This is a genomic window from Haliea sp. E1-2-M8, from assembly GCF_030649675.1.
In the GTDB taxonomy this organism is placed as follows: Bacteria; Pseudomonadota; Gammaproteobacteria; order Pseudomonadales; family Halieaceae; genus Haliea.
The window spans coordinates 1-46,097 of sequence record NZ_JAUTDR010000013.1 but is presented as its reverse complement, the minus strand read 5'-3'; the positions used below and the strand labels follow the sequence as shown (position 1 = coordinate 46,097).

Genomic DNA, 46,097 nt, shown 5'->3' with positions numbered 1-46,097 from the left:
CGGCCCCCCCCCCCGCGGCTGGTACCGGCGCTTCCCGGCGCGGGAGGCGGACGTGGCCGCCCTGTTTCCGCTCTCGGTCAGGCACCCGGAAACCGCGGTGTTTTCCAGCCCGGAGCACAATCCGTCCCTGTCGGTCGAGGATATCGACCGCTGGCTGAATGTGCATGCCCCGGGTGCGACCTTCGACATCCCATTCTTCGCCGGTGAATCGGCGCTGATCGACGTCGAGCGACTGGGTACTACGCCCGCGGCCGATGACACTGAGCTGGCGGAACGGGTGCGCGAGCGCGGCGGGCTGATCCTGGCTACGGACAATGTATTTATCGATGACCGGGAGGGCCCGCCGCAGTCGCTGCCCGCATCAGCGTTCCCCGCCTGGCAGACGGCGATAACCCGGCGCCATCCGCTCACTGGTCTGCGCCACGCCCTGACCGAACTCTCCTCGCGCGGTGAAGCGCCCGGGGCGGAAGTTCCGCAGGTCCAGCCCGCCAGGCTGCACATTAGCCATAGCTGGGGCGGTGGCCTGGGACGCTGGGTCGAGGACTTTGTCGATGCCGACACCGGCCACCGCAGTTTCGTGCTTCGGCCCATCGGTGACCTGACCGCCTTCGGCCAGACCCTCGCCCTGTATAGTGCCCGTAACCTGACCGTCCCGATCCGGACCTGGACCCTGGCGGAGCCCATCCTCTCCACCGCCATCGCCCACCACGAGTACCGCCAGCTCGTCGCCGGTGTCCTGGCGGAATTCGCCATTGAATCCGTGATCCTCTCATCCCTGATCGGGCACGCAATCGACATTCTCCGGCTGGAGCTGCCGGTGATTGTGGTCTGCCACGACTTCTACCCTTTTTGTCCGCCGATCCTGGCCACCTGGGAAACACCTTGCTCGCAGTGCGACGCGGCACGCCTGCGCGACTGCCTGCAGAACAACCCCGGGCACCGCTTCTTCCAGTACGAACAGGCGCCGCACTGGCTGGCATTACGCGCTGCCTTCATCTCGACGGTGGTTGAGAGAAATATTGCGCTGGTCGCGCCCAGCGCCTCCGTTGCGGCGCGGATGCGCAGCCTCATGCCGGAGTTGCGCGAGCACGCCATTCAGGTGATTGCCCACGGCCTGCCGCAGCCGGTACTGACCAGCCTGGCGGTGCTTGAACCAGAGCGGGATTCGCACCTGGATCCACAGCCCAGGCTGCGCATTGTTGTGCTCGGCAGCCTGGAAGCGCACAAGGGTGCGGCCTTGCTGCAGGCGATCATCGAGCCGCTGGCGGAATTTGCCACCGTCGTGCTGGTGGGCAGCGGCGAAGGCGGCAGCACCTTTGCCGGCTTGCCTCAGGTGGAAGTCAGCGACGGCTATGAGCGTGAGGAGCTGGGCGCGCTGCTGGCGGCGGCGCGGCCGGATATCGGCCTGCTGCTGTCGGTCGTGCCGGAGACCTTCAGCTATACCCTGAGTGAGTTGCACGCCTCCGGCGTACCGGTCGCTGCCACCGCCATGGGCGCTTTTGCCGACAGAATCCGGCACGGTGACAATGGCTGGTTGTATGCACCCGATGCGGACGCGCTGCTGGACCTGCTGCGGTCGCTGGCGGCGAATTCGGCAGAGATCGCGCGCGTCCGGGCGACGGTAGCAGCCACAAAGCCGCGCACCGCCGCCGAGATGGTTGCCGACTACGATCGGATCTTGCCGCCTGCGGATGGGTTCCTGCCGCGGCCACTGGACCCTGATTCGGCCCAGGCGGGAACGAACAGTCGCAATATCAAGATCAATCCGGAGGCCAGGTTTCGCGATGTATTTCGCGAATTCTGGGACTATGCCCGGCGGAAAGTGCATAACACCGAAAAACTGCCTCGCGGGGTGACTCGCGTGCTGCTGTGGCTGATGAAGGTGCTATACCGATGACTAACGTGGTTGTGCTGGGCATGCACCGATCGGGCACGTCGATGGTCGCCCATCAGCTGCATGCCTTTGGCCTGGAGGCGGGCTCCGAAGCCGAGTTGCTGGCGCCGCGGGAGGACAATCCCGCGGGCTTCTGGGAGCGCCGGGATGTGGTCGCACTGAATGATGAGATCCTGCGTGCCACGGGTGGCGCCTGGTTCATGCCGCCGGCCATGGATCAGCTGACGCCTACAGACTATCAGGAGCAGGTGGCCGCGATTGTTGCCGCCCTGCCCGAGGCTGGCTGGCTGTTGAAGGATCCGCGCATGCTGCTGACCTGGCCCGTTTGGCAGCCGCACCTGCAGGGGGCGCTGCGGGTATTGGTCTATCGTGGACCCTGTGCGGTGGCGGTGTCACTCAACCGGCGCAATGGTTTTCCCCTCGCCCTGGGGCTGGCATTGTGGGAGTACTACAACCGCCTGGTGCTGGACCTGGCTGCCGGCGCCGATGTGGTGGCGTTGAGCTACGAGACCTTCGTCCGCGATCCCGCGGGACAAACCGGGGCGCTATTCAATCAGCTTGAAGGTCTGGGTGCCCGTGGCCTTTCCAGGCCCGGTCGCAGCGTGTTCGAGCCCCACTTGCAGCACAGCGGATCCGCAGTCGATGCCCTGGCGCGGGCCCAGGCGCTGCTGACCCCGGCGCAGCGGGTACTGGACGAGGCCCTGGTCGCTGTTTGCGCCAATGCCGGGTCAGCACCCAAGCCGGTGCCAGCGGATGACCTGCTGTTGGCCAGAATCCGCGACATGGCAGGCGCAATGCGCGAGCTTGCCACCGTCCGGGAAACAGCCCTGCAGCGTGATGAGCTGCAGGAAAAATTCGACATCTGCGCCGGGCAGATGCAGAGCGAGCAGGAGAGAGCGCGGGAACTGCTGGCCCAGCGGGACGAAGCCGTATCACAGCTCGACGCGACAACCTCGGCGCTGGCCGACGCGAGAGCCGAGGCCGCGGAGCTGCTGCAGGTCATCACCGGTATTCACTCGCGCCTGTTGAGCTTTGAGCTCTCTCTCATCGGCAGGCTGCAGCGCGCCCTGCGCAGGGTTTATGCCGCGCTGCGCTTGCGTGTTTCCACCCCGGGGGCTTACGAGGACGTGCTGGCGGAGGCCAGGATGCACTTTTCCCTGCACCATCTGCAACTGCCTGGCAAAGTGCCGGGCAAGCTCTCCCAGCTCAGTGCGGTATGCCGCTATATAGTCAAGCACCCGGTATCTTCCTTTCGCGGCGTAAGTGTCTTTCGGCTACAGCGCGCGCTGGAGATCATGATCAGGTCCACTCCGGCGGATTTCAGTGTCTGGGTGCAGAGCCGGTTCCCCGAGATCGTCCACCCGGGGGAGGGTGGGGTGCCCTCTGAGCTTGGCCCGGAACTGGATACTCTGGAGCTGGAGTTCCCCGCAGTCAGCACGCCGCTGGTCTCGATAATTGTGCCGGTCTACAACAGCTACCGCATGACAATGCACTGTCTGGCATCGATTCTTGAGCACACTCTGGACGTGAGTTATGAAGTCGTCCTGGCGGATGATCATTCCACTGATGCCACCGCGAGTATCGGGCAACGGGTCCGCAATATCCGCATCCTCAGAAGCGAGAAGAACCAGGGCTTTCTGCTCAATTGCAACGGTGCCGCGGCGACAGCCTGCGGCCGCTATCTGGTGTTCCTGAACAATGATACCGCGGTCTGCAAGGGCTGGCTGCAACCCATGCTCACGCTGCTGGAACAGCGCCCGGATGCCGGTGTGGTCGGTCCCAGACTGTTGTTCCCCGACGGCAAGCTGCAGGAGGCGGGCGGCATCATCTGGCGTGATGGCTCGGGATGGAATTACGGCCGCTGTGATGATCCGCGGAAGCCGGAATACGAGTACGTCAAGGAAGTAGACTATGTCTCTGGCGCCTGCCTGATGCTCCCCAGGGCGCTGTGGTCGCGCCTCGGTGGTTTCGATACGCGCTTTGCCCCGGCCTACTACGAGGATACGGACCTGTGCTTCGCGGTGCGCCAGGCCGGCTACAAAGTGCTGTACCAGCCGCAGTCCTCGGTGTTCCACTACGAAGGCGTCAGCAACGGCACGGACCCGGGCAAGGGGGTAAAGCGGTTTCAGGCCAGGAATCGGGAGATATTCTGCGCCAAGTGGCAGGCGGTGCTCGAGTGGGAGCACTTCGCCAATGCCGAGCACGTGTTTCTCGCCAGGGACCGCTCGCGCGCGCGCAACTGCATTCTGGTCATTGATCACTATGTGCCGCACTACGACAAGGATGCGGGCTCGCGCTCGACGCTGATGTATATCCGGCTCATGGTCAACATGGGCTTCAAGGTCGTGTTCCTCGGCGCCAACTTTTTCCCCCATCAGCCCTATACCCGGGTGCTGCAGGAGATGGGAGTGGAGGTATTGGTGGGAGAGTACAGCGCTCGCTATCTGGATCGCTGGCTGCACGATAATGCGCGGTATATCCACAGAATATTCCTCCACCGGCCGCATGTGGCGGAACAGTTCCTGCCGCACATCTACAAGATGCGCCCGCGGCCGAAAATCGTCTTCTTCGGCCATGACCTGCACTATCTGCGGGTTGAGCGCGAACAGGAGCTGCTGGGCGAGGCGTCGCTGAAAAGTGCGGCGATGAGCTGGAAAGCGCGGGAGTTCGCGGTGTTCGAGAAGGTGGACGTGATCTATTATCCATCCTCGATTGAAGTGCAGGCGCTGCACACCGAAAGCCCGACCCTGAACGTTCGCGCGATACCGCTGTACATCTTCGATGACATTGCCGTGCCCGACTACGATCCTGTGCAGCGGCAGGACATTCTCTTTGTTGCCGGTTTCAATCATCCGCCCAACGTGGATGGCCTCTGCTGGTTTGTCGAGGAGGTGATGCCGCTGCTGGCAAGCCAGTGTCCAGGTTTCCACCTCCATGTGGTGGGGTCCAATCCCACCGAAGCAGTCCTGGCCATGCAGTCGGCGCAGGTCACGGTACACGGGTACATTTCCGACCAGGCGCTGGCCGAACTGTATCGCTCCGTGGGGTGCAGCGTGGTGCCGCTGCGCTATGGCGCGGGGGTCAAGGGCAAGGTGCTGGAAGCGATCCAGCACGGGGTGCCGTTGGTGACCACCAGCATTGGCGCCGAGGGGATTCCCGGCGCAGCCGATATCATGTTCGTTGCCGACAGCGCCAGATCTTTCGGCGATGCAATTGTCGAGGTACTCGCGGCTGGCGGTACTGTTTACGAGAAGCTCGATCGCTACGGCTCCTGGCTGCACCAGAACTTCGGCCGGGAGCAAGCCGAGAAGATCATTCTGGAAGATTTCGGCCCGGTTGCATCGCGCTTTGCCGGCGGCCCCGATAACGGGGGGCGGAAGTGAGGAATATCATTCTGCACGGTCACATTTTCAAGAACGCCGGGACCTCCCTGGACTGGTCCCTGACCCGGAGTTTCGGCGACGCGTTTCTGGACCATCGCGATGACCAGGCCATGCGTCGCCACGGCGGGTGTCATCTCGCGGAGGTACTGGCGGAGAATCGCGATTTGATGGCGCTGTCCAGCCACCACCTGCCGCGGGATATACCGGCACTGCCCGGGGTGCGTCTGCACTGTATTTATCTGCTGCGGCACCCGCTGCTGCGAATCCGCTCCGTGTACGACTTTGAACGCGAACAGCAGGCGGATACCCTCGGCGCCCAGGCGGCCAAGCGAATGTCGTTCCGCGAGTATGTTGCCTGGCGCATGGAGCCAGATACGCCGCCGACAATCCGCAATTTCCAGACCCTCTATCTTTCGAAAAAAAAACGCTCACGTGCCCGGGCGGCCCGTGCCCTGCCCCAGTTTTTTGATGCATTGGTATACACTCAGTCCCTGCCGGTGGTCGGCATTGTCGAGTTGTACGACCAGAGCATGGTGTTGCTGGAAGAAAAGTTGCGACCCCATCTGCCGACCCTGGACCTAGCCTACATTCCCCAGAATGTGTCTGGCAACCCGGTGGCAGCGGTCGATGACGAGCAGCGCGTGGCGCTGATTCTGAAAGAGCTGGACGACCTCGGCAAATCGGTGATCGACAACAACAGCTATGATCTGGCGCTTTACCAGGCGGCCCTGGAAACCCTGAGGGCCGCCACCAGCAGGTTGCCCGGCTTTGCCGAGAAGCTGGCCGGCTTCCGCGAGCGCTGCCAGATGTTGCGGGGGAAGCAAAGGTGAGCGCACAGCCCGGCCGCGTGATCGCAATTCTGGGCATGCACCGCAGCGGCACCAGCTGCCTCACTGGCTCCCTGCAGGAGGCGGGCCTGGACCTGGGTGATTGCCATACCTGGAATCCGTACAACCTCAAGGGCAACCGCGAGAATCAGGCCTTTGTCGATTTGCATGACAGTATTCTGGCGGCCAATGGCGGCGCCTGGGACGCACCTTCCGCCTCTCGCGTCTGGCTGGAATCCCATCGCCAGATCGCGCGAGACCTGCTGGCGTCCCACGCTCATCTGCCGATCTTGGGGTTCAAAGATCCCCGGGCCCTGCTGTTGCTGGAGGGCTGGAAGGAGCTGCTGCCGAATCTGGAGTATGTGGGTATATTCCGTCACCCGGAAGCCGTTGCCCAATCCCTGCGCAACCGCAGCAGGATGCCCAGGGAGCAGGCCCTGTCGCTCTGGTATGCCTACAACCGCATTCTCTACCGGGAGCATCGTCGCCTGCGCTTCCCCCTGCTCTGCTTTGATGAAGACGAGGCATTGTTCACCGCCAAGGTCGATACGGTGATCGCCAGCTTGCAGTTGCAGCCACCGGCTGAACCGCAGCGGTTCTATGACAACGAGCTCAGGAATTACTCCGCGGTTGACGAGGGACGCCTGCCCTGGCGCCTGCGCTGGCTGTACCACCGGTTGCGGCGCGCAAGTCTGTGAGCGGCTTCCAGTCATTGGCGCGAATGGTCGGGCGTCTGCGGGGCTCCCCGCCCGGGCAGCCGCAACTGAGTCTGGTGCTGATCGTCTATGACATGCCGGAGCAGGCCGCGAACACCATCCGTTCCCTGCTACCCGGCTACCAGCGCGACGTCAGCGGCAGCGAGTACGAACTGATTGTGGTCGAGAACGCCTCGAGCAACACTCTCAGCGCCGGGTTCCTGCAGGACCTGCCGGCCAATGTGCACTACCACCTGCGGCAGAACCCGGAACCCAGCCCCGCACAGGCCATCAATTTCGGTGCCAGCCAGGCGCAGGGCGGCGCCGTGTGCGTCATGATCGACGGTGCCAGAATGGTCACCCCGGGCGTTGTTTGCAACCTGCTCGCGGCTCACCGCAGCTTCCCGCGGGCAGTGGTCTCGATTCCCGGCTACCACCTCGGCCGGGAGTTGCAACAGACGGCAGTGGGCAGTGGCTATGACCGCGACACCGAGCGCGACTTGCTGGCGTCCATTGCCTGGCCCGAGGACGGCTATCGATTGTTTGATGTCGCCTGTTTCAGTGGCTCATGCAGGCCTGGATTTTTCCTGCCCAATAGCGAGAGTAATTGCATCAGCATACCGCTGGATGTTTGGCATACATTGAGCGGATTCAATACGCTGTTCGATTTGCCCGGAGGCGGGCTCATCAATCTCGATTTCTACAAGCGCGCCTGCGAGCTTCCCGAAGTACAGCATGTTATTGTTCCCGGCGAGGGCACCTTTCATCAGTTCCATGGTGGCGTGACCACCGGAGGTGTAAGCAGGGAGATGCGAGAAGACTATATTGAGCGGAGCCGCAACCAGTACCGCGCGCTGCGGGGAGCTGATTTCAGCAGCCCGCGGACCAGCCCCGTGTATCTGGGTGCGATTCCGGCCCAGGCGCAAAAATTTGTACACTATTCTGCGGCCCGCGCCCTGCGCAGCCTGGGTGAAGCCCCCCTGCCCGACAGCACAGCCTGAGGAGGCCATGTGACCAGCACGCTTTATTTCCCGCCTTCCCTGCAGCGTTTCGAACCCCGGCGCATGGTGTTCAGCACCTGGGTCGATCACCTGCCTTTCGCCTACGACCTGGTCACCGCGATTCGGCCGCAGGTGGTGGTTGAGCTGGGCGTCTACAACGGTTTGTCCTTTTTCACGTTCTGCCAGGCCATGGTGGAGAACGATATTGACGGTGTCGCCTACGCCATTGACTGCTGGGAAGGGGATGAGCATACGGACGCCTACGATGACAGCATCTTCAAGGACGTCCAGCACCACGCCCGCGAGCACTACCGGGGCTTTACCTACCTGCTGCGGATGTATTTCAACGAGGCGCTGCGGCACTTTGAGCAGGACAGCATCGATCTGCTGCACATCGATGGCCTGCACACCTACGAGGCGGTCAAGGAAGACTTCGAGAACTGGTATCCCAAGGTAACGCCCGGTGGCATTGTCCTGTTCCACGATGTGATGGCGCGAATCAAGGACTTCGGTGCCTGGAAATTCTTTGCTGAGCTGGAGCAGGAGCACGAGGAAATCTTCAGGTTCAATCACGGCTTCGGCCTCGGCGTGCTGCGCAAGCCCGGCGGCAATCCCCCGCACACCGAACTGACTGAGCTGCTGTTCTCCCGCGACCCGGAGACCCACAAGCGCCTGCGGCAATTGTATTCCCATGCCGCGCATTTTCTGGAGGCGAGGCGGCAGGCAAAACGGTTCAAGCCCAAGGACCATGCCGAGGCCGACAAGGGCGGCCAGGGCAAGCAGGCGGGGGAGGGCTAGCCTGTTGTGGCGAGCTCAGTCGCAGGCGTATTGAGCGAGGCCGATGCCTTGATTGAGCAGGGCCAGTGGCAGCAGGCGCTGGACTTGCTGGCAGAGTCGAATCGCGAGCAGCCCCGGGCATCCCTGCAACAAGGGATGCTGGACCTGCGTCTTCGCGCGGGCCGCGAGCGGCCGGGGAGGCCACCGGCAGCAGCACTGGCGGCGCCAGTCCAGCCGCCCGGGCTGGCCAGGGGCGAAATCCCCGAAATCCCCGTAACCGAGTTGAGCGCACAGCGGCTGTACGATGCGATCCACGGCTGTGGCGCGGCCATTGTTCGCCAGTTGGTCGACACCGAGCGGTCCGCGCAGTTGCGCGAACTGGTCGACCGGGTGGTGGCAGCGCGGGAACAGCCGGACAGGGCGCCACCCCGCGAGGATGCCGCGGCCTGGTACGCGCGCTCCGCGGAAGTCAGAGGCGCCCCCGCCCGGTTTTTCGCCAGCCCGGGCGAGTCGGTATCCGCCAGCAGCTCCATCTGGGTCGCGGATTCGCCCCGGGTGGCCTGCGAGCTGCTGGACCTGTATGCCTCCCTCGGCCTGCCTGACCTCCTGCAGGCCTATTTTGGGGAACCGGCGCGCTTGTCGGTGAAAAAATGGGTATTGCGCAAGATTGCACCGGATAACGTCGCCGAGGCCGGCTGGCACCAGGACGGCCGCTTCCTCGGCGAGGACATCCAGACCGTGAATATGTGGCTGGCGCTCAGCGATTGCGGCGGCGCCGCGCCCGCGCCGGGCCTCGATATTGTCGTCAATGGCCAGCGCGAGATCTATCCCACCGGCACGGCCGGAGCGGTGTTTGACTGGACCGTGGGGCCGGAGCTGGTGGCGACGGTGGCGGCGGAGTGTGGCGTTGCCCAACCACGGTTCGCGGCCGGAGATGCGCTGTTCTTCGATCATTACAACCTGCACCGGACGGCCTTTGCACCCCACCATACCGCAGTGCGTTACGCCATCGAGTCCTGGTTCTTTGCCGCATCGACGGCGCCACTGAAGCAGCAACCCATTCTGCTGTAGCCTTGGGCGCAGCCGCGGAAAATCGAGCATGAAGCTTTCGGTCATCGTTATTGCCTACAATATGCAGCGGGAAATACCGCGCACACTGCAGGCGCTGGCGCGGGGCTACCAGACCGCAGCCGCGGATCTTGAATACGAAGTAATCCTGGTGGACAACGGTTCCCCGACACCCTTGCGGGTGGCTGCCATGAGCGATGTGCCCGTTACACTGCTGCGTATCGATGATGCACTGGCGTCGCCGGCACAGGCGCTGAACCGGGCCGCGGCCGTCGCCAGTGGCGACATACTCTGCCTGATGGTCGATGGCGCCCATCTGCTGACGCCGGGTGTATTCGAGTGGGCCCTCCGTGGTTTCGCCGCCTTCAGCTGCCCGGTGGTTGCCGTGCGTTATTTTTATCTGGGGCCGGGCGAGCAGCCGGAAACGGTACTGCAGGGCTATGACCAGCAGGCAGAGGATGTGTTGCTGCAGCGGATCCAGTGGCCAGCGGATGGCTACCGCCTGTTCGAGGCAGGCACTCCCCTGGCCAGTGGTGCCGACCGGATCACCTGGTTCAACCGCATGTTCGAGTCCAACTGCCTGTTCCTGACCCGGGCGCACTACCACGCGATCGGCGGCAGCGATGAGCAGTTCGATCTGCCGGGGGGTGGTTTCCTCAACCTGGACCTGTACCGGCGCGCGATTGATGCGGAAGATGCCGTGGTCCTGCAACTGGTGGGCGAGGGCAGCTTTCACCAGGTCCACGGCGGTACCACCACCAACAGTGAAAACGCTGCCCGGGTTGCGCGGCTTGAGGCTTACCGGAACCAGTACCGGGAGCTGCGCGGCGATGGCCAATTGGTCAGTAGCAAGCCACTGAACTTCCTGGGCCACTTGCCGACCCAGGCGTCCAAGATACACCTGCGTCAGCGCAAACCCTGATGGCCGGTGGCGGAATGATCGGCGGAGCCCTGCGTTGAACTGGTACCGTCTGAAGAAAAGGCTGCTGTGGCCCTACATCTGCTGCCGACGCTGGCGGGAGCGGGGGCAGTCGGGCTTCATGCGCGCCGCGCTGGAACTGCACTATTACCGGCCGACCTTCTATCGCTTCATCGCCGCCAGCATTGATAACCCGGACATCATGTATGAGGCGCCGCTGGAGCACGGTGGCATCGCCCTTGATGTGGGCGCCTACCACGGTGACTGGGCGGCGCGGGTGTATGAGAAATACCAGGCCCGCATTTACGCCTTCGAGCCGGATCCACCTTCCATAGCGTTTCTGCGCCAGCGCTTCGCGGCGGTGCCGAATATCAGATGTCTGCCCTTTGGCCTTGGCGGTGAGGATGCGCGGCTATCCATGATCCAGCGCGGTATGGGTTCAACGTTGTACGAGGTGGATACCGGCGCACCCCAGCGCACGGGCGGGGTCGAAGAGCGGGTGGACGTACAGGTGCGCGATATTGTCGGGCTGCTGGACGAGCTCGGCCACGCCGATATCGATATTATCAAACTCAATATCGAGGGCGCCGAGTATGCGCTGCTGGAGCGGCTGATGAGCGCGGGGCGCCTGGGCCAGATTCGGGTGTATACCATCCAGTTCCACGAGTGGCATTCCGGCGCCCACAGTCGGCGTCGGCGCATCCAGCGCGAGCTGGCGAGAACCCATGACAAAGTGTGGGACTACCCCTTTGTCTGGGAGCAGTGGGTCAGACGCCAGTCCGCCAGAGGTCTGGAATCGGCCGTGCCAGTACCTCGCGCATGACCGCAATGTTGGCCGCAAGCAGGTCCCGGTGTGCGGAGTCGTCGGCGATGTTGCGGGTTTCGTGGGGGTCCTGCTCAAGATCGTAGAGGATGTTTACGTCCGCCACCGAGTGCCAGATATGCTTGTAGCGCCCCCGGCGCAGCATCGGGGTGCCCTCCATGGTGCCGCAAAACACGGCCCGATCAGCTTCCGCAGCGGCGCCCGCCAATACCGTGGCCAGGCTTGACGATTCCATATCCGCGCAGGGCTTGACCAGGCCCACACGTTCCAGAACCGTGGCGACATAGTCAAAGCTTTGCACGGGCGAGCTCACGCGGCGCCCCCCGGCGACACCGGCCCCGGCCATGAAGAACGGAACGCGCGCCAGGTCGTCGAAGGGCAGCCAGGGGATTTTGCCGAGGAACCCGCGATGCCCACCGTAGTCGCCGTGGTCCGACAGAAAGATCACCAGGGTGTTCGCAAGGTCCACCTGCTGCAGAATTTCACCGATGGTATCGTCGACGTGCCTGATGCCGGCACGGATGGCGGCGAGAACCTTGCGCAGATGATCCTCGCTGTGCCGGTCCACTCGCTGCGGGGCAAAAAACTCGCCCGCCTGAGGGGGTTCCATGATCTCGGAAAAAGGCCAGGGCAGGCCCCGGTTGCTGTCGATCGTCGAGGTCGGGAGTGTCTCCTCCCCGGGTGGGAACATCGATGCATAGGGCTCTGGCGGGCTAAAGGGCGTGTGCGGGTCGGTGTAGGAGACGACTGCAAACCACGGCGGCGCTGCCTCAGGCCGGCCGCCGGCCTGTCCGGCTTCCAGAAACTCGAGCGCGTGCCGGGTGATCCAGCGGGTGGGATGTGCCTCAGCCTCGTAGGGAAACACTTTTGGCACCGTCGGTCGCACGAAGCGCAGATCCTTGCGCCCGGTGGAAAGGATCCAGCGCCGGTAATCATCCTGCTCCCGCGGGTCGTACCCGGCGGGCAGGTGCTCACAGGTATGCATGACATCGAAGCCGTGTTGCGCGCGGATAGGGGCAAAGTGCATTTTCCCGAACAGCCCCGTTCGATAGCCCGCATCGCGCAGGGCGTGGGCCAGGGTCCAGAATCCCTCCCGCAAGGCCAGGCCACTGTTGGTCTGCGCCCGGGGGCGCCAGCCGCCGGTCGGTACCCGGTGCGGCAGCAACCCGGTCATCAGCGAGGAACGGGCGGGAATACAGGCGGTATCGCTGCTGTAGGCGTGGTCAAAAATAACCCCACCGGCCGCGAGCTGGTCCAGGTGGGGCGTATCCGAGGTGCCGTCGCCGCGATAGTAGCCCGGGGAGTCGTAGCGCTGCTGATCGGTCATCAGTAGCAGTATGTTGGGTGTGGCCGGCATGTGATGGACTCGTTAGTTGCAGGGCTCAGAGCGGGATCCGTCGCTTCAGCTGCAAAAAGGGTTTCTCTATTATGGTGTAGCTTATCCAGGACAGCAGGAGGGACAGCAACAGCGCCGCGGTGACAACACCGTACAGCCACCAGGAACTCGGGAAAACCTCGGCTCCCAGACGCTCCCGTATCGGGTATAGCAGGTAAAACAGGACTGGCACATGCACCAGGTACAGGGAGTAGGACAATTTGCCGGTGAGCGCGAGGCTGCGGTTCACCAGCAGCCCCAGGCCCGGTAGCCGGCACAGCAGCAGGCAGAGGATAAACAGTGCCCACAGGGCTGCCTCCCAGGTGTGATGCAGGTGCCAGTGGAGCTCGGCCTGTTGGTCGCCCAGCGTCGCGACGCGCGCCAGCACCCGTTCAAGCAGCAGCAGGATCGCCAGGCACAGCAGCAGGCCACCATGGCGCCAGGCAGAGAGCTGCCTGACCACTGGCTGCCAGCGGCAGGCCCGCAGGTAGATCGCCGCGGCCGCAATACCGAGCAGGAACGCAGGCAGACGCGCGAAAATGGATTTTGTGTACAAAAACGACTGTTGGGCGGCACCGGCATCCGCCTCGAGCACCAGGGTGACGTAGGCGTACAGCCAGCCCAGGAACAGAGCCGCGCCGAGCAGGCGTGAGCGGCGGTCGCCTAGCCAGAGTGACATGAGCAGTGGCAATAGCAGATAGAACTGGATTTCGGTTGCCAATGTCCACCACACCACGCTGTAGGGGAAGGCGTCGAAACCCACGAACTGGAACGTCGCCGCCTGGACAATTGTCGCGCTATTACCGGTAACGAGCCAGGTCAGCAGCAGCGCACTGTAGTACAGGGGCAGGATGCGCAGCGCCCGCGCTTTCAGGTACTGGGCCACCGAAGGTCTGGGCCGGCCGCGCTGGTGCAGGTGCTTGAGCCAGGGCAGCGCCAGCAAAAAGCCGCTGAGCACGAAGAACAGGGTGACCCCAGTATTGCCGGCGACGATGAAGCTCAGGCCCGGTGCAGGCGCACCCGCCAGCTGCAGGCCGCTGATACCCCAGGCGTGGAACAGGAATACCAGCAATATGGCGATACCGCGCACGCTTTCCAGTGGCCGCAGGTAGCCGCTGCGGTCGCGCACTCCCTCGGCGAGGTCCACCGCGGGAGCCACATTGGTGCGCCCGGTGGCGGGAGTCGTGCTCACTCGCAAGACACTGCTCTCCCAGGTTCGCTTCCCGGCTGCCAGCGGCAGTTGCGCAGGTCTATCCGACCGCTGGCGGACAGGGCGACTCCCTCCCGCAGGAGCCGCTGCCTCTGCAGCTCTGCGGACGCTGAACCGGCGGGCAGGGAAAGTCTTCCCGCACTGTTGACTACTCGATGCCAGGGTATGCGGCTGCTCGCGGGCAATTGCCGCAGGGCCATTCCCACCCTCCGCGCCGCCCGGCCCAGACCCGCCTGCCGCGCCACATCACCGTAGGTAGCAACCCGCCCCACCGGGATCAGGGCGACCACCTGCCAGATGCGCTGGTTGTTATCGGGTTCAGGCCGGTCCACGGGGTGTCCGCGTTTCCTGTAGTGGGTGAGCGCCATGGTGGGAGTTTTCGCTGCCGAGGGCAAGATCTCTGTCGGTACCTGATCTCTGCCGGTACCCGCGGGCACCGTTTCCAGCAGCGGGAGGCGGTGCCGACGACCCCGCCTGATTTGTTTGCCTCGCTTGTATTCCGCTACCGCGCCCGCATACTGTCAGCTGGAGGCTCACTATGCGCTACATCATCATCCTGCTGCCCTGGCTGGAACTGTTCACCCTGATCCAGCTGGGGGTTGAGACCAGCGCGCTCACCGCCCTGGGGTACGTCCTGGTCACCCTGATGCTGGGCCTGTGGCTGCTTCGGCGGCAGGGCCAGGGCATGTTCCAGCGCCTGCGCGAGGCCCAGGAGGGCGCGGTGCTGGGCCCGCAACTGCTGCTGGACGATATGGTCGTGGGCCTGGCGGGGCTGCTGCTGATGGTGCCGGGAATCATTTCGGATGTCGCCGCGCTGGTGGTGCTGATCGGCCCCCTGCGGCGCAAGTTGCAACGCTGGTTTGGCGGCCCGCAGCCGGAGCCCTACCGGCCAGAGCGCGACCCCTCCGACCCCACCACTCTGGAAGGCGAATACCGCCGACTGGACGATTGACGTTTTTTTGGCACTCTTTTGCCTAGAGTGCCAAAAAGCCCCTTGAAATCCATTTCGCTGCCCCAATATCCCGAGCAAGCCCCCAAGGGGTCTGCCCCGTGCGGGCCTGTATAACACTGTAACCAGGAGAATTTAATCAATGAAAATCCGTCCGCTGTACGACCGCGTGGTCGTTCGTCGCAAGGAAGAAGAAGAAACCACAGCTGGTGGCATCCTTCTGCCAGGTTCCGCCAAGGAAAAACCGAATCAGGGTGAGGTGATTGCCGTAGGCGAAGGCAAGGTTCTGGAAAATGGCGAAGTGCGCCCCCTGGCTGTCAAAGTCGGCGACCGCATTGTTTTCGGCCAGTACGCCGGCAGCAACACCATTGAGATCGATGGCGAGAAGCTGATCATCATGGGTGAGAGCGAGATCTTTGCCATCGTCGAGTAGGACGCTCCAGTAACCTCGTAACCTATTGAATATTAAGGATTCTGATCATGGCAGCAAAAGACGTAATTTTTGGTGATGACGCTCGTCATCGTATGCTGAAAGGCATCAACGTGCTGGCAGACGCCGTCAAGGCGACTCTGGGCCCCAAGGGCCGCAACGCGATTATCGATAAATCATTCGGTGCCCCCACCGTAACCAAGGACGGTGTGTCCGTGGCCAAGGAAATCGAGCTGAAGGACAAGTTCGAGAACATGGGCGCACAGATGGTCAAGGAAGTCGCTTCCCAGGCCTCCGACCAGGCTGGTGACGGCACCACCACCGCCACCGTGCTGGCCCAGGCCATTGTCAACGAAGGCCTCAAGGCCGTGGCCGCCGGCATGAACCCCATGGACCTGAAGCGCGGCATCGACAAGGCCATTGCCGCTGCCGTGGCCAAGATCCAGGAGTCTTCCATCCCCTGTGAAGACACCAAGGCCATTGCCCAGGTGGGCACCATCTCCGCCAACAGCGACCACGCCATCGGCAAGATCATTGCCGAAGCGATGAACAAGGTCGGCAAGGAAGGCGTAATCACGGTTGAGGAAGGTTCCGGCCTGGACAATGAACTGGACGTGGTAGAGGGCATGCAGTTCGACCGCGGCTACCTCTCCCCGTACTTCATCAACAACCAGGAGAACATGAACGCCGACCAGGAATCGCCTTACATCCTGCTGGTGGACAAGAAAATCTCCAACATCCGCGAAATGCTGCCGTTGCTGGAGCAGGTTGCCAAGTCCTCCCGTCCGCTGGTTATCGTGGCCGAAGATGTGGAAGGCGAAGCGCTGGCTACCCTGGTGGTCAACAACATGCGCGGTATCGTCAAGGTTGCTGCCTGCAAGGCACCCGGCTTCGGCGACCGCCGCAAGGCGATGCTGCAGGATATCGCCGTTCTGACCGGTGGTACGGTGATCTCCGAGGAAGTGGGCCTGGATCTGGAATCCGCTACCCTGGAACACCTGGGCAGCGCCAAGCGCGTGACCATGGACAAGGACAACAGCACCATCATCGACGGTGCCGGTGAAGCTGCTGCCATCGAAGCCCGGGTCAAGGAAATCCGTGTCCAGATCGAGAACACCTCCTCTGACTATGATCGCGAGAAACTGCAGGAGCGCGTGGCCAAGCTGGCTGGCGGTGTCGCAGTGATCAAGGTTGGCGCAGCCACCGAGATGGAAATGAAAGAGAAGAAGGCCCGCGTTGAGGACGCCCTGCACGCGACCCGTGCGGCTGTCGAAGAAGGCGTGGTTGCTGGTGGTGGTGTGGCCCTGATCCGCGCTGTCGACGCGATTCGCGGTCTGACTGGTGACAACCAGGACCAGAACGCCGGTATCGCCGCGGCACTGCGCGCCATGGAAAACCCGCTGCGCCAGATCGTCGCGAACGCTGGTGGCGAAGCGTCTGTTGTGCTGGACAAGGTTCGCCAGGGCAAGGGTAACTACGGTTACGATGCGGCGACCGGTGAATATGGCGACATGATCGAACTGGGTATTCTCGATCCCGCCAAGGTCACCCGCACCGCGCTGCAGGCAGCCGGTTCTGTCGCCGCGCTGATGATCACCACCCAGGTGATGGTCGCCGATGCGCCGGAAGAGAAGGACGCCGGTGGTGGCATGCCCGACATGGGCGGCATGGGCGGAATGGGTGGCATGGGCGGCATGATGTAAGCCGAGTTCCATTCAGACCCCTGAAACCCCGCCTTGTGCGGGGTTTTTTTTCGCCTGTAAGGTGTACAATCCGTTGTGGAAATAACGACAACAAGGAGATTCACATGTCCATGTACATTATCGAATTCATCTTCCGCTGGGCCCACGTCCTGTTCGGCATCACCTGGATCGGGATGCTGTACTACTTCAACTTCGTGCAGACCGAGTACTTCAAGGAAGCCGAGGCCGGCGCCAAGGCCGACGCGATGAAGAAGCTGGCACCGCGGGCACTGTGGTGGTTCCGCTGGGGTGCGATGTTCACTCTCCTCACCGGTCTGGTGCTGTTGATGTCACCGACGGTTGGCGCCTTCAACAACTTTGGCGGCAGCGCGGTGATCTGGGTCGGTTCCCTGGCCGGCATCCTGATGTTCCTCAACGTCTGGCTGGTCATCTGGCCGAAGCAGAAGATCGTGCTCGGGCTGGCTGAGGGCGACGGGCCGGCGGCGGCCGCGAAGGCGGGCCTGGCCTCGCGCACCAACACCCTGCTCTCCGGGCCGATGCTGTTTGGCATGCTGGGTTCCAAGCACCTGCCTATCGAAGCGAGCACTACCGGACTGATCGCCTGTGCGGTGTTGATCCTGGCGCTGGAAGCCAATGGCCTGTTCGGCAAACTGGGCCCTATGGCCAAGGTGGTCGGCGTTATCCACATGAGCATCCTGCTCACCGGTGTAGTCTGGGCCCTGCTGGCCTTTTTGTAGGAGCCCGCTCCGCGGGCGATCGCGCACAGAGTGCGCTCCTACAGGGAAGCGTATTTGTAGGAGCCCGCTCCGCGGGCGATCGCGCACGGAGTGCGCTCCTACAGGGAAGCGTATTTGTAGGAGCCCGCTCCGCGGGCGAAACCATCGCGCGGGGACCGCGCTCCTACGGATTTGCGCGCACTGCACTGGCGCGCTCGTGCATGTATAATGCCTGCTCCATTTTTCTCCCCAGCGGCTGACCATGGCTCAGGACGATCTCGACCACATGCCCCCCATCGTGCCGTCCCGGGAAACCGGGCAGCACTATGACACCCCCAAATCCCGCGGCAGCAAGCCGGACAAGCCCCGCGGCGGCCAGCGCCCGCCCGCGGGGTCCGGCAATGGCGGTGGTGGCGGCGCGGGTTGGCTGGCGCGCCTGTTTATCGCCGTGGCACTGGTGACGGCCGGCGGCGCCTGTTACTGGGCTTTTCAGTTGCAGGAACAGCTGGAACAGGCCAATGTCCAGATGGAGCGCTACGCCAACCGGATCGGTGATCTCGAAGCCCGACTGTCGGATACCGACGAGGGCCTGAGCCAGAATACCCAGGCCATGGCGGTCAAGATCAAGGAGCTCTATTCGGAAGTGGACAAGCTGTGGGCCTCCGCCTGGCGGCGCAACAAGGCTTCCATCGAGGAGCTGGAGAAAACCAGCACCAGCCAGGTGCGGAAAGTGGCCGCTGCAGAAAAGACCATCGCCGCCAACCAGTCCCAGCTCAAGAGCGCGGCCAGCGATATCGCCCGGCTGAAAAGCGTTGCCGGGGACCTGGAGCGGCTGATGGCCAGCGCCCGGGCCAACCAGACCGAAGTGGAGCGGGTGGCGGACAGCCTCAACCGCTTCAACGTCGAGCTGACCAAATTGAACAAGCGGGTTGCGGACAACGAGGAGTGGGTAAACTCCATCAATTCCTTCCGCGCCCAGATCAATCGCACCGTCAGTGAACTGCAGACCTCAGTGAGGAACCTGCAGACCACGCCCTGACGCCAGACCAACCAAGGACTCCTGCCATGACTGTTATCCGCCAGGATGATGTGATCGACAGCGTCGCCGACGCCCTGCAATTCATTTCCTACTATCATCCTCTGGATTTCGTCAAGGCCGTACACGAGGCCTGGCAGCTGGAGCAAAATCCGGCGGCGAAGGACGCCATGGCCCAGATCCTGATCAACTCGCGCATGTGCGCCGAGGGCCACCGTCCCATCTGCCAGGATACCGGGATCGTTACCGTGTTCCTGAAAATCGGTATGGACGTGCGCTGGGACGCGACCCTGTCGGTCGCGGACATGGTCAACGAGGGCGTGCGCCGCGCCTACCTGCACCCGGATAATGTGCTGCGTGCCTCCATCCTCGAGGATCCGGCGGGGGCCCGCCGCAACACCAGGGACAACACGCCGGCGGTGATCCACATGGAGGTGGTGCCCGGCAATACTGTGGACGTGCAGGTGGCGGCCAAGGGCGGCGGCTCCGAGAACAAGTCCAAGCTGGCCATGCTCAACCCCTCCGACAGCATCGTCGACTGGGTGGTGAAGACCTTGCCCACCATGGGCGCTGGCTGGTGTCCGCCGGGTATGCTGGGGATCGGTATTGGCGGCACCGCGGAAAAAGCCGCAGTGATGGCCAAGGAAGCCCTGATGGACCCGATCGACATCCACGAGCTGCGCCAGCGCGGCCCCGGCAATCGCGCGGAAGAGCTGCGGCTGGAAATCATGGACGCGGTGAACCGATTGGGCATCGGCGCCCAGGGCCTGGGTGGGCTGACCACGGTGCTGGACGTGAAGATCAAGGATTTCCCGACCCACGCGGCCTCGCTGCCGGTGGCGATGATCCCCAACTGTGCCGCCACCCGTCACGCGCACTTTGTTCTCGACGGCTCCGGCCCGGCCCTGCAGACGCCACCGGACCTGGACGACTGGCCGGATATCGACTGGGAGGTTGGCGAGCAGGTGCGCCGGATCAATCTCGACACCGTCACGCCGGAGGAAGCGGCCCAGTGGCAGCCCGGTGACACCCTGCTGCTGTCGGGCAGGATGTTGACCGGCCGCGACGCCGCACACAAGAAGATGAAGGAGCTGATCGAGAGCGGCGAAGGCCTGCCGTCGGCGGTGGACCTCAAGGGCCGCTTTATCTACTACGTGGGCCCGGTGGATCCGGTGCGCGACGAGGTGATGGGCCCTGCCGGCCCCACCACCGCCACCCGTATGGACAAGTTTACCGACTTCATTCTCGAGCACACCGGCCTGCTGGGCATGATCGGCAAGGCCGAGCGTGGCCCCACCGGTATCGAGGCCATCAAGAAGCACAAGGCGGTGTACCTGATGGCAGTGGGGGGTGCGGCCTACCTCGTCTCCAAGGCTATTACCTCCGCGCGCGTGGTTGCCTTCCCGGAGCTGGGCATGGAGGCGATTTACGAGTTCGAGGTGAAGGACATGCCGGTGAGCGTGGCAGTGGATGCCCGCGGCGTTTCCGTGCACGAGCTGGGCCCGAAGATCTGGAAGGCGAAGATCGAAGAACAGGCCATCGAGCTCATCTGAGCGCATGGCCTCCCCCAGCTTCTACTGGCACGACTACGAAACCTTCGGCACGGATCCCTCCCGGGACCGTCCGGTGCAGTTTGCGGGGTTGCGCACCGACGCCGAGCTGAATGTGGTCGGTGAGCCGCTGGTGATCTACGCCCGCCCCGCCGATGACTTCCTGCCCCATCCCCAGGCCTGCCTGGTCACCGGTATCAGCCCTCAGCTGGCGCTGGAGAGAGGCGTGCCCGAGTGCGAGTTCATCGCCCGCATTCACGCCGAGCTGGCCCAACCCGGCACCTGCGGCGTGGGTTACAACTCCCTGCGCTTCGACGATGAATTCACTCGCTACACCCTGTACCGCAACTTCTTTGATCCCTATGCGCGCGAGTGGCAGCAAGGCAACTCGCGCTGGGACCTCATCGATCTGCTGCGCACCGCCTGGGCCCTGCGCCCGGAGGGCATTGAATGGCCTCTGCGCGAGGACGGCCACGCCAGCTTCCGGCTGGAGGAGCTGACCGCGGCCAACGGCATCGCCCACACCGCTGCCCACGACGCGCTGTCGGATGTGGAGGCCACCATTGCCATGGCGCGACTGGTGCGGGAGCGGCAGCCGCGGCTGTATGACTACGTGCTGCGCAGCCGCGACAAGCGCACGGTACAGGCGCAGCTGGATATTGCCGGTATGAAACCGGTGCTGCACATCTCCGGCATGTTTGGCGCCGAGCGTTTCAATACCGCGCTGATGGTGCCGCTGGCGGCGCATCCAGACAACCGCAACGAGGTGATATGCTTCGACCTCAGCGCCGATCCCGCGCCCCTGCGCGACCTGTCCGCCGAGGCGCTGCGCGAATTGCTGTTTGCGCGCCGCGATGAGTTGGCCCCGGGCCAGCAGCGGCCGGGACTGAAAACCGTACATACCAACCGCTGCCCGGTGCTGGTGCCGGCGAAGATGGCAGACCCGGCGATTGCCGCCCGTATCGGGCTGGACGGGGAGTGCTGTCGCCGACACCTGGCCTTGCTGCGGCAATGGCGGGAGCAGGATGGCGCCGGCATGACGGAAAAGTTGCAGGGCGTGTACCAGGGCCGCAGCTTCCCGCCGGTCAGCGATCCCGATCGCATGCTCTACAGCGGCGGTTTCTTCGCCGATCAGGATCGCCGCACCATGGATGCAGTGCGTGCCGCGGATCCGGAAACACTGGCGCAGCAGAGTTTTGCCTTTGCGGATGCGCGCCTGCCGGAGATGCTGTTCCGCTACCGTGCCCGCAACTATCCCGGTACGTTGGCAGCGGCGGAACGGGCCCAGTGGGACGAGTTCCGCTTCCAGCGCATTACCGAGCCGGAGGCGGGCGCCAGTATCTGTCTGGAAGAGTACCTGGCCCTGGTCGAGACGCTGTTGCAGCAAGAGCGCCCCGAGCCCCAGCAACAGCTGCTGCAGGACCTGCTGGATTACAGCGATACCCTGCTGGCCTGAGGCGGGAATCATTGCGGGCCATGGGCAAGCTCGCCAGCGTGCCCGTATAATGGCCGCACACCAACTCCGGGGAGTTTGATCGCGTGCAGTTTGCCGGTAGCCATATCCTGTCCATCACCCAATTCGAACGCCCCGATGTCGAAAATCTGTTCGCGGTGGCAGATCGGATGCAACCCTACGCCCACCGGCGCCGCGCTACCAAGGTGCTGGACGGCGCCATCCTCGGGGCCATGTTCTTCGAGCCCAGCACCCGCACCCGGGTCAGCTTCGGCAGCGCCTTCAACATGCTGGGCGGCGAGGTGCGCGAGACCACGGGTTTCGAGATGTCGGCCATCGCCAAGGGTGAGTCCCTGTACGATACAGCGCGGGTGCTGAGCGGCTACTCCGACATTATCGTCATGCGCCACCCCCAGGAGGGTTCGGTGGCGGAGTTTGCCGCAGCCAGCCGGGTGCCGGTGCTGAATGGGGGCGACGGCAGCAACGAGCACCCCACCCAGGCACTGCTGGATCTGTACACCATCAAGAAGGAGCTGGCCGGGCGCGGCCGCGGGATCGACCAGCTGCGTATCGCCATGGTCGGCGATCTGCGCTACGGCCGCACGGTGCACTCGCTGTGCAAGCTGCTGCGGCTGTTCGACGACATCCAGGTGGTGCTGGTGTCGCCCGAGGAATTGCGCATGCCGCCGGCGATCGTCGAGCAGTTGCGGGCGGCGGGTCACCAGGTGCTGGAGTCGGAAGCGCTGGAGGCGAGCATCCGCAATGTGGATATCGTCTATTCCACGCGGATCCAGGAGGAGCGCTTCAGCTCCCAGCAGGAGGCGGACCTCTATCGCGGCCGCTTCCGCCTCAACCAGAGCATCTACACCGAGCACTGCGAGCCCAACACCGTGATCATGCACCCGCTGCCGCGGGATTCCCGGGTCACCGCCCGGGAGCTGGACGACGACCTCAACGATAACCCGAACCTGGCGATCTTCCGCCAGACGGACAACGGGATGCTGGTGCGCATGGCCCTGTTTGCCCTGGTGCTGGATGTGGCGGACCAGGTAGACAAGCATGCCCGGGACGTCAACTGGTACACCGGCGGGCGCTTCGATGTCCTTTGAGCTGACTTTCGCCAGCGACGCAGTGCAGGTGCTGGAAGACAGCGTTGCCTTCAAGGGCTACTTCAGCATGCGACGCCTGGTGCTGCGGCACCGGCTGTTCGGGGGCGGCTGGAGTGAACCGCTGACCCGGGAAGTGTTCGAGCGCGGCGACGCCGTCGGCGTACTGCCCTACGAGCCGGAAACCGACAGCGTGATCCTGATCGAGCAGTTCCGCCCTGGCGCCCTGCGCGACCCCGCCACGCCCTGGATGCTGGAGCTGATCGCCGGCGTGGTCGAGGAGGGTGAGAGCGATGCGGAGGTGGCCCACCGCGAGGCGGCGGAAGAGGCGGCCTGCGAACTGGTGGAGCTGCTGCCCATTGCCAGCTATTACCCCAGTGCCGGCGCCTGCTCCGAGCATGTACGCCTGTTCTGCGGCCGGGTCAGCAGCGCCGGTGTCGGCGGCGTGCACGGCGCCCCCGGCGAGGACGAGGATATCCTGGTGCACCGGGTTCCGCGCAGCGAGGCCCTGGCCCTGCTGGCACGGGACCGGATTCCCAACGGCCACACCCTCATCGCCCTGCAGTGGCTGCAGTTGCAGGGCGACACGCTGCGCCAGCGCTGGAGCCGGTGATGGCGGGCGCCGCCGACGCATGAACCCGCTCCTGTGAGTACCGTCACACCCTCCGGCGGGCCGGAGCCCGCCGGCCCCGGGCTGCTGCGTTCCAGTGCCGTGGTCGGCAGCATGACCATGCTGTCGCGGGTGCTGGGGCTGCTGCGGGACGTGGTGATGGCGGCGGTCGTCGGTGCCAGCGCCAACGCGGACGCCTTTTTTGTCGCCTTCAAGATCCCCAACTTCCTGCGCCGCCTGTTTGCGGAGGGGGCGTTTGCCCAGGCCTTTGTGCCGGTGCTGGCGGACTACAAGGAAGATGGCAGCATTGCCGCGGTGCGCGCCCTGATTGACCGGGTAGCGGGGGTGCTGGGCGGCACCCTGCTGGTGGTCACCACCCTGGCCATCCTGGCGGCGCCCCTGGTCGCGGCCCTGTTTGCCCCGGGTTTTGTTGGCGATGCGCACAAGTTTGAGCTCACGGCGCAGATGATCCGCATCACCTTTCCCTACCTGCTGCTGATCTCCATGACCGGTTTCTGCGGCGCCATTCTCAACAGCTATGGTCGCTTTGCGGTGCCGGCCCTGACCCCGGTGTTTCTCAACCTGTCCCTGATTGCGGCGGCGCTGGTGGCCGCGCCCTGGTTCGAGGAGCCGGTATTCGCCCTGGCCTGGGGGGTGGCGCTGGCGGGGGTGGTGCAACTGCTGTTCCAACTGCCATTCCTGTACCGGCTGGACCTGGTGCCGCGGCCGCGCTGGGACACCCGCCACCCGGGGGTGCGGCGGATTCTCAAGCTTATGGTGCCGGCCCTGTTCGGGGTCTCGGTGAGCCAGATCAACCTGTTGCTGGATACCGTGTTGGCCTCCTTTCTGCCCACCGGCAGTGTCTCCTGGCTGTACTATTCCGACCGCCTGATGGAGTTGCCCCTGGGCGTATTCGGCGTGGCCATTGCCACCGTGATCCTGCCCAGCCTGTCGGCCCACCGGGCCGGCCTGCGGATGGCCCAGTTCAGCCAGACCCTGGACTGGGCCGTGCGCTCGGTGCTGCTGATCGCCGTGCCGGCAGCTATTGCCCTGCTGGTGTTGGCAGAACCGATTCTGGTGACCCTGTTCCAGTACGGCAAGTTCCGCCCCGAAGATGTGGGTATGGCTGCCCTGAGCCTGCAGGCCTACAGCCTGGGCCTGGCGGCATTCATGGCGATCAAGGTGCTGGCGCCGGGCTTCTACGCGCGCAAGGACACCGCCACCCCGGTCAAGATCGGCATCATCGCCATGGTTGCGAACATGGCGCTCAATCTGGCGTTTGTGCTGCCGCTGCTGTACCTGTACAACATCGGGCACGTGGGGCTGGCGCTGGCGACCAGCGTCGCCGCCTACCTCAATGCCGGGCTGCTGCTGCGCGGCCTGCTGCGGGAGGGTGTCTATGTGTTCCAGCCGGGCTGGGGCATCTACGGCGGGCGGCTGCTGGCGGCCTCCGCGGCCATGGTGATCGCCGTGGTCTGGCTGTGTCCGCCGACCGCTACCTGGCTGGCCTGGAGTCTGCAGCAGAGGGTGTGGTGGCTGGCGCTGACCTGCGGTGCGGGCGGTGCTGTCTATCTGGGGGTGCATATCGCACTGGGTACCCGTCTCCGGCACCTGCGCACACCCGTGCCCCCTGCGTGAGGCGGCACTGGCATAGGCTATAGCGACTCTTTTCGCTATACTCCCGGGTTCGATTTGACAGGGTACTTCCCAGTTCATGGAGCTCATCAGAGGCCTGCACAATCTGGCGCCTTCACATCGCCCCTGCGTGGCCACGATAGGCGCCTTTGATGGGGTCCATCTCGGCCACCAGGCCGTGATTCGGCAGCTGCAGGCCAAGGCGGCGGAATTCGCTCTGCCGTCGACGGTGATTGTGTTCGAGCCCCTGCCGCGGGAGTACCTGGCGCCGCTGGACGCGCCGGCGCGGATCATGAGCTTCCGGGAGAAATTCCTGGCGCTGGCGGACCTGGGCGTGGACCGCCTGCTGCGGATCCACTTCAACGAGGATTTGCGCAGCACGTCGGCACAGGCTTTCCTCGAGCGTATTTTTGTCCGCGGCCTGGGCGTGCGCTATATCGTGCTGGGGGATGACTTCCGCTTTGGCAACGACCGCGAAGGCGACATCAAGCTCATCCAGCAGCAGGGCCTGCGCTACGGCTACGAAGCGGGTTCCACCGAGACCTTTGAGCTGGGAGGTGAGCGGGTCAGCAGTACCCGCATACGCAAGGCGCTGGCGGACGGGGATTTCACCCTCGCGGAAAGGCTGTTGAGCCGCCCCTACCGGATCAGCGGCAAGGTAGTCTACGGCCGCCAGCTGGGGCGTGAGCTGGGCTTTCCCACGGCCAACATGGAATTGCATCGCCTGCGTTCGCCGTTGTCAGGCGTGTATGCGGTGACGGTAAGCGGCGCGGGGCTGGAGGATGCGCCCGCGGTGGCCAATGTCGGCACCCGGCCCACGGTGAACGACAGCATCCGGGCCAATCTGGAAGTGCATGTGCTGGAGGGCAAGCCGCAGCTCTACGGCAAGCACCTGCAGGTGACCTTCCTGCACAAACTGCGGGAAGAGGAGAAGTTTGACTCGGTGCAGGAATTGCAGCAGCAGATTGCGCGCGATGTGGCCGCGGCTGGCAACTGGCTGGCAGAACATGGAAACCGCAGCGGCAAGGTCCGCACCGGTTAACGTATTGGAACGGGATTGAGAGTTGCATGAGTGATTACAAGGACACGCTGAACCTGCCGCAGACGGCGTTCCCGATGAAGGCCAGCCTGGCCCAGCGGGAACCCCAGCGGATCAAGCAGTGGCAGGAGCGCGGTCTGTACCAGAAGATTCGCAGCGCCAGCGCGGGAAGGCCGCTGTTCATTCTTCACGACGGCCCGCCCTATGCCAATGGCGACCTGCACCTGGGACACGCGGTCAACAAGGTACTGAAGGACATTATCGTCAAGTCGCGTACCCTGGCGGGCTTTGATGCTCCCTATGTGCCGGGCTGGGACTGCCACGGCCTGCCCATCGAACTCAATGTCGAGAAAAAAGTCGGCAAGCCGGGGGTTAAGGTGTCCGCCGCCGAATTCCGCCAGAAATGCCGCGACTATGCCGCCGGCCAGGTGGACCGCCAGCGCAATGACTTTGTGCGTATGGGCGTATTTGGCGACTGGGACAACCCCTACCTGACCATGGACTTCCAGTTCGAGGCGGATATCGTCCGGACTCTTGGCCGTATCATCGACAACGGCCACCTGCACAAGGGTTTCAAACCGGTGCACTGGTGCCTGGACTGCGGCTCCGCCCTGGCGGAGGCCGAGGTGGAATACCAGGACAAGCGCTCCACGGCCGTTGATGTGGCGTTTGTCGCGCTGGATCCCGCGGCCATCAGCGCCGCCTGCGGCAGCGACTACAGCGGCGAGATCGCCGTGGCCATCTGGACCACGACCCCCTGGACCCTGCCGGCCAATATGGCGGTGACCTTGCATCCGGAGCTGGATTACGTGCTGCTGGCGGGCGCGGGCCGCGCGCTGGTAGTGGCGGAAGAGCTGGCTTCCACCGTGGCCGCACGCTACGGCCTGCCAGCGGTCGAGATCCTCGGCCGCTGCAAGGGCCGGGCGCTGGAGCATCAGCTGCTCCGGCACTGCTACCAGCAGCGGCAGGTGCCGGTGATCCTGGGTGATCACGTTACCACCGAGGCCGGAACCGGCGCCGTGCACACCGCCCCGGCCCACGGCCAGGACGACTTCGTGGTGGGCGAGGAGTACGGCCTTGAAGTCTACAATCCGGTAGGGGGCAATGGCGTGTATCTGCCCGACACCGAAATCTTCGCCGGCCAGCATGTATTCAAGATCGACCAGCCCATGGTGGAACTGTTGACCGCCCGCGGCGTGCTGCTGCACAGCGAGGGCTATGACCACTCCTATCCCCACTGCTGGCGCCACAAGACCCCGATCATTTTCCGCGCCACCCCGCAGTGGTTCATCAGCATGCAGCAGAACGGCCTGTTGCAGGGTGCCCTGGATGCAGTCGAGCAGGTGCAGTGGATCCCAGACTGGGGCAAGGCCCGCATCGATGCCATGCTGGCGCAGCGCCCGGACTGGTGCATCTCCCGCCAGCGTACCTGGGGCTCCCCCATCACCCTGTTTATCCACCGGGAAACCGGGGAACTGCACCCGCGCACTGCCGAGCTAATCGAGGCGGTGGCACTGCTTATCGAACAACGCGGGATCGAGGCCTGGTTCGAGCTGGACCCGGCGGCACTGCTGGGTGCGGAAGCGGACGAGTATGAGAAGGTCAGCGACACCCTGGATGTCTGGTTTGATTCCGGCGTGACCCACGCCTGCGTGCTGCGCCGGCGGGCTGGCCTGCAGTCGCCGGCGGATCTGTACCTCGAAGGTTCCGATCAGCACCGGGGCTGGTTCCAGTCCTCCCTGCTGACCGGGATAGCCGCCTATGGCGAGGCGCCGTACCGACAGGTGCTGACCCACGGCTTCACGGTCGACGCCCAGGGCCGCAAGATGTCCAAGTCCCTGGGCAATGTGATCGCGCCCAACAGCGTGATGAAGGATCTCGGCGCCGACATTCTGCGCCTGTGGGTGGCGGCCACCGACTACCGCGGTGAATTGACAGTTTCGGACGAGATCTTCAAGCGCACGGCTGACTCCTACCGCCGCATCCGCAACACCGCGCGCTTCCTGCTCTCCAACCTGACCGGCTTTGATCCTGCGGCGGATGCACTGCCCTTCGATGAGTTGCTGTCCCTGGACCGCTGGGCCATTGATCGCGCGGCGCGTCTGCAGGAAGAGATTGTCCAGGCCTACGACAGCTACCAGTTCCACCTGATCTACCAGAAGCTGCACAACTTTTGCAGCAACGACCTGGGTGGTTTCTACCTGGACGTGATCAAGGACCGCCAGTACACCACCCGTGCCGACAGTCGCGCCCGGCGCTCGGCCCAGACCGCCCTGTACCATATCGCCGAGGCACTGGTGCGCTGGGTGGCGCCGATCCTCAGCTTTACCGCCGAGGAGATCTGGGACAACCTGCCGGGCAGCCGGCCGGAATCCGTGTTCCTGTGCCAGTGGTACGACCAGCTGCATACCCTCGCCGGCGACGAGGCGATGGGCCGGGACTACTGGCAGCAGGTGATGGCCGTGCGCGGCGCGGTCAACCGCGAGATCGAAGTGCAGCGGGCCGCCGGCCTGGTGCGCGGCTCCCTGGACACCAGCGTCACCCTGTTTGTCTCCGCGGAGCTGCAGGCACTGCTGGAGACGCTGGCCGACGAGCTGCGCTTTGTGCTTATTACCTCCGCTGCCACGCTGCAGCCGCTGGATTCCGCTCCCGAGGCTGCCGCGGCAACGGAACTCGCCGGCCTGCGCCTGCAGGTCAGTGTCGCGCAGGAGGAGAAATGCGAACGCTGCTGGCACCGGCGCCCGGACGTGGGCAGCCACAGCGCCCACCCGACCCTGTGCGGGCGCTGTGTCGAGAACATCGACGGTAATGGGGAGCAGCGCCACTTTGCCTAAATCCCTGCCGACCTACGTCTGGTATATCCTGGCGCTGCTGATCATTGTGCTGGACCAGCTGACCAAGGGTATGGCGCAACAGTACCTGGATTACGGCCGCCCCGTGGTGCTGACCAGCTGGTTCAACCTGACCCTGCAGTACAACTCCGGTGCGGCCTTCAGCTTCCTCAGCGACGCGGGGGGCTGGCAACGGTACTTTTTCAGCGGCATCGCGATAGTGATCAGCAGTATCCTGGTGCTGTGGCTGCACCGGCTGCCGGCGACCCAGCGTCTGCTGCCCCTGTCCCTGGCCTTGATTCTTGGCGGCGCCATAGGCAACCTGTGGGACAGGCTGGTGCTGGGCCACGTGGTGGATTTCATCTCGGTCCACTACGGCGGCTACTTCTTCCCCGCCTTTAATATTGCAGACGCGGCCATCACGGTCGGCGCTGCCCTGATGATTCTCGACAGCCTGCTGGCCTCGCGGCCGGACACACTGGAGGCAAATGACCCCTCGTGAGCAAAACCCCGTGACCCTGGATGTACCTGTAGGCGAAGGCACCCGCGTGTTCCTGAATTTTTCTGTCAGCCTGGAGGACGGCTCCGAGGTGGACAGCAACTTTGGCGGCGAGCCGGTCAATTTTGTCGTCGGCGACGGCAGCCTGCTGCCCGGCTTCGAGCAATTGCTGTTGGGCATGGCCCCGGGCCAGCGGCAGATGTTCACCGTGCTGCCGGAGGACGCTTTCGGCCAGCCCAATGACAACAATGTGCAGATCCTGTCACGCGAACACTTCGATGACGACGCGGAGCTTGAGATTGGCCTGGTGTTCTCCTTTGCCGACGCCGCCGGCGGCGAACTGCCGGGCTTGATCGTGGCGTTCGACGAGGAAGAGGTGACCGTGGACTTCAATCACCCGCTGGCCGGCCGCACCATCCACTTCGATGTGCTGGTACACCGGGTAGAGCCGGCGGAGCTGCACTGATGGAAATCCGGCTGGCGAACCCCCGCGGCTTCTGCGCCGGGGTGGATCGCGCCATCGACATCGTCAACCGGGCCCTGGATATTTTCGGAGCGCCAATCTACGTGCGCCATGAAGTGGTGCACAACAAGTTCGTGGTGGAGGACCTGCGCTCCCGGGGTGCGGTATTCGTCGAGGAGCTGGAAGAGGTGCCGGACGACTGTATCGTGATTTTCAGTGCCCACGGTGTGTCCCAGGCGGTGCGCAGGGAAGCGGGCCGGCGCGGCCTGAAAGTGTTCGACGCCACCTGCCCGCTGGTGACCAAGGTGCATATCGAAGTCTCCCGCTACAGCGATGACGGCAGTGAGTGCGTGCTGATAGGTCACTGTGGCCACCCGGAAGTCGAGGGCACCATGGGCCAGTACGATCGCAGCGCCGGCGGTGACATCTATCTGGTGGAGGACGAGGAACAGGCATCCAATCTGGTGGTGCGCAATCCCGAAAAGCTCTACTACGTCACCCAGACCACGCTTTCTGTGGACGATACCGCCAGGGTCATCGACGCCCTGCGCAGGCGGTTTCCCCACATCCAGGGACCGCGCAAGGACGACATCTGCTACGCGACCCAGAACCGCCAGGACGCGGTCAAGCAGCTGGCGGCGGAGTGCGACCTGGTGCTGGTGGTCGGCTCTCCCAACAGCTCCAATTCCAACCGCCTGCGGGAGCTGGCGGAACGCATGGGGGCCGAGGCCCACCTGCTGGACAGCGCAGAGGACATCGACCCGGCCTGGCTGCAGGACAAGAGCCGCATCGGCGTGACCGCGGGCGCCTCCGCGCCAGAGGTGCTGGTGGCCGCCGTGATCAAAGGTCTGCAGGATCTCGGTGCGACCGCACCGGTCGAGCTGGTCGGGCGCCCGGAGCACGTGACTTTCTCCCTGCCCCGGGAACTGCGCATCCCCACCCGCGAGATCTGAGTTCCCCTGTCGCCGCGGGCTCTTGGGGCCGCCGGCGTTCATCCTTTCCTGCCCGCTTTCATCAGATACCGCCCCTGGCTGGCAATGTGCCGCCTCCTGGGTAAGCTGAAAGGCAACAGGGAGGTGTTTCGTGGACAGGATGTCGATACGAAAACCAGCCCGGGGCCTGACCCTGGTGGAACTGATGCTGGTGCTGGCGCTGCTCGGGATATTCACGGTGGTGGCGGTGCCCGGCTTCCAGAGCCTGCAGCAGCGGACGCAGATGCGGGCCGAAGCGACCCGTCTGCTGGTGGCGCTCAACCTGGCCCGCAGTGAGGCGGTGCGGCGCAACCTTCCCGTCAGCCTGTGCCCCTCCAGGTACGCGGTCTCCGGGGTGCTGGCCTGCGACGGCGACTACCGCGGGGGCTGGATTGTGTTCAACAACCCCGGGCGCGACCTGGAAATTGGTCCCAACAGCTTGATACAGGCCTACCTGCCGATGCACCCGCAGCTGCAGCTCAGCAACCGCAGCGGCACCCTGCTGGCGGACGAGCTCATCACCTTCATGCCCGACGGTTCTGCGGGCCGCAACCGGACCCTGATGATCTGCTCGCGCGCACAGCCGGGCCTGGCCTCCTGGAGCCTGGTGATGAATATTGTCGGGCGCTCGCGCCTGGTGCGGGGCTGGGGCGAGTGCCCCCGGGAGGCGCTGGCGTGAACCGCAGACAGGGCGGGCTGGGCCTGATAGAGATCCTGGTGGCGGTGCTGGTTTTCGCCGTGGGCCTGCTGGGGCTGGTCGGGGCGCAGGTAAGCGCCAAGCGGAATGGTCTGGAGGCGCAACAGCGTTCAACGGCCACCGCGCTGGCCCGGGACCTGCTTGAACGCATGCGCAGCAATCCGCGCCAGTTACAGGCCTATCTTCTGGATAACGCCGCCCCGGCTGACGCAGCGCCAATCACGTCTCCCACCTGTGCCCGGTCGTCGGCCGCGGGGGCTGGCGCCCACCGCTGTACGCCGGCGGAGCTGGCCGCGCACGATCTCGGTGAGTGGCTGCAGCTGTTGGCGGGCGCGGCGGCTGTGGCAACCGTCGACGGTGTCGAGCGGCCGGTAGCGGGCCTGCTCGAGCCCCGGGCCTGTGTCGCGGTCGCTTCTGGCCGGGTGAGTGTCGCCATTGCCTGGCGCGGGCTGCAACCCTTGACCGGATCCGCGGAATCCAGCTGCGGGGCCGGCGGTGGCTGGTACGGCCCCGCCGATGAATTGCGCCGGGTGCTGGTCATGCGCAGCTGGATCGGGTGGTCCGCCACGGGAGCCGGCGGGTGAATCCGCTGCAGGGGGGGCTGTCCCTCATCTCACTGTTGGTGTCGCTGGCCCTTGGCCTGGTGCTCTCGGCGGCGGTCGTTGCCCTGTATCTCGAGGCCAAACACCAGTACCTCCTCGACGATGAGGCGGCACGGCTGCAGGAGAACGGCCGCTATGCAGTCAACCTGCTGCGGCGGGAACTGCTGCTGGCGGGCTTCTTTGGCGGTGTTGCTGGCAGCGCGCTGCCCCCGGCCCCGGCGACGGGCCCCGGTTGTGGCGTTGCCGGCCGCTGGCCATTGGGGCCGCTGCCGCCAATCGATCTGCAACCTGACTATCGCGGCGGGCTGCCGCGGACCGTGTCGGGGGGCAACCTGGACTGTCTGCCGGCTGCGGCACTGCAGCAGGGCAGCGACCTGCTGGCGACCCGGCGGGTCGCAGGTGCGGCCACCCTGGCCAACGGGGTGTATTCGCCCGGCGTGTCCGCGGTCGATAACGGCCACTGGTACCTGCGCTGGCGAGAGCACAGCGGCGACGCCGACTGGTGGCAGGCGGGCCTGGTCGATGCCGCCGAGGAGCTGGCCGGCAGTGGCGCCTGGTACTGGCGGCTATACCCGCGCATTTTCTATGTCCGGCGTTATTCCGCTGAACCCGCCGACGGCATACCCGCGCTGTGCGCGGAAAGGTTGGCCCCCTCGGGCCTGCTGACCCAGTGCCTGGTGGAAGGCGTCGAGTACCTGCTGCTGGAACTCGGGATTGACGAGGGCGGTGACGGCGTCCCGGACTACTACCTGCGCCATCCTACGGCTGCACAATTGCAGTGGGCGGTCAGCGCCCGGATCCATGTGCTCCAGCGCGGCCTGACGCCGCTACAGGGTTACCGCGACAATCGCCAGTACCGTCTCGGCCAGACCACGCTGGATATTGCAGGCGACGGCTACCTGCGCCGCGTGTTCAGCGCCACCGTGCAATTGCGCAATGCGGCCGTGCGGCCGGTGGCGGGCTAGGCCGGTGCCTGCCCTGCTGCAACAGCAGCGACGCTGCGGCGCAAAAAGTCAGCGGCCCCGCGGCTATATCCTGCTGCTGGTCATGGTGTTTTTGCTGCTGCTGGCAGTGCTGGCCGCTACCGCGTTGCGGGTCAGCGCGCTGGAGTTCCGCTTGGCCGGTAACGACCAGTTTCGGGAGCAGGCGCTGCAGCAGGCCCTGGGGATCGCCCGGGCCCTGGCGCTCAATCCCGCGCATTTCCCGCTCGATCTTGCAGTCGGTGACAGTCTTTGCGGTGAGGGTGCTACCTGCACTCGACCAGTGCTGCCCGCCGCGCCGTCGGGCCACGCGCCGCCCGGGGGTAGCACGCTGGATTACCGGATCACGCGGCGCGGCCCCCCGCTGGCGCCGGTGCCGGATTTCCGCCTGCCCCAGGCGCGGGCCTCAGGCGCCAGCGGCTGGCAGGCGGCGAGCTTTGAAGTACAGGTTTCCATTGACGGGACTGAAGTCGGGCTCGGCAGCGCCCAGGTAGTGCAGGGCGTTGCCCTGCTGGTGCCGGCGCAGTCATCCTGATGCCCGAGGAGGTTATTATGCCCAAGCAGGTAAACATCAGCGTTGCGCTCCGCGGCCCTGGTCAGTGCTGTCTCGTCTTGCTGCTGGCGCTGCTGCTTGCAATGTCCAGCCGGGCGGATGATGTCGGAATCCATATCCCGGACCCCACCCGGGTCCATCTGTTGTTGGTGCTGGAGGTAGAGCCGGGCGCCGCGGGTACGGCGCTTGCTGCGGCACTGGATGCGGTGCTGGCGTCGCCCCAACTGGAGGATATCCAGCTGGCATTGACCACGCCCGGGGATACCGCCGTCGGGCCGGAGTATCGTCGGCTTGGGGACCAACAGGGCACGCTCGCCAGCGCGATCACAGCGCAGCTGGAGCCGGCAGAGGGTGAGGAGCCCGCCGCTGGCGAGGCACTGTATTTTCTCCTGCGGCAGGAATCGCCACCGCAGGAGGAGAGCAGTTGCGCAGATTTTCAGGTGCTGCAGCTGAGTTCCACGCCCTTGCCCGGGGGCGCCGCGTTACCGGTGGCGGACCCGGTGGCGCTGCAGCGCAGCCTGGAAGAGGTTGCGCTGGGCCTGGTCAGCCGCAGCGGGAGCCTGGTGACCGCACTGGGCCCCCGGGTGGGCAGTGAGCCGGACGGTATGCCGCGGGATCTGTACCTGGGTCTGTTCGAGGCGCGGCCGCGCCTAGGCTGGCGGGGCAACCTGAAAAAGCTCAGGCTGGTGGCGAGCGGTGCGCCGGAGGTGTCGGCCGGGCTGGAGGGCAGCCCCGCGGCGCTGGCGTCGGTCGTCGACAGCCGGGGCGGTAACGGGCTTGAGCAGGAGGGGCCGTTGCGTGGCCAGATCAACGCCCGGGCGCTGACGTTCTGGACTGATGCCGACACCTTGCCGCCAGCGCTGCCTGGCGCGGAGGCTGACTCCGCTGCGGATGGCGCCGCTGTCGCCCGCGGCGGCGCGGGCCAGCGAATCCCCGGTCTGGATCCAGCTACCGCCACCGTGGGGGACGTTAACGGCAGCGGCCAACGCCAGCTGTTCACTGAGGCTGCGGAGGGGGCTGCCCTTTTGCCGCTCAATGCGGACCTGGCCACGGCCCACGAGCTGGCCCCCTGGCTGGGCACGGAGGATCCGGCCCAGGCTCTGGCGTTGCTGCGCTGGGCCCGGGGTTGGGAGGAGGGTTGGGAGGAGGGCTGGGAGGAGAGCGCTGCACCGCCCCGATCCCGGGACTGGCTGCTGGGAGAAGTGCTGCACTCGCGGCCGCTGGGAATCAACTACGGCGCGGTTGGCGCCGGGTACAGCGCCGCCAACCCCAATGTCAGGGTGCTGTTTGGCAGCGGCGACGGATTCCTGCGCGTGCTGGAAAATACCGATAGCGAGGGCCGGGAGAGCGGCCGCGAGCTGTACGGGTTCATTCCTCGCGAGCTGCTGGCGAACCTGGGCCAGCGCCATGCCGGTGCATTGCCGGCGAGTCAACTCCGCCACGGCGTCGACGGCAGCCCGGTGGCACTGGTGCGGGATCGCAACGGGGACGGCAATCTGCGCGCGGAGGAGGGCGACGAGGTGCTGGTCTACTTTGGCCTGCGCCGGGGCGGGTCCAGCTACTATGCCCTGGATATCAGCGACCCTGCCCAGCCGCCGCGCCTGCAGTGGGTTATCACCCGGACCGGGGGCGGGGACTTCGATGAACTGGGGCTCAGCTTTTCCACCCCGGTGGTGGGCCGGGTGAAGTTCGGGGGTCTTAGTCGCGATGTGCTGGTTTTTGGCGGTGGTTACCGCTCGAATAGGGATGCGGAGAGCGGGCAGGCGCGGGGTAACGCCGTGTATATCGTCGATGCTCGCAGCGGTGAACTGGTCTGGAAGGCACTGCGCGGCACTACCGCCGTTCGCAGCAACAGGCACGATGCCCATGCCGAACTCGACGACAGCATAGCCGCCGAGGTTGCGGCACTCACCGATGCCGCGGGCTATATTCATCGCCTTTACGTGGGCGATACCGGCGGCAGGATCTGGCGCGTTGATCTGCCGCCCGGGCACGGCGATAATCCCAACCACCGGGCTGACAACTGGTCGATCACCCTGTTCGCGGAGTTGGGTGGCGCCGGTGCCGATGACCGCGGTTTCTTTCACGCCGCCGAGCTGGTGCAAACCCGCAGCGGGCAGGGGCAGGCAGTGGATGGCGTCCTCATTTCCAGCGGCAACCGCGCGGACCCCGCCGCAACCGGGGTCGAGAACTTTCACTTTTATCTAAGGGACTATCTCAGCAGCAGCGGGGATGCTGCGCTGCGGGAGCGCGAGCCTTTGCGGCTGGCGGATCTCGCGGACCAGACCGATTGCGGCAGCGGCACCGGGGGGAGCTGCGCCGACGCCCTGACCCATGGCTGGAAGATTGCCCTGAGGGCTCCCGGTGAGAAGGGGTTGGCCAAGCCGCTGGTGGATGCAGGACGGGTGTTCATGAGCAGTTTTACCCCGTCCGCCGAACCCTGTGCGCGGACACCGGGGCAGGGCAGGCTGTATGCGATGGCACTGGCGGATGGCAGCGCGCTCTCGGGTGATCGCCGCGACCGCACTCTGGGCGACGGCGTCCCGGCGGAGATGCTGCGCATTGGCGATTATCTCCTGCTGCCCTCGGGCGGCCCGGATATCGCTGCCGGCCCGGATGGCACGCTGCTGCCCGGCCCGCTGCAGCGCTCGCTGGCTCCGCGGCTGCTGCAGATCTACTGGCGCCAGCCCGGGATCGACCGCCTGTGAACGCGGCCTCTGCAGGTAGCCACGGCAAGTTTTCGCACGGGATCACCTTGCTGGAACTGCTGGTGGTCATGCTGCTGCTCGGTTTGCTGTTGCTGCTGGTCATGCCGGCCTACAGCGAGCAGGCGCGCAAGGCGCGGCGGGTGGTTGCCACGGCCGAACTGTTGCAGCTGGCAGCGCGGCAGGAGCACTTCTTCGTCAATCACCGCCAGTACGCCGACGACCTGACGGCGCTGGGGTATTCCCTGCCCGCTGCTGTTGGCATTGGTGCTCAGGGTCAGGAGGTCACCGCGGGCGCTCTGTATGAGATTTCCCTACGAGACGAGGGGGATTACCGCTTCAGGGCGCTGGCGCGCCCGGTCGGGCAACAGGCCCGGGACGAGCGCTGTGGCACCCTGGGTATCGACTCCGACGGCGTGCGGACCGCGAGCGGCCCGGGTGGTTTGCGGGAATGCTGGTAGGCGTGCCCGGCTCAGTCGTCCAGCTGCAGCTTCTGCAGCCGGTAGCGCAGACTGCGGAAACTGACTCCCAGCAGCTTGGCGGTGGCGGTCTTGTTCCAACGGCACTGTTCCAGGGCCGCGCTGAGAATCTGCCGCTCGATGTCTTCCAGGTAGCTTTCCAGGTTGCCGAAGGCGGCCTCGACATCCAGCCCGTCGCTGCGGGCCGGATGCGTGGGCACGGGTTGTGGTGCGAACTGCAGGTCGTCCTCGTCGATCGCCGCACCCTCGGCCAGGGCAACCGCCCGCTCCAGGATATTCTCCAGCTCACGCACATTGCCGGGAAACCAGTATTGCTGCAGGGCAGCCATGGCGTCGGGAGCAATGGTGGGCAGCGGTGTGTCCGTGCTGGCACAGATGCGCGCCAGCAGTGCCGGCGCGAGTACCGGAAGGTCCTCCAGCCGCTCCCGCAGGCTCGGCACCTGCAGGTCAATGACGTTGATGCGGTAAAACAGGTCATTGCGGAAGTAACCCGCCGCAACCTCCGCCGCCAGATTCTTGTGGGTCGCGCTCAGCAGACGGACATCGACCGCCTGTTCCTCGCTGCCACCCACCGGGCGCACAGCCTTTTCCTGTATTGCCCGCAGCAGCTTGACCTGCATGGGCAGCGGCAGGTCGGCGATCTCATCGAGGAACAGGGTGCCGCCCTCGGCCGCCTGGAACAGTCCCAGCTTGTCGCGATTGGCACCGGTGAAGCTGCCCTTGAGATGGCCGAAGAATTCGCTTTCCATCAGCTCGTGGGGAATGGCACCGCAGTTGACGGCGATAAACGGCTTCTCCGCTCGCGGACCATTGCTGTGGATCAGCCGTGCCACGACTTCCTTGCCGACGCCGGATTCACCGTGGATATGCACCGGCGCCTGGCTGCGGGCGAGCTTGTTGATCTTGCTCCGCAGGGCGACGATCTGCGGTGCATTGCCGAGCAGACGGTTGTTCCCGTCGTCGTCCTCTGCCAGAGGTGCCGGCGCGTCATTGAGCCGCAGGGCGGAGCTCACCAGATTGCGCAGGCGCTCCAGTTCTATCGGCTTGCTGATGAAGTCGAAGGCGCCGGCCTTGAGTGCCGCTATGGCGGTCTCGACACTGCCATGAGCGGTGATCATTGCCACCGGGATATCCGGAAAGTCCCGCTGGATATATTCGACCAGGCTGATGCCGTTGCCGTCGGGCAGGCGCATGTCGGTCAGGCACAGGTCGGGTTGCAGCTGCGCCACCTTGTCGCGCGCCTCGCCCAGGGTGGCGGCGCTCGAGGAGGTCAACCCCATGCGGCTCAGGGTGATACCCAACAGTTCCCGGATATCGGGCTCGTCGTCGACGATAAGTACGGTCTGGGAGCTCACGGCGGCTACAGTTCCCTCTGATTTAGTGCCACCCGAAAGCAGCTCTCACCCTGTTCAGTCGTTCGATAGTAAAGGTCGGCGTTGTTGATTTCACACAGCTCCTTGCACAGGAACAGGCCCATGCCGCTGCCTTCCTGCACCGTGGTGTAGAACGGTTCGAACAGCTTGGAGCGCTCCTGCAGCGGCACGCCGGTGCCGTGGTCGACGATGTCGATCAGGCACTGGTTTTTGCCGAAGTCCAGTGCCACTTCGATCCGCGCCTGCTCGCGGCCAGTGGCCATCTTACTGTGCCGCAGGGCGTTGTCCAGCAGGTTGCCGAGGATCCGTTGCAGGTTCTCCTGGTCGAACTCCACCAGCAGGTCGAGGTAGCTGCAGTCCACGGTGATCTCGGCGACATCTCGCAGGCCATCCAGATAGTTGCCGACAAAATCCGGCAGCCACTGGCACAGCGGGATGTACTCGGGCCTGGGGGGCTCGCGGCGGGAGATCTGCATCACGCTTTCCACGGTCTGGTTCACCCGCTGACTGTGGTGCTGGATGATATCCGCCAGCCGGCGGTCGGACTCCGCCAGCCCGGGAGATTCCAGTAGCAGCTGCGCCGCGTGGCTGATCGCACCCAGCGGATTGCGGATCTCGTGGGCGATGCTCGCTGTCAGGCGCCCCAGGGAGTTCAGCTTGAGGGACTGGGCGTACTGGGTAACCGGGGTGTAGTCCTCGATGAACACCAGAGTCTCCCGTTCGGTGCCCGGCCGCAGTTCGCGGAAGTGTGCGATCACCGGCGGCGCCGACTCCATCACCCGGAATGGCTGGGCGCGGTGCTGGCCGCTGTCCCGCCAGTGTTTGAACTGGTGCGCCAGGTCTTCGCTGTAATCCAACAGCCGGCGGCCCTGTTCCATGGTGATCGGTCGCTCTGGCGACAGCAGTACGCTCGCGGCCTTGTTCATGACCCGCACGGTGCTGTTTTCGCTCACCAGCAGGATGCCGGTCTGCATGTGCTGCACGATCTGCTCGTTGAGCCGCTGCAGATTGTAAAGGTCACTGGCCCGGGAACGCGCCAGTTCCTCGGCCTTGCCGAGCCGGCTGGCGATGAACTGGACCATCAGGGAGACGCCGAAAACCAGCAGCCCCAGCAGGCCCACCGGAAACAGCGCATTGATATCCAGCGTGCCGCGCAAAACCAGCCAGACCGTGTCGGCGAGGATCGCCAGCACGCTGAGGGCGGCGATCAGGGTGGCCAGGGTGCGGTTGGGGATCATCACCGCCGCGGCGGCCACGGTGATGACCAGCAGTACCGGCAAGCCGCTCTCCATGCCGCCGCTGGCGTCGGTCATCAACACGATGGCAACAATGTCGATGAAAAAGACCACGAACAGCATGCGCTGGTTGTAGCGCCACTCGCCCGCCAGCGAGCCCAGCAACAGTGCGCTGGTAGCCAGGTAGGCCAGCGCCACGGCGACATACAGGGAGGGGTTGAGCACCCCGACCAGCTGCCGGGTGTTGGGGCTGACCAGCATGATCAGCAGCACTATCGACAGCAGCGAGCGGTAGCCGACATAGATGCGAAACAGCAGCAGGTTCTGCTGGCTGGCGCCCTGGGGGGCGGGCCTGGTGAGGATCGCGGGTCGAGTCACGCGCTGGCGTTGCCTGGTTGCGGTGGAGCGCCCAGTGTAGCAGGCCTGATTCTCCGGTGAACGGACGATTGATCCCGACTAAATGTGAACCGGGTCTGGCAGCGGCGCGGCCTTTGCCGGAAAATAGCACGTTTCTGACAGCGAAAGCGGAAGTCGCATGACCAGCCTCAATATACTCATGGCGCAGATGAACACCCGGGTGGGTGACTTTGAGGGCAACACTGCCCGGGTCATCGCTGCCATAGAGCGTGCCCAGGAGCAGGCCGCGGCGCCGGTGCTGGTATTCCCGGAATTGACCCTGAGCGGCTATCCGCCGGAGGATCTGCTGCTGCGGCCCAGCGTCGAGCTGCGGGTGAGCCAGGCCCTGCGCAGCATTTGCGCCGCCATGACCGGTGACGCCTGGGTCGTGCTGGGCTACCCCCGGCGCGAGGGTATCGCCCTGTACAACACCGCGGCAGTGCTGCACCGGGGCGAGATTGTGGCGGAGTATCACAAGCAGTGCCTGCCCAACTACCTGGTGTTCGACGAGAAGCGCTACTTCCAGCCCGGGGACAGACCCTGCGTGGTGGAAATAGCCGGCGTCCGGGTGGGTCTCACGATCTGCGAGGATATCTGGGAGACCGGCCCCGTGCGCGATGCCGTCCAGGCCGGCGCGGAACTGATCATCAACCTCAATTCCTCGCCCTACCATCGCGGCAAGCGCGTCGAACGCTGGGACCTGGTGGCGGATCGCGCCCGCAGCAACAACTGCCCTGTCGTATATGTGAACCAGGTCGGCGGGCAGGACGAGCTGGTCTTTGACGGCGGATCTTTTGCTGTTGACGCCCGGGGCGAACTGGTGGCCGCGGCGCCCAACTTTGTCGAGGGCGAATACTGGCTGCAGGCCGAACAGACCGGGTCCGGCATCCGCTTCAGCGGCCTCGATGTCGCCGCGCCGCTGGCTGAGCTGGAGGCAGTGTGGCAGGCGCTGGTGCTGGGGCTGCGGGACTACGTCAACAAGAACCGCTTCCGCGGCGTGGTGCTTGGCCTTTCAGGCGGGATTGATTCCGCCCTGACCCTGGCGGCGGCGGTGGAAGCGCTGGGGCCGGAGCGGGTCGAGGCGGTGATGATGCCTTTTCGCTATACCGCGCAGATGAGTGTGGAGGATGCGGCTGAGCAGTCGGCCCTGCTGGGCGTCAAGCACAAGGTAATTTCCATTGAGCCCATGTATGAGGCGTTCATGGCGGCCCTGCAGGAGGAGTTTGCCGGCACCCGCGTGGATACCACGGAGCAGAATCTTCAGGCCCGCTGCCGCGGGGTGCTGCTGATGTCCATCTCCAACAAGAAGGGTCTGCTGGTCCTGACCACCGGCAACAAGAGCGAACTGGCGGTGGGCTATTCCACCCTCTACGGCGACATGGCCGGCGGCTTCGATGTGCTCAAGGATGTGCCCAAGACCCTGGTGTTCGAACTGGCCCGCTATCGCAACAGCTTGCGCCCCTGCATTCCGCAGCGGGTGATCGACCGTCCCCCGTCCGCGGAACTGGCGCCGGACCAGAAGGACGAGGACAGCCTGCCGCCCTACCCGGTGCTGGACCGGATCCTGGAGCTTTACGTGGAGCAGGATTTCAGCGCCTCAGCCATCATTGCCACGGGCCTGGATGCAGAGCAGGTGCACCGTGTACTGCGCCTGGTGGACTTGAATGAGTACAAGCGCCGACAGGCGCCGATCGGGGTGCGGATCAGCCGCCGCGGCTTTGGCCGTGATCGCCGCTACCCGATTACCTCCGCCTGGACGCCGGGGGACTGAACCGCTCTATTTATACTGGGCGCGGCTGTCGAACTGGGGCACTTGCGGCGGGTCGAACAGGCCGAAGGTGGTGCGGTTGACGAGGGAGCGCTGGGGGCCGTCCAAAGAGTAGTCGCTGATGAACTTGCCGTCCCGGCCCAGAGCCGGATAGTCCGGGTAGTTCAGCTTCAGGATCGCAATGGCGTCCTCGGCGAGGTCGTTCATGCCCAGCAGGATATAGCCCTGGGCCATCACTGCCAGCCCATCGGCCACGGCCGGGGTGCGCTGGAAATTTTCCACCACGTAGCGACCGCGGTTGGCGGCGGCCAGGTAGGCGCCGCGACGGAAATAGTAGTTGGCGACCAGGATTTCGTGGCGCGCCAGCAGGTTGCGCAGGTGCACCATGCGGGCCTTGGCGTCCGCCGCGTAAGGGCTGTCCGGGAACCGGGCGACGAGCTGGGCAAACTCGGCGAAGGCCTCGCGGGCGTGGCTGGTATCCCGGCTGCTTTCATCGGTGGGCAGGAAGCGGGCAAAAATGTCTGACTGGGCGTTGTAGGCGGACAGGCCCTTCATGTAATAGGCGTAGTCGACGCTGGGGTGTTGCGGGTGCAGGCGGATGAAGCGGTCCGCGGCTTCCACCGCCGCCTCATGCTCGTAGGCCCCGTGGTGGGCGTAGATCAGCTCCAGCTGGGCCTGTTCGGCATACTTGCCGAAGGGGTAGCGCGACTCCAGCAGCTGCAGGCTGCGCACCGCGAGGTCGAAATTGCGGCTGCGCAGATAACGCTGGGCGTTATCGTACATCTGCTGCTCACCGCTGTCCGCGGCCAGCTCGTCCAGTTCGTCGTTGCCGGCGCAACCGAAGAGCAGGGCGACGAGCAGCAGGGCAATGGTGATCTTTACTGAATTCAACAAGGTGGCAACCGCTGGCGTGATAGACTTGGGAATTGACATAAGCTCGCTATTTAACCACATCACTCCCGGGGCTTAAACAGGAATTCCCATGGCAGACAGAATCCGCGCCCGGGCCGAAGTAGGCCCCGAGCTCGATGGTGAACGATTGGACCAGGCCGCGGCGCGTCTGTTCCCGGACTATTCCCGCTCACGCCTGCAGACCTGGATCAAGCGCGGCGAGCTGCTGGCGGATGGCGCGCAGTGCCGGCCCCGGGACAAGGTGCACAGCGGCAGCGAGCTGACCGTGGATGCGCTGCTGGAGGACGAGGTCAGCTGGCAGGCGGAAGCGGTGGCGCTGGATATCCTCTATGAGGACGAGGCCATCCTGGTCCTCAACAAGCCCGCGGGCCTGGTGGTGCACCCCGCTGCGGGCCACGCCGACGGCACCCTGGTCAATGCCCTGATCGGCCACGCCGCCAGTATGGCGCAGCTGCCCCGGGGGGGCATTGTGCACCGGCTGGATATGGAAACTTCCGGGGTCATGGTGGCGGCGAAGACCCTGAGCGCCCACCACCACCTGGTAGCACAACTGCAGGCCCGTACCGTCAAGCGCCAGTACTGCGCGGTCTGTATTGGCGCCATGACCGGCGGTGGCACTATCGATGAACCCATTGGCCGCCACCCCCGCCAGCGCAAGAAAATGGCCGTGGTCGCAGCCGGCGGCAAGCCCGCCGTCACCCACTACAAGGTGACCAGGCGTTTTGCCCACCACACCCGCATCGCCGTGAACCTGGAAACTGGTCGCACCCACCAGATCCGGGTGCACATGGCGCACCGCCACTATCCCCTGATTGGCGACCCCAGCTATGGCGGCCGCCCGCGGATCCCCAAGGGCGCCTCCGAGCGCCTGATCGAGGCCCTGCGCGAGTTTCCGCGCCAGGCTCTGCATGCGGAGGCCCTGGGCCTGATTCACCCGGTCACGGGGGAGGCGATGCAGTTTGACTGTCCGCTGCCGCCGGACATGGTGGAACTACTGCATGTGCTGGCGGAAGAAGACAGTGTCAGCGCCCGTCCTGATAAGGCCTGACTGGCCGGCGCCGCCCGCAGTCAACGCCCTGGTCAGCACCCGGGAGGGCGGTGTGAGCAGCGGGCCCTGGCAGGGATTGAACCTGGGCGACCATGTCGGCGATGACCCGCGGGCGGTGCAGGCCAATCGCGCCGTCCTGCAGGGCTCGTTGCCGGCGGGAAGCGTCGTGCAGTGGCTGCGGCAGGTACACGGCACTGCGGTAGTGCGGGCATCCTCCAGCGGTGCAGTGCCCGAGGCCGATGCCTGCTGGACCGACGAGCCCGGTATTGCCTGCGCGGTGCTTACCGCGGATTGCCTGCCAGTACTGCTCTGTGATCGTTCGGCCACCGTAGTTGCGGCCGCCCATGCGGGCTGGCGCGGACTCCGTGGCGGAGTGCTTGAGGCCACGGTGGCGGCCCTGCCGGTCGACCCCGGCGAGTTGCTGGCCTGGCTGGGCCCCGCCATCGGCCCGACGGCGTTTGAAGTCGGCCCCGAAGTCCGCGATGTATTTGTTGCCGCAGCGGTCGCTGCGGCAGCCCACGCTGCGGCGGCCGATGCCGGGGCAGCCCATGCCGCGGTACCCACTACCGGGGGCGACGCCGCATCGGGCTATGCCGCTGTCGCGGAGGCCGAAATCCTGGCTGCCTTCACCCCCGCCCCTCGCCCGGACCACTATCTTCTCGATCTCTACGCCCTGGCCCGAATGCGGTTGCGCGAAGCCGGTGTCGGTGCCGTCCACGGCGGCGGGCTCTGCACCCTGAGCGACCCCCGGCGCTTCTACTCCTACCGCCGCGACGGCACCACCGGCCGCATGGCCAGCTTGATCCAGCTCAAGTAACCCAAATCATTGCGATCGTACCGGCCGGAACGCCGGACCATCGATTCCGGCCCCGGCCCCAGAAAAACCTTAGAGCTTTCAAGGGACCCTCTTTCCCCATGGAATCCTCTGCCCCTAAAAATCTTCTGGCGCCAGGATCTCCGCGGAGGTGCCATTGAGACGAACGTCGAAGCACCCGCGGTGTAACTGCCGGTGGTGGAATCGGCACAGCGTCAAAAGATTATCCAGCCGTGTTTCGCCACCCTCGGCCCAGTGCTGGATATGATGAGCGTCCACATACTCTGATTCCTGGCAGCCTGGGTACTGGCAGACGCCGTCCCGCTCGCGCAGCGCACGGCGAATTCGCCCTGGCACAATGCGCGACTTTCTGCCCACGTTCAGCACCTTGCCGGCGTCATCCTCCAGTACCGTGACCAACGACGCATCGCAACTCAGCCGCCGTGCGGTGGAGGGCGACAGCCACGGTTTATCCTCGAAGTGCGCCCGCCCATGAGTGCAACACACTCCCGAGCGCTGCTCGCGCAGGGTATTCATGTCTACGTGCATCACAACCTGGCACCGCTCTGCACCCTTCAACCCCTGCAGGCCTCGATAATCCGGCCCCGACGCCAGAAAGTGTTCCACCATCGCCACCAGCGCATCGGCTCGCACCTGGTTCATGTGCTGCGAAAAAATCTCCGCGGAGATTTTCTCCTCCGCCCGGGCGTAAGCAAGATGGTCCGGCAGGGCTTCCCCGGCACTGTTTTCTGAGGTCTCTCTCACGCTTGCACCACCGGAGGGGGCCTCTGTGTGCAGTTCCCGGCTTGCACCGCCTTCTGCGCCAACATCTGGCTCTGCCTGCCCCGCCCCGCCTTCCGAAATCGCATCTGTGCTTGAGCCCCTGCGCTGCAGGATATTGCGCGCCACCGCTTGCATGCGCGCCTTCTGCTTTGCCTGCCACTCCTCCTTGCGTTCTTCTTCCAGCGGCCGAGCCACTGCCTGCAGGGCTTTCATGACCAGCAGCCCTTGCTCCGGCGGCAGCTTGGCATGAATAATCCACATGCCGTCTTCATCCTGAAACCAGTACAGTTCACGGGCCAGTTCGCGCATTGCTTCGGCGTCCAGCTCGGGAGGCGCGGCGCCATTCTCAGCTGCCTCGCCCGAAACACTGGCAGCTGCAAGCTCCTCCGGCCCCGACTCCAGCAATCCCGCAAGCCCTGGCTCTGCGACTGGTTCGTACCTGCTCACCAGCTTATCCAGGTGTCCCGCGCTGTTCTGCTGCGCCAGGTGCACCATAAAGCCCTCGTTCTCCGGCGTAGCTACCTGATCGCAGGCCGCACGGGTGATGGCGCGCACCTTGGAATAGGAGATGCCGCCCTCCGAGAAGGCGTCATTGACTTCCGGCAGCACTTCCAACTGCCGCGCCACCCGGACTTTCTCCCGCGCAGCCCCCAGCGTGATACCGCAATGGGCCACCAGCCAGTGGGCACAGGAGCGCATCGTTCCCTGCTCGCGCCAGCCACCACAGCGATCGAACTCCGCTATCAACCGCAACAAGCGGTGATTCGCTGCATTGATCTGTGCTGAGAG

40 protein-coding genes are annotated in these 46,097 nt (G+C 64.9%); 33 read left to right on the top strand and 7 right to left on the bottom strand.

Annotated elements, in window-relative coordinates; genetic code table 11:
- From Q6D67_RS12435 to Q6D67_RS12395, 9 genes are all read left to right on the top strand, one after another.
- Window positions 1-1,897: glycosyltransferase (locus tag Q6D67_RS12435; RefSeq protein ID WP_304705938.1), on the top strand; the 1,897-nt coding region annotated here is incomplete at its 5' end.
- Entirely contained in the window at window positions 1,894-5,277 is a 3,384-nt protein-coding gene (locus Q6D67_RS12430) for a glycosyltransferase (protein ID WP_304705937.1), read from the top strand. The genes Q6D67_RS12435 and Q6D67_RS12430, both read left to right, overlap by 4 nt.
- Window positions 5,274-6,107, top strand: a complete 834-nt coding sequence (locus tag Q6D67_RS12425) for a hypothetical protein (RefSeq protein ID WP_304705936.1) — start codon at window positions 5,274-5,276, stop codon at window positions 6,105-6,107. Before Q6D67_RS12430 ends, Q6D67_RS12425 begins: the two co-directional genes overlap by 4 nt.
- Complete coding sequence (locus Q6D67_RS12420; RefSeq protein WP_304705935.1) at window positions 6,104-6,802, top strand: hypothetical protein; 699 nt, start codon at window positions 6,104-6,106, stop codon at window positions 6,800-6,802. The genes Q6D67_RS12425 and Q6D67_RS12420 overlap by 4 nt, the downstream gene beginning before the upstream one ends.
- Window positions 6,799-7,800, top strand: a complete 1,002-nt coding sequence (locus Q6D67_RS12415) for a glycosyltransferase family 2 protein (protein ID WP_304705934.1) — start codon at window positions 6,799-6,801, stop codon at window positions 7,798-7,800. The genes Q6D67_RS12420 and Q6D67_RS12415 overlap by 4 nt, the downstream gene beginning before the upstream one ends.
- A 9-nt stretch (window positions 7,801-7,809) precedes the next feature.
- A complete protein-coding gene (locus Q6D67_RS12410) occupies window positions 7,810-8,598 on the top strand; it encodes a class I SAM-dependent methyltransferase (protein ID WP_304705933.1) in 789 nt (262 codons plus the stop codon).
- 6 nt (window positions 8,599-8,604) lie between these two features.
- Window positions 8,605-9,648 (top strand): hypothetical protein, encoded by a 1,044-nt coding sequence (locus Q6D67_RS12405; RefSeq protein WP_304705932.1) that lies wholly within the window; start codon window positions 8,605-8,607, stop codon window positions 9,646-9,648.
- A gap of 28 nt (window positions 9,649-9,676) precedes the next feature.
- Entirely contained in the window at window positions 9,677-10,567 is an 891-nt protein-coding gene (locus Q6D67_RS12400) for a glycosyltransferase family 2 protein (RefSeq protein ID WP_304705931.1), read from the top strand.
- A 34-nt stretch (window positions 10,568-10,601) separates the two neighbouring features.
- The gene (locus Q6D67_RS12395; protein ID WP_304705930.1) at window positions 10,602-11,387 is read left to right on the top strand and encodes an FkbM family methyltransferase; all 786 of its coding nucleotides are present in this window, start codon (window positions 10,602-10,604) and stop codon (window positions 11,385-11,387) included.
- Here Q6D67_RS12395 and Q6D67_RS12390 read toward each other — a convergent pair.
- The 3 genes from Q6D67_RS12390 to Q6D67_RS12380 are packed head-to-tail and all read right to left on the bottom strand — an operon-like array spanning window position 11,332 to window position 14,304.
- Window positions 11,332-12,744, bottom strand: coding sequence for a sulfatase (locus tag Q6D67_RS12390; protein WP_304705929.1), 1,413 nt, complete (start codon window positions 12,742-12,744; stop codon window positions 11,332-11,334). The two genes, Q6D67_RS12395 and Q6D67_RS12390, sit on opposite strands and share 56 nt — an antisense overlap.
- A 25-nt stretch (window positions 12,745-12,769) precedes the next feature.
- Entirely contained in the window at window positions 12,770-13,954 is a 1,185-nt protein-coding gene (locus tag Q6D67_RS12385; RefSeq protein WP_304705928.1) for an acyltransferase, read from the bottom strand.
- Complete coding sequence (locus tag Q6D67_RS12380; RefSeq protein WP_304705927.1) at window positions 13,951-14,304, bottom strand: MGMT family protein; 354 nt, start codon at window positions 14,302-14,304, stop codon at window positions 13,951-13,953. Before Q6D67_RS12380 ends, Q6D67_RS12385 begins: the two co-directional genes overlap by 4 nt.
- Window positions 14,305-14,510: 206 nt before the next feature.
- On the opposite strand from Q6D67_RS12380, the gene Q6D67_RS12375 reads away from it, so the two are divergent.
- From Q6D67_RS12375 to Q6D67_RS12275, 21 genes are all read left to right on the top strand, one after another.
- Entirely contained in the window at window positions 14,511-14,924 is a 414-nt protein-coding gene (locus Q6D67_RS12375) for an FxsA family protein (protein ID WP_304705926.1), read from the top strand.
- 139 nt (window positions 14,925-15,063) lie between these two features.
- A complete protein-coding gene (locus tag Q6D67_RS12370; RefSeq protein WP_304705925.1) occupies window positions 15,064-15,354 on the top strand; it encodes a co-chaperone GroES in 291 nt (96 codons plus the stop codon).
- Window positions 15,355-15,401: 47 nt separating this feature from the next.
- Window positions 15,402-17,054: a chaperonin GroEL gene (gene groL / locus Q6D67_RS12365; protein WP_304705924.1), complete on the top strand. Its 1,653-nt coding sequence runs from the start codon at window positions 15,402-15,404 to the stop codon at window positions 17,052-17,054.
- 110 nt (window positions 17,055-17,164) lie between these two features.
- Entirely contained in the window at window positions 17,165-17,791 is a 627-nt protein-coding gene (locus Q6D67_RS12360) for a urate hydroxylase PuuD (protein WP_370551960.1), read from the top strand.
- A 241-nt stretch (window positions 17,792-18,032) separates the two neighbouring features.
- Complete coding sequence (locus Q6D67_RS12355; protein ID WP_304705922.1) at window positions 18,033-18,809, top strand: hypothetical protein; 777 nt, start codon at window positions 18,033-18,035, stop codon at window positions 18,807-18,809.
- A gap of 26 nt (window positions 18,810-18,835) precedes the next feature.
- Entirely contained in the window at window positions 18,836-20,359 is a 1,524-nt protein-coding gene (locus Q6D67_RS12350; RefSeq protein ID WP_304705921.1) for a fumarate hydratase, read from the top strand.
- A 4-nt stretch (window positions 20,360-20,363) separates the two neighbouring features.
- Complete coding sequence (gene sbcB / locus Q6D67_RS12345; protein ID WP_304705920.1) at window positions 20,364-21,812, top strand: exodeoxyribonuclease I; 1,449 nt, start codon at window positions 20,364-20,366, stop codon at window positions 21,810-21,812.
- 83 nt (window positions 21,813-21,895) lie between these two features.
- Complete coding sequence (locus Q6D67_RS12340; protein ID WP_304705919.1) at window positions 21,896-22,918, top strand: aspartate carbamoyltransferase; 1,023 nt, start codon at window positions 21,896-21,898, stop codon at window positions 22,916-22,918.
- The gene (locus Q6D67_RS12335; protein ID WP_304705918.1) at window positions 22,908-23,528 is read left to right on the top strand and encodes an NUDIX domain-containing protein; all 621 of its coding nucleotides are present in this window, start codon (window positions 22,908-22,910) and stop codon (window positions 23,526-23,528) included. Before Q6D67_RS12340 ends, Q6D67_RS12335 begins: the two co-directional genes overlap by 11 nt.
- A 33-nt stretch (window positions 23,529-23,561) precedes the next feature.
- Entirely contained in the window at window positions 23,562-25,163 is a 1,602-nt protein-coding gene (gene murJ / locus Q6D67_RS12330; protein ID WP_304705917.1) for a murein biosynthesis integral membrane protein MurJ, read from the top strand.
- Window positions 25,164-25,239: 76 nt separating this feature from the next.
- Entirely contained in the window at window positions 25,240-26,202 is a 963-nt protein-coding gene (ribF, locus tag Q6D67_RS12325) for a bifunctional riboflavin kinase/FAD synthetase (protein WP_304705916.1), read from the top strand.
- 26 nt (window positions 26,203-26,228) lie between these two features.
- Window positions 26,229-29,033, top strand: coding sequence for an isoleucine--tRNA ligase (gene ileS / locus Q6D67_RS12320; RefSeq protein WP_304705915.1), 2,805 nt, complete (start codon window positions 26,229-26,231; stop codon window positions 29,031-29,033).
- Window positions 29,026-29,532 carry a signal peptidase II gene (gene lspA / locus Q6D67_RS12315; RefSeq protein ID WP_370551958.1) on the top strand — a complete coding sequence of 169 codons (507 nt, stop codon included), beginning with the start codon at window positions 29,026-29,028 and terminating at the stop codon, window positions 29,530-29,532. The genes ileS and lspA overlap by 8 nt, the downstream gene beginning before the upstream one ends.
- Complete coding sequence (gene fkpB, locus Q6D67_RS12310; RefSeq protein ID WP_304705913.1) at window positions 29,519-29,995, top strand: FKBP-type peptidyl-prolyl cis-trans isomerase; 477 nt, start codon at window positions 29,519-29,521, stop codon at window positions 29,993-29,995. Before lspA ends, fkpB begins: the two co-directional genes overlap by 14 nt.
- Window positions 29,995-30,945, top strand: coding sequence for a 4-hydroxy-3-methylbut-2-enyl diphosphate reductase (ispH, locus tag Q6D67_RS12305; RefSeq protein WP_304705912.1), 951 nt, complete (start codon window positions 29,995-29,997; stop codon window positions 30,943-30,945). Before fkpB ends, ispH begins: the two co-directional genes overlap by 1 nt.
- Before the next feature lie 139 nt (window positions 30,946-31,084).
- Window positions 31,085-31,642 carry a GspH/FimT family pseudopilin gene (locus Q6D67_RS12300; protein WP_304705911.1) on the top strand — a complete coding sequence of 186 codons (558 nt, stop codon included), beginning with the start codon at window positions 31,085-31,087 and terminating at the stop codon, window positions 31,640-31,642.
- On the top strand, window positions 31,639-32,244 hold the full coding sequence (gene pilV / locus Q6D67_RS12295; protein ID WP_304705910.1) for a type IV pilus modification protein PilV: 606 nt from the start codon (window positions 31,639-31,641) through the stop codon (window positions 32,242-32,244). Before Q6D67_RS12300 ends, pilV begins: the two co-directional genes overlap by 4 nt.
- Window positions 32,241-33,227, top strand: a complete 987-nt coding sequence (locus Q6D67_RS12290; RefSeq protein ID WP_304705909.1) for a PilW family protein — start codon at window positions 32,241-32,243, stop codon at window positions 33,225-33,227. Before pilV ends, Q6D67_RS12290 begins: the two co-directional genes overlap by 4 nt.
- Before the next feature lie 4 nt (window positions 33,228-33,231).
- A complete protein-coding gene (locus Q6D67_RS12285; protein ID WP_304705908.1) occupies window positions 33,232-33,777 on the top strand; it encodes a hypothetical protein in 546 nt (181 codons plus the stop codon).
- A 17-nt stretch (window positions 33,778-33,794) separates the two neighbouring features.
- Window positions 33,795-36,503, top strand: a complete 2,709-nt coding sequence (locus tag Q6D67_RS12280; protein WP_304705907.1) for a pilus assembly protein — start codon at window positions 33,795-33,797, stop codon at window positions 36,501-36,503.
- On the top strand, window positions 36,500-36,961 hold the full coding sequence (locus tag Q6D67_RS12275) for a type IV pilin protein (RefSeq protein ID WP_304705906.1): 462 nt from the start codon (window positions 36,500-36,502) through the stop codon (window positions 36,959-36,961). Before Q6D67_RS12280 ends, Q6D67_RS12275 begins: the two co-directional genes overlap by 4 nt.
- 11 nt (window positions 36,962-36,972) lie before the next feature.
- Here Q6D67_RS12275 and Q6D67_RS12270 read toward each other — a convergent pair whose 3' ends face one another.
- Both Q6D67_RS12270 and Q6D67_RS12265 read right to left on the bottom strand, forming a co-directional pair.
- Entirely contained in the window at window positions 36,973-38,334 is a 1,362-nt protein-coding gene (locus Q6D67_RS12270) for a sigma-54 dependent transcriptional regulator (protein WP_304705905.1), read from the bottom strand.
- A gap of 5 nt (window positions 38,335-38,339) precedes the next feature.
- Window positions 38,340-39,965, bottom strand: a complete 1,626-nt coding sequence (locus Q6D67_RS12265) for a PAS domain-containing sensor histidine kinase (protein ID WP_304705904.1) — start codon at window positions 39,963-39,965, stop codon at window positions 38,340-38,342.
- A 157-nt stretch (window positions 39,966-40,122) separates the two neighbouring features.
- On the opposite strand from Q6D67_RS12265, the gene Q6D67_RS12260 reads away from it, so the two are divergent.
- A complete protein-coding gene (locus Q6D67_RS12260) occupies window positions 40,123-41,754 on the top strand; it encodes an NAD+ synthase (protein ID WP_304705903.1) in 1,632 nt (543 codons plus the stop codon).
- Between the two features lie 6 nt (window positions 41,755-41,760).
- Here the strand turns inward: Q6D67_RS12260 and Q6D67_RS12255 are convergent, their stop codons facing one another.
- Entirely contained in the window at window positions 41,761-42,642 is an 882-nt protein-coding gene (locus Q6D67_RS12255) for an outer membrane protein assembly factor BamD (protein ID WP_304706030.1), read from the bottom strand.
- 91 nt (window positions 42,643-42,733) lie between these two features.
- Between Q6D67_RS12255 and rluD the strand changes: the two genes are divergently transcribed.
- Both rluD and pgeF read left to right on the top strand, forming a co-directional pair.
- Entirely contained in the window at window positions 42,734-43,711 is a 978-nt protein-coding gene (gene rluD / locus Q6D67_RS12250; RefSeq protein ID WP_304705902.1) for a 23S rRNA pseudouridine(1911/1915/1917) synthase RluD, read from the top strand.
- Complete coding sequence (gene pgeF / locus Q6D67_RS12245; protein WP_304705901.1) at window positions 43,683-44,528, top strand: peptidoglycan editing factor PgeF; 846 nt, start codon at window positions 43,683-43,685, stop codon at window positions 44,526-44,528. Before rluD ends, pgeF begins: the two co-directional genes overlap by 29 nt.
- A gap of 114 nt (window positions 44,529-44,642) precedes the next feature.
- On the opposite strand, the gene Q6D67_RS12240 is transcribed toward pgeF, so the two are convergent.
- Window positions 44,643-46,097: HNH endonuclease signature motif containing protein (locus Q6D67_RS12240; protein WP_304705900.1), on the bottom strand; the 1,455-nt coding region annotated here is incomplete at its 5' end.

Excerpts from the sequence above, each read along its gene's own strand:
- Q6D67_RS12430 (WP_304705937.1), top strand. The coding sequence starts at position 1,894 with ATGACTAACGTGGTTGTGCTGGGCATGCACCGATCGGGCACGTCGATG.
- Q6D67_RS12400 (WP_304705931.1), top strand. The coding sequence starts at position 9,677 with ATGAAGCTTTCGGTCATCGTTATTGCCTACAATATGCAGCGGGAAATA.
- Q6D67_RS12390 (WP_304705929.1), bottom strand. The coding sequence starts at position 12,744 with ATGCCGGCCACACCCAACATACTGCTACTGATGACCGATCAGCAGCGC.
- Q6D67_RS12375 (WP_304705926.1), top strand. The coding sequence starts at position 14,511 with ATGCGCTACATCATCATCCTGCTGCCCTGGCTGGAACTGTTCACCCTG.
- Q6D67_RS12370 (WP_304705925.1), top strand. The coding sequence starts at position 15,064 with ATGAAAATCCGTCCGCTGTACGACCGCGTGGTCGTTCGTCGCAAGGAA.
- groL (WP_304705924.1), top strand. The coding sequence starts at position 15,402 with ATGGCAGCAAAAGACGTAATTTTTGGTGATGACGCTCGTCATCGTATG.
- Q6D67_RS12360 (WP_370551960.1), top strand. The coding sequence starts at position 17,165 with ATGTACATTATCGAATTCATCTTCCGCTGGGCCCACGTCCTGTTCGGC.
- Q6D67_RS12355 (WP_304705922.1), top strand. The coding sequence starts at position 18,033 with ATGGCTCAGGACGATCTCGACCACATGCCCCCCATCGTGCCGTCCCGG.
- Q6D67_RS12350 (WP_304705921.1), top strand. The coding sequence starts at position 18,836 with ATGACTGTTATCCGCCAGGATGATGTGATCGACAGCGTCGCCGACGCC.
- sbcB (WP_304705920.1), top strand. The coding sequence starts at position 20,364 with ATGGCCTCCCCCAGCTTCTACTGGCACGACTACGAAACCTTCGGCACG.
- Q6D67_RS12335 (WP_304705918.1), top strand. The coding sequence starts at position 22,908 with ATGTCCTTTGAGCTGACTTTCGCCAGCGACGCAGTGCAGGTGCTGGAA.
- ribF (WP_304705916.1), top strand. The coding sequence starts at position 25,240 with ATGGAGCTCATCAGAGGCCTGCACAATCTGGCGCCTTCACATCGCCCC.
- ileS (WP_304705915.1), top strand. The coding sequence starts at position 26,229 with ATGAGTGATTACAAGGACACGCTGAACCTGCCGCAGACGGCGTTCCCG.
- fkpB (WP_304705913.1), top strand. The coding sequence starts at position 29,519 with ATGACCCCTCGTGAGCAAAACCCCGTGACCCTGGATGTACCTGTAGGC.
- ispH (WP_304705912.1), top strand. The coding sequence starts at position 29,995 with ATGGAAATCCGGCTGGCGAACCCCCGCGGCTTCTGCGCCGGGGTGGAT.
- Q6D67_RS12300 (WP_304705911.1), top strand. The coding sequence starts at position 31,085 with ATGTCGATACGAAAACCAGCCCGGGGCCTGACCCTGGTGGAACTGATG.
- Q6D67_RS12280 (WP_304705907.1), top strand. The coding sequence starts at position 33,795 with ATGCCCAAGCAGGTAAACATCAGCGTTGCGCTCCGCGGCCCTGGTCAG.
- Q6D67_RS12260 (WP_304705903.1), top strand. The coding sequence starts at position 40,123 with ATGACCAGCCTCAATATACTCATGGCGCAGATGAACACCCGGGTGGGT.
- rluD (WP_304705902.1), top strand. The coding sequence starts at position 42,734 with ATGGCAGACAGAATCCGCGCCCGGGCCGAAGTAGGCCCCGAGCTCGAT.